The following is a 53578-nucleotide window of genomic DNA, read 5'->3' as shown; positions in this document are numbered from 1 at the left end:
CAAGCTGCAGAAACTCTCGTCCAAGCGCATGGATGCCTATACCTCGGGCGGCGAGACCTCGCAGCGTTCCGAGAAGACCTATGAGAAGCAGCGCCAGGAGCTGGTGGCGCTGGTGGAGAAGGTGCATCTCCACAACAACCGCATCGAGGAGCTGGTCGACCAGCTCAAGGGCCTGAACCGCCGCCAGACCACGCTGGAGGGCCAGGTGCTGCGCCTCGCCGAGGCCCAGAAGGTCAAGCGCGAGGAATTCCTGGAACAGTGGCGCGGCAGCGAGCTGGACCCGGCCTGGTTCGAGCGCATCAGCAAGCTGCAGACCCGCGGCTGGAAGACCTTTGTCGCGCGGTCGAAGGACGACGCGGAGGCGATCCGCGCCGAGATCGCCCGGGTGGCCGCCGATACCGGCCTGCCGGTGCCGGATTTCCGCCGCGTCTACCAGACCGTCTCGCGCGGCGAGCGCGACATGACCCAGGCGAAGAAGGAGATGATCGAGGCGAACCTGCGCCTCGTCATCTCCATCGCCAAGAAATACACGAACCGCGGCCTGCAGTTCCTGGACCTGATCCAGGAAGGCAATATCGGCCTGATGAAGGCCGTGGACAAATTCGAGTACCGCCGCGGCTACAAGTTCTCCACCTACGCCACCTGGTGGATCCGGCAGGCGATCACCCGCAGCATCGCGGACCAGGCGCGGACCATCCGCATCCCGGTCCACATGATCGAGACGATCAACAAGCTGGTCCGCACCTCCCGCCAGATGCTGCACGAGATCGGCCGCGAGCCGACGCCGGAGGAGCTGGCCGAAAAGCTCGGCATGCCGCTGGAGAAGGTCCGCAAGGTTCTGAAGATCGCGAAGGAGCCGATCTCGCTCGAGACGCCGATCGGCGACGAGGAGGACAGCCACCTCGGCGATTTCATCGAGGACAAGAACGCCATCATCCCGCTGGATGCCGCGATCCAGTCCAATCTGCGCGAGGCGACCACGCGGGTGCTGTCCAGCCTGACGCCGCGCGAGGAACGTGTGCTGCGCATGCGCTTCGGCATCGGCATGAACACGGACCATACGCTGGAGGAAGTGGGCCAGCAGTTCAACGTGACGCGCGAGCGCATCCGCCAGATCGAGGCCAAGGCGCTGCGCAAGCTGAAACACCCCAGCCGCAGCCGCAAGCTGCGCAGCTTCCTGGACAATTGAGCCATGGCGACGGCGGCGCGCACCGGCATCCGTGAACCGGTGCAGCGGATCGAGGTGGATGTCACCTTTTTGCGCATGGATGCGCCGCCCGCCACGACGAAGCCCGACTTCCCGCCAGGCGCCAGCGTGGTGCGGCTGGCCGGCTGTTCCGTGCCCTTCTACCGCTATCTGTATGACACGGTGGGGCGCGACTACGTCTGGTGGCTGCGCCGCACCGTGCCGGATTCCGAGATCGCGGCGCTGCTGGCGCGGCCGGAGATCAGCATGCATGTGCTGTATCAGGGCGGCGAGCCGGCCGGCTTCTACGAGCTGGAGCGCCGCAGCGGCGACCAGGGCGTGAACCTCGCCTATTTCGGGCTGATGCCGCATGCCATCGGCCGCGGCGCCGGCCGCGCCCTGCTGCGGCACGCCATCGACACGGCCTGGGCGGAGCGGCCGCGGCTGCTGACGGTGAATACCTGCACCGCCGACCACCCGCGCGCCCTGCCCAACTACATGGAGGCGGGTTTTCGGATCACGCGGGTGGTGCGGGAGCTCTGGCCGGTGCCGCTGCGGCTGGGCCTGCCGATTCCCGACCGGCTGAAGGCCGGCTGAGTTCTTTCGCAATGGCCATGCCAGTCAGCATGGCGGCGGTGAAGATGAAGGCGGGCCAGCCGCCGGTGGCCAGCGCGGTCAGCGCCGGGCCGGGGCAGAAGCCGGCCAGGCCCCAGCCGATGCCGAACAAGGCGGGGCCGGCCAGGATGCGGCCATCGATGGCGGTGGCGGTCGGCAGGTGGAAGCGCGCGGCCAGCAGCGGCCTTGGCCGGCGCAGCACCAGCCGGTAGCCGAGGAAGGTGACGGCCACGGCACCGGCCAGCACGAAGGCCAGGCTGGCGTCCCAGCCGCCGGAGGGGATGGCGGCGAGATCGAGAAAATTCAGCACCTTCGCCGGGTCCGACATGCCGGCGACGACCAGGCCGAGGCCGAAGAGCAGGCCGATGCCGAAGTGCAGCAGCAGGGTCATGCGCCGGCTCCCAGCAGGTGGCGCGTCACGAAGACGGTGGCGATGGCAGTGGCCATGAAGACGAGCACCGCCACCGCCGACCGCGGCGAAAGCCGGGCGAGGCCGCAGACGCCATGGCCGGAGGTGCAGCCATTTCCCCAGATGGAACCGAAACCCACCAGCAGCCCCGCCACCCCCAGCAGCCCGGGCCCGGCCGCGATCTGCGGCACCGGCACCGCGCCGCTGGCCAGCCCCACCACCAGCGGCGCCGCGACCAGCCCCAGCACGAAGGCCAGCCGGGCGCCGAGACCGGGCTCGGTGAAGGGCGGCAGAAGGCGTCCCAGGATGCCGCTGATGCCGGCGATGCGTCCTGCGACGGCCATCAGCAGCACCGCCGAAAGCCCGATCAGCGCACCGCCGGCGAGCGAAGCCCAGGGCGTGAATTCGGTGGGCGTGAAGGTGGTGGGCATCGGCTCAGCGCAGCGGGCAGGTGCTGAGGCCCAGCAGCCGATAGGCCGGGCAGAAGCGGAAGGCGGCGGTGGCGATCAGCACCCCGCCCACCGCGGCAATGACATGGCGCCAGCCGCCCATGCCGGCGAAACTGCCGGCCGCCAGGAAGGGCGCGAGCAGCAGGACCAGGCCGAGGATGAGGCGGATGGCGCGATCGAGCGAACCGACATTGACCATGGGAGAGCTCCCGCAAGCGGAGGACGTATTCCAACTTATATTCGAATATGCGAAGATACAAGCATGAAGATGGAACCCGAGGGGCTGGAGGCCAAGGCGGAGGAGGCGGCGCGGCTGCTGGCGGCGCTCGCCCATGGCAAGCGCCTGATGGCGCTGTGCCACCTGCTGGAGGGGGAGAAATCCGTGGGCCAGCTCGCCGCCCTGGTCGGCCTCTCCCCCACCGCCCTGTCGCAGCACCTGGCGCGGATGCGCGACCTGCGCCTGGTGGAGACGCGGCGGGAGGGGCAGGTGATCCACTACCGCCTGGCGAGCGCCGAGGTCGCCGCGGTGCTGGAGACGCTCTATCGCCTCTATTGCGCGCCGGCGGATCCCGCGGCGCATTCGCCCGTTGCTGCGGGATGAGCAGCATCAAGGTGGCGTTGGTGACGGGCGCCGGGCGCGGCATCGGCCGGGCGGTGGCGGCGCGGCTGGCAGGCGATGGCTGGCGCGTGGTGGCGACGGACCGGGAGGCGCCGGCGGAGGCCCTGCCGGGCGTCCGCTTCGCCCAGGCCGATGTGGCGGAGGAAGCCGCCGTCGCCGCGCTGGTGGCGGATATCCGGGCGCGGGAGGGGCGGCTGGATGGGCTGGTCTCCAATGCCGGCTTCATGATCCGCAAGCCGCTCTCCGCGCTGACCCTGGCGGAGTGGAACGCCGTGCTCGCCACCAACCTGACCGCCAGCTTCCTGCTGCTGCGTGCCGCGGAGGACTTGCTGCGGGCGGCGCGCGGGGCGGTGGTGACCATGGCCTCCACCCGCGCGCATCAGTCGGAGCCGGAGACCGAGAGCTATGCGGCCTCCAAGGGCGGGCTGCTGGCGCTGACCCATGCGGCGGCGATCAGCCTGGGCCCGGAGGTGCGGGTGAACTGCGTCAGCCCCGGCTGGATCGACACCCAGGGCGAGGCCTTGCGGCCGCAGGACCATGCCCAGCACCCGGCCGGGCGGGTCGGCCGGGTCGAGGATGTGGCGGCGCTGGTCGCCTGGCTGCTGGGGCCGGAGGCCGGCTTCGTCACCGGCGCCGAATTCCGGACCGATGGCGGCATGACGCGGAAGATGATCTACGCCGAATAGCCGGCGCGCCGCGGCGCCGGGCGGCCCCGCCGGGGCGCGCCGCCGGCGGGGGCCTCAATCCGGTAGCCGATGCCCCAGACGGTGCGGATGATGTCATCCCCGCCGCGCTCCGCCAGCTTGCGCCGCAGCCGGCAGATCACCACCCGCAGCACGCCGGCCGTGCTGGTGGCGGGCCCGTCGTGCAGCGCCTCCACCATCCGCTGCCGGCTCAGCACGCCGCCGCGGGCCGAGATCAGCAATTCCAGCGCCGTGCGTTCGAAGGGCGTCGCCTCCACCGGCTGGCCGGCCACCGTCAGGCTGCCGGCGGCGCGGTCCAGCACCACATTGCCGCAGCGCAGGATGCTGCCCCGGCGGTCTGGGCTGCGGCGCTGGATGGCGGCGATGCGCGCCCGCAGCGCCGCCACCGGCACCTGGCGCGGCAGCACCGCATCGGCGCCCAGGTTGAAGGCCGCGGCCTCCTCCTCCGGCCCCGCATCGGCCAGCAGCAGGATGGGCAGGGCGAGGCCGGCCTCCCGCAGCCCCTGCAGCAGGGGCAGGGCGTGGGAGGCCAGGTCGGTGCAGTCGATCAGCACGCCATCCGCCGTGGCCGCCGGGCGGGCCGCCTGCTGGCCGGCGCGGAGGGCGGTGTCCGGGGCGCCGCCCGGGGCAGGCAGCAGCCGCGCGGCGATGCCAGCGGCCTCCAGCCTGGCCCAGACCTCGTTCTGCGCCGCCGCGCGGTCGGCGATGATGAGCAGCTGCATGACCCGTCCCTTGCGGCCCGCCCTGCGCCCGAGCGGGCGCGGATGGCGGCGGTGGGTGGCGAAGCGAAGCCCGGCAGGCCGGGCCGTCCCCGGCCAGACCCCGACACAGACTAGGCGGCGCGGCGGTGGCCGGTGTGTAGGGAGTCGTGCGGTTTCGTCAGCGCGGACCCCTTGGCCGGCGCATCCGCCTACGAAAGCTGACTGTCATGCGGTGACCAGGGTCAGGACAATGGCGCGACTCTGACAGGAAGGGGGTTTGCCGATGCGCGTGCTGATCGTCGCCTCCACCCCCGCCTCGGGCCAGCGCCTGGCGGCCGCCCTGGCGCGGGCGGGGCTGATGGTGGAGCGGGTGGGCCTGGCCGAGGACCCGGCCGGCACGGCGCGGCGCAGCGGGCCCTTCGATGCGGTGCTGCTGGAGGCGGCCAGGCTCTCCGACCCGCTGCTCGGCAGCCTGCGCGGCATCGCGCGCCAGCGCCTCGGCCTGCCGCTGGTGCTGCTGCTGGGCGCGGCGACGGCGGAGCAGGAGGCGGCGGCTTTCGCCGCCGGCGCGGATGAGGTGCTGCAGGCGCCGATGCCCACGGCCGGGCTGCTGGTGCGGCTGCGCGCGTTGCAGCGGCGCATGCTGGGCCATCTCTCGGCCCGCATCACCATCGGCAATGTCACGCTGGACCAGGCGCAGGGCGGCATGACGGTGGAGGGGCGGCCGCTGGAGCTGACGCCGCGGGAATATGCGGTGATGGAGATGCTGTTCCTGCGCCGGGGCCGGCTGGTGACCAAGCTCGACCTGCTGGCCCGGCTCTATGGCTCGGAGGAGGGGCCGGATGGGCGCATCCTGGATGTCTTCATCTGCAAGGTGCGGCGCAAGCTGGCGGCGGCGGGCGCCGCGCCCTGCATCCGCACCGCCTGGGGGCGCGGCTATAGTGTGGAGGAGCCGGCGCCCGCGGCGCGGCTGCGCGGGGCCGGACCGGGCGGGGCCTCGCCCGGATCCTCGCGCAAGTCGCCGCCGGCGCAGCCGGCCGGGCGCCGGAAGCCGCGGGCGCTGGCGGAGGCCTGTCTCCAGGCCGCCTGAGACCCGGTCAGTCCGGCCGGCCGATCAGGGCGAAGAGCGCCCCCTGCGGGTCGCGGCCGAAGACCACATGGTCGCCGCCCGGCACCTCCGCCGGCCCATACAGGATGGTGCCGCCGCCATCCCAGATGCCTTGCGCCGCGGGGCCGATGCGGGCGACGCGGAAGACGAAGGTCCAGTGCGGCGCCGCCGCATCCTGCCGCGGCATGATGGCGCCGAAGGCGCGGCCCTGCAGCTCCATCAGCTGATAGGTGCCGGCCGCGCCCATCGGCAGGGCCTGGCCGCGGGTCCAGCCGAATTGCGCGGCATAGAAGCCGATGGCCGCCTCGGCATCGGCCGCGGTGTATTCGTTCCAGGCGCAATGGCCGACCGCCTGCGGGTCGAAGCTGCCGCTGGCCTGGTCGCTGCTGCCGCGCATGACGTAGAAGGGCGCGCCCCCAGGATCCGCCACCATGGCGATGCGGCCGACGCCGGGAATGTCCCGCGCCGGCATCTGCACCGCCCCGCCTGCGGCCTGGATCCCGGCGACGGCGGCATCGACATCCTCCACCCCGATATAGCCGAGCCAGACGGGCGCGACGCCCTCCGGCGCCTGCATCAGGCCGCCGATGGCCTGCGCGCCGTGGCTGAGGATGGAATAGCCGGGCACCGGACCGCCCCCCGGACCGCCCCCCGGACCGCCATGCGGCGCGGCGGTCCAGCCGAGCAGGCTGCCGTAGAAGCGGGTGGCGGCGGCGGGTGCGGTGGTCAGCAGCTCGTACCAGATGAAGCTGCCGTGGGGGTTGCTCATCGGGGCGCCTCCCGGCTGTCGAGGATCGGCAGGAAGCCGCCATGGATCATGCGCCGGCCGTCGAAGGGCAGGGGCGTGTCCTTCATCCGCGGATCCTCCATCAGCCGCCGCATCCCGGCATCGCGGATGGCGCGGGAGGGCCATTCGATCCAGGAGAGCACCACCACCTCCTCCGCCTGCGCCTGCACGGCGCGGCGGAAGTCGGTGACCTTCCCCTCCGGCACGTCATCGCCCCAGGCTTCCATCACGCGGAGCGCGCCGAATTCCTGGATGATCTGCTGGAAGAGCCGGGCATGGGCGAGATAGGCGTCGCGCTGGGCGGCGGGCACGGCGGCCACCATGCCGTCGATATAGGACATGCGGGATTCCTTCCGGTCGGGCGTTATACTGAACTCTTTGGTTAAGTATAGGGGCGCGCGACGGAGGTCCAGGGGGTGGCGAACACGGTGGCGTGACGCGCTGCAGGCGGTTCGGAATGGCGGGGGAGGGGGCTGGAGCGGGCGATGGGAATCGAACCCACGACATTCAGCTTGGGAAGCTGACGTTCTACCTCTGAACTACGCCCGCATGAAAGCGCCGACCTCAGGCAGAGCGAAGCATCGCCGCAGCCCTGCCGCAGGCTTTCAGTCGGTCTTTTCGCATGGCCCGGCGGAGACGACAAGGAGGGGCGTCGACGGGCCGAGAAGACCTGGCGGCTGAAAGGGCCTTCCCCCGCATCGAACAGTTGCTCTCCGGGCGACGCCCTTCTGGCGCCCCCTGGCATCTTCCTGCGTCTTGGGCAACAATGTTGACTGTAGATCTCCGCGCCCTGCTGCAATCACGAAAACGTTGGAACCTGATGACGCCAGCAGATGACCGGGATGTCGAGATCGACTACCTGAAATGGGGCGGCCTGGCGGCACGGCTCTCGGCGCCCGAATTCTTCGAATTGGAAACGATCCACAGCGGTCTTTATTGCATCGCTTACGGGCCGGTCGAGATTCCGCTGCTGATCCGCTCACGTTCGGCGCCAGTCACCTTCTATGCCTTCCATTCCAATCAATCAAAGAAGACGTCGCTGCCGTTCTTCCAGGGCGGCAATCTGCCGCCACAGACCATCAACAGCGTGAGGATCGGGGATCCCTCCCTCTACCTCGGTGGCGGCCTGTCGCTGGCCTGGTACGCCGGCAACCTGCACTGCAATCTGAATGACGAACTTCCGCGTATCATGGACCACCTCGACCGCCTCCTCGGCACCAGCAGGCGGCTTCTCTGGGGCTGCTCCGGCGGCGGCTTCGCGGCCCTGACCTATGCGCGTGAGCAGGATGTGGCTGTCGCGATCAATCCCCAGGTGGAGATCGCCAAATTCACGTGGTCCAGCGTGCGAAAATATACGGACCTTGCCTGGGGTACCGTCGATGATGAGGAAGCGCATGACGTCTTGCAGCGCGTCGTCCGAGGCGCCGTTCTGCGTCGCGCCGATCCCTTGCCGCGAATCGTCTATGTTCAGAACGTGACCGACCATCATTTTGGTATCCATTTCCTGCCTTTCGCCCAGCAGCTGGGGCTCCCGACCGAGGAGGTGGATGAGCCTCGATATCGGCTCGTGCTGGGGAACTGGGGCGAGGGCCACATCGCGCCCCCCTCTGAAACGCAGGCGTCGCTTGTCCGGCAAGAAGCCGCACGCATGCTCGCCGAATGTCGTGCGTTCAGCGGTTGAACCAGGCAGCTGACAGCAACGCAAAGACCGTTGTCAAACGCGATGAATGGCCGGGTAGCCATGCACGCCGCTCTGCAGCGCGGATGGCGAGACGCGCCCCCGAGAGCAAGGATCCGGGAAAGCGAGGATCTGGGCAGATCCGGACAAGGACGCTCCGGCAGGAGCCTTCGTCCCAAGCCAGCAAGCCCGCCTCGATATCCCCGGTAACCGCGCGCGCCCCGCAACCTCGTCCTTGACCGCCGCCCGCCCCGCCCCTAAGCCGTCCTCCAAGCGCGCCAGCGCCCCTCGCGATTTGTCCGGCCTGATTGCGGCGAGGTCCCGGTGTGCCGGGCGGAGGGTTCCCGAACCCTGCCGAAAACAAGCGCGCTAAAGGGTCGCGGGGGGCGCCATGCGCGGTCCCCGGCGCCCCCTGGTGGGGCCGGACGCCCTGTCGTCGCAGCCCCGGCTGCAACATGAGGTGTCCCGATGGCCAAGACCCTGCCCGACCGCCCGCTCCGCCCCGCCACCCTGCTGGTCCGCGGCGGGCAGATGCGCTCGAACCACGACGAGACCTCGGAGGCGCTCTACCTCACCTCCGGCTTCGTCTATGAGAGCGCCGGCCAGGCGGAGGACACCTTCCTCGGCACCGTCCAGCATTATCAGTACTCCCGCTTCGGCAATCCCACCGTCACCATGCTGGAGGACCGCCTGGCGGCGCTGGAGGGGGCGGAGGCCTGCCGCCTGACCGCCACCGGCATGGCCGCGGTGCATGCCGCCATGCTGTCGCATCTGAAGGCGGGCGACCGGGTCGTCGCCTCCCGCGCGCTGTTCGGCTCCTGCCACTGGATCGTCTCCACCCTGCTGCCGCGCTACGGAATCACCTCGGTCTTCGTCGATGGCGGCGACCTGGCGCAGTGGAAGGCCGCCTTGTCCGAACCCACCGCGCTGGTGCTGCTGGAGACGCCGTCGAATCCCATGCTGGACGTGCTGGACCTGGCCGCGGTCTGCGACCTGGCGCATGCGGCCGGCGCGCTGGTGGTGGCGGACAATGTCTTCGCCACGCCGCTGCTGCAGAAGCCCATCGAATTCGGCGCCGATGTCGTGGTCTATTCGCTGACCAAGCACATGGACGGCCAGGGCCGCGTCCTCGGCGGCGCCGTGCTGGGGCGCAAGAAGTGGGTGGATGAGGTGCTGCAGCCCTTCATCCGCAACACCGGCCCCTCCATCAGCCCCTTCAACGCCTGGGTCATCCTGAAGGGGCTGGAGACGCTGCACCTGCGCCTGCCCGCCATGTGCCACTCCGCCGCCGCCATCGCCGATTTCCTGGCGGAGCGGGTGGAGATCGCGCGCGTGCTCTATCCCTTCCGCATCGACCATCCGCAGCAGGCGCTGGCCAAGGCGCAGATGGCGGCCGGCGGCAGCCTCGTCACCTTCGACGTGAAGGGCGGCAAGGAGGCCGCCTTCCGTTTCCTGGATGCGCTGAAGCTGGTCGATGTCTCGAACAATCTCGGCGATGCCAAGTCGCTGGTGACGCATCCGGCGACCACCACGCATATGCGGGTCGGCGCGGAGGAGCGGGCGAAGCTCGGCATCACCGATGGCACCATCCGCCTCTCGGTTGGGCTCGAGGATGTGGCCGACCTGATCGCCGACCTGTCGGAGGCGCTGGATGCCATCGCCCCTGCGCCGAAGCCGACCCGGCGCGCCAAGGTGGTGATCGACCCGCCGCCGGCCGCCGCCGAAGCTGCGCCTGCGCCCGCGCCGAAGAAGGCCGCCAAGGCCCGCCCGGCGGCGGCGCCGGATGCGACGCTGTTCGAATTGGCCGGCGACCTGCCGGAAGCGCCGGGCCGCAAGAAGTAGCCAGATGGACCTCTCCACCTGGCTGGCCTTCTGCGCCGCGGCGCTCGTCATGCTGGCGATCCCGGGGCCGACCATCCTGCTGGTGATCGGCCAGAGCCTGGGCGGCGGGCGCAACAGCGCGCTGCCGCTGGTGGCAGGCGTGGCGCTGGGCGACCTGACGGCGATGACGCTGTCGCTCGCCGGGCTGGGGGCGATCCTCGCCGCCTCCGCCACGCTCTTCACCGCGCTGAAATGGGTGGGGGCCGCCTATCTCATCTGGCTGGGCGCCAAGATGTGGCGCGCGCCGGTGGCAGCGACGGCGGCGCCGCCGCTGCCGGCGGGGCGCGCGCTGCGCGAGGCCTGGCTGGTCACGGCGCTCAACCCGAAGGGCATCGTGTTCTTCGTGGCCTTCGTGCCGCAGTTCATCGACCCGGCGCGGAATTTCGTGACGCAAGCCGCGCTGCTGGTGGCCACCTTCGTGACGCTGGCGGCCGCCAATGTCGCGATCTATGCGGCGCTGGCCGGGCGGCTTTCCGGTGCGGTGCGGCGGCCTTCCGTGCGGCGGGTGCTGAACCGCGTGGGTGGCGGCGTGCTGATGGGCGCGGGGCTCGCGGTGGCCTTGCGGCGCGGCTGAGGCGCGTTCAGCCCGCCGCCAGATCCTCGTTCAGCAGGATATCGGCGATCTGCTGCACCAGGGCGCCGCGCTGCCGGTAGATGCCGGTCAGGTGGTAGATGAAGGCCTTGTGGTCGAGATGCGGCCGGATGTCGTCGAGCGACCGGCGGGTGGGCCTGTCCAGCTTGGCGGCCGGGACCGTGTTGAAGATGCGCGGCAGCACGTGGAAGGGGATGCCGCGCGACTTGATCAGATAGTAGGTCAGGGTCTGATGCGGCAGCTTGGACATCAGCAGCCGCTTCGCGTCGATCACGCGCTTCGGTGCGATCGCAGCCATGAAGGAGCGGTCGTAGACCAGCACGCCGCTGTTCATGTACTCGTCGTGGATCATCTCGATCGGCGCGCAGCCGCGCCGCGCGACGAAGCGGGTGATGTCGTCGAAGCTGAGCTGCGCATGCAACTTGCTGCTGCCCACGCCGCCGAGCGCACCCCGCGGGACCAGGTCGAAGAGATCGGGCGTGCCGAGACGGACACAGCAGGTGTCATCGACGAAGAGCACCCGGTCATAGCCGGCCTGGAGATGCTTCCAGGCGAAGAAGGTCTTGCAGGCATAGGCGCGCTTGTTCGGACGGCCGCTGGTATCCGGCAGGTCCGGCAGCGGGAATTCGGCGAAGTCGGGAAGCGCGGTCTCCACATGCAGCCTGGCGCCGCAGCGCTCGGCATAGCGTTCGAAGGTCGCCGCAGCGTGACCGCGCCAGTCCCGCTCCCCGACGGAGAGCATCACGATCGCCCGCTTTTCGGCAGGCGGCACCGGTGCGGACTTGTCCTGTTCGGTCTGGGACACGGCTTGCGCCTCGCTTCATGAAACGGCTGGAGCTCGCACGCCCATAACCCGTGCGATCGGCATGGGTGTAGGGGCGAAATGATCCGATGCCGGTTCCGCACCGAAATGTGATAATGCGTCGCATTCACGGTTGTGGTGCGGGATGCGGAGCTGCGGCGGCGACGCGAAGGCCCATCCTGCTGCATTGCAACAAGGACGGTTTACAGGCCGGAATTCCCATTCCTACACTCGGCGGTAACCTTCGCGAGGTGCCGCCCATGCCGACCAGACTTCCCCGCTGGCTCCGACTGCTGCCGCTCCTCGCCCTGCCCCTGCTGCCTGCGACGGCGCCCAAAGCCCAGACGCTGACGGCGGTGCTGGAGGCGGAGATCGTCACCCTCGATCCGCATTTCACGCCCGCCTATATCACCCGCACCTTCGGCTACATGGTCTTCGACACGCTCTTCGCGGCCGATGGCCAGGGCCGCATCCGGCCGCAGATGGTGCAGGACTGGACCCGATCGGAGGACGGCCTCACCTGGTCCTTCACCCTGCGCGAGGGCCTCGCCTTCCATGATGGCGCGCCGGTGACGGCGGCGGATGTCGTGGCCTCGCTGCGTCGCTGGGGCACGCGCAGCGCGCTCGGCAGCCGGCTGATGGCAGCCACGGCGACGCTGGAGGCGAACGACACGAAGCGCTTCACCCTGGTGCTGAAGGAGCCCTTCGGCCTGGTGCTGGATGCGCTGGGCACCACCTCCTCCCCCGTCCCCTTCATCCTGCCGGAGCGTCTGGCCCGCACGCCGGGGACGGAGCGAATTGCGGAGATCATCGGCTCCGGCCCCTTCACCTATAGCCGCGAGGAGCACCGCACCGGCGACCGCATGCTGCTGCGCCGCAATGCGCGCTACGTCCCGCGGGCGGAACCGGCGGACCACCTGGCGGGCGGCAAGCAGGTGCGGATCGAGGCGCTGGACATCCGCGTGATCCCGGATGGCCAGACCGCCATCGCGGCGATGCGCGCCGGCGAGATCGACTATATCCAATACGCGCCCTTCGACCTTTTGGGCGCGCTGGAACGCGACCGCCGCATCCGCGTGCAGAGTTTTTCGGGGCTCGACCAGTTCACCGGGCACTACCGCACCAATGCCGCCTCCGGCCCCTTCGCCGATCCGGCGGTGCGGCGCGTGTTGCTGCATCTGGTGGACCAGGGGGAGGTGATGGCCGGCTTCGGCCTGTCGGACCGCTATGCCCGCAGCTGCAACGCCTTCTTCATCTGCGGCTCGCCCTATGAATCCGATGTCGGAACGGAGCCGATGCGCCGCCCCTCCATCGAGGCCGCGCGCGCCGCGCTGGCGCAGACGCGCTATGCCGGGGAGCCGGTCGTCGTCCTCGTCGCCAACGACCTGGAAGCCGCCAAGATCTCGTCGGAGATCCTGGCGGACCGGCTGCGTCGCGCGGGCTTCACCGTGGACATGCAGGTGATGGACTGGGCCTCCGTCCTCGCCCGCCGCACGCGGCGGGAGGGGTGGAGCGTCTTCGGCGTCCATGCGCTGGGCGTCGACCTGCACAACCCGCTGACCAATTCCGTCATCGGCTTCAACTGCACCAATGCGACGACCGGCGGTTTCCATTGCGAGGAGCGCCTGACGCCGCTGTTCGCCGCCTTCGCCGCGGCGCCGACGCTGGAGGCGCGGCAGGCGATCGTCGCGCAGATGCAGGCCATCATCTACGAGCAGGGCATCGCCGTGCCCTGGGGCCAGTTCGCCCAGCCCGCGGCGTCCCGCGTCGTGCTGGAGAACCTGATCCCCTCGGCGATCCCGCTGTTCTGGAATGTGGGGAAGCGATAGCCCTCATGTATGACGTGATCATCGTGGGGGCCGGCTCCGCCGGCGCCCCGCTCGCCGCGCGGCTCTCCGAGGACGGGCACCGCCGCGTGCTGCTGCTGGAGGCCGGGCGCGACTGGCGTTCGGCGGAGGCACCGGCGGCGCTGCGCAGCGCCAATATCATCCCCTTCATGCACGACCCGGCGCATCAGGCGGCCTGGCAATGGCCCGGCCTGATGACCCGCCGCACCAAGGCTCAGGCGCCCAAATTCTACTGGCGCGGCAAGGCGATGGGCGGGTCCTCCACGGTGAATGCGCAGATCGCCATCCGTGGCGTGCCGGCGGCCTTTGACGCCTGGGCGGAATCCGGCTGCGAGGGATGGTCGGCGGCCGATGTACTGCCGATCTTCGATGCCATCGAGGATGATGCGGAGACCGGCACGGCCCCGGGGATCCGCCAGGGCGGCCCGCTGCCGGTGTTCCGGATGCCGGTGGAGCAGTGGGGCGCCGTCGATCTCGGCCTGCGCGACGCGGCGCTGGCCGATGGCTATCGCTGGAAGCCGGACCTCAACGCGCCGGAAGGGGAGGGCATCTCCTGCAACCCGATCAACCTGCGCGATGGCAAGCGCGTCACCACGAATGACGGCTATCTGGAGCCCGCCCGCGGCCGCGCCAACCTGACCATCCGGGGCGAGGCGCTGGTTGATCGCGTGCTGGTCCAGGGCGGCCGCGCCACCGGCGTGCGCGTGCGCTTCGGCGGCGGCGCATGGGAGGAGATTGCGGGGCGGGAGGTGGTGCTCTGCGCCGGCGCCATCCACAGCCCGGCCATCCTGATGCGCTCCGGCATCGGCCCGGCCGCGGCACTGGCCGACCTCGGCATCGGCGTGGTGCAGGACCTGCCCTGGGTCGGGCAGAACCTGATGGACCATCCGATCCTGCGCGCGACCCTCGCGCTGAAGCCGGAGCACCGCGCGCAGGGCGCCGATGCGCGCCACACCAATTGCTGCCTCACCTACAGCAGCGGCATGGGCGGCGAGCGCGACATGATCATGATCGCCTACAACCACCGCGGCCTGACCGCGGATGGCAGCCCGGCGGAGGGCGGCGCGGTGGGCCTCGCCCTCTACGACGCCTTCTCCCGCGGCACGCTCGCGCTGACCTCCGCCGATCCGGAGGCGCAGCCGGTGGTGGAGGAGAACATGCTGGACGATCCACGCGACCGCGCCCGGATGCGCGACGGCCTCCGCCGCCTCGCCCGGCTGACCGCGCTGGCGCCGCTGCGGAACCTCGCGGAGACGATCACCTTCGGCGAAACAGGGCTTTCCATGCAGGCCGCCGCCGCGCTGCCGGAGGACGAGCTGGATGCCATCATGCTGGCCGAGGCGGCGGATATCCAGCACGCCGCCGGCACCTGCCGCATGACAGCGCATGAGGAACCGCGCGGCGTGGTGGACCCGGACCTCAGGGTGCGCGGCCTAGCCGGGCTGCGGGTCGCCGATGCCTCCATCATGCCGTCGGACTGCCGCGCCAATCTGCACTTCACCTGCGTGATGATCGGCGAGGCCCTGGCGCGGCGCATGCGGGCGGAGGGCGCGTCAGGTTGACGCGACCGCGTTCCGGCCGAGAATGACCCGGCTCAGCGTGATCGGGCCGGGAGACTGCGTGATGACCAAGGCCGATGCGGCGTTCACCGCGACCACCCGCGGCATCCGCGTGACGGTGCGCAGCTTCTACCTGGAGGACCAGTCCGAGCCGGATCGCGGCCATTTCGTCTGGGCCTATCGCATCGCCATCGCCAATGAGGGTGCGGAGACGGTGCAACTGCTGAAGCGCAGCTGGCAGATCACCGATGCCCAGGGGCGCAGCCAGCAGGTGCATGGGGAGGGCGTGGTGGGCGAACAGCCTGTGCTCGGGCCGGGCGAGCATTTCGAATATACCTCCGGCACCCCGCTGCCCACGCCCTCCGGCTTCATGGTGGGCACCTACCACATGGTGGTGACGGCGACGCGCGAGGCTTTCGATGTCGCCGTGCCCGCCTTCAGCCTGGACAGCCCGCATCAGCCGGCCAGCCGGCTGCATTGATGGAAACGCCCGAGGGCCTGCTGGCGCGCCTGGCCGCGCTGGGCATCGCGGCGCGCACCGTCAGCCATCCGCCGGTCTTCACCGTCGCCGAAAGCAAGGCGCTGCGGCCGGACCTGCCGGGTGGGCATGTGAAGAACCTGTTCCTGCGGCCGGAAAAGGCCGCCGGCCCCTATCTTCTCGCCTCCATCGAGGAGGACCGGCCGGTGAAGGTGAATGCGCTGGTCCGCGCGCTCGGCCTGCCGCGCTCCGTCTTCGCGGAGCCGGAGGCGCTGCGGGCGCAGCTCGGGGTGGAGCCGGGCTCCGTCACCCCCTTCGGCCTGGTGAACGCCGCCCCCGGCGCGGTGCGGGCGGTCTTCGACCGGCAGCTGTTCCAGGAGCACGCCTGGATCAATATCCACCCCCTGACCAATACCATGACCACCGCCATCCGGCCGGAGGACCTGCTGCGCTTCCTGCGCGCGCTCGGCCACGCGCCGGAGCTGCTGGAGATGCCCAATCCGGCGTGATCTGGCCCAACCCGCTTGCTTCGCGCCCCACATCACGCATCTATGCGGCCAAGCGAGAGGAATTGCCTGCCATGGACCTGATCTTCGACCCGACCCGCCAGGCCGCGCCCGGTGGCGCCCTGCCCGCCGGCACGCCGGACCCCGTGAAGGATGGCGACCAGCGCACCTTCATGGCCGATGTCATCGAGGCCAGCCGCGAAACCCCCGTGCTGGTGGACTTCTGGGCCACCTGGTGCGGCCCCTGCAAGACGCTGACGCCCACCCTGGAGAAGGTGGTGCGCGCCGCCGGCGGCCGCGTGAAGCTGGTGAAGATCGACATCGACAAGAACCGCCAGCTGGTCCAGCAGCTGGCGCAGATGGGCCTGCCGCTGCAATCCGTGCCCACCGTGGTGGGCTTCGCCCAGGGGCAGATCGCCGACCTGTTCCAGGGCGCCCTGCCGGAAGGCGAGGTGAAGAAGTTCATCGAGAACCTGCTCAAGGTCTCCGGCGGCCAGCTTCCGGGCGCCGACCTGCTGGCCGAGGCCAAGGCCCTGGTGGAGGCCGGCGACCATGCCGGCGCGGTGGAGCTTTTCGCCGCCCTGGCCCAGGCCGAGCCGGAGAACCCCGAGGCCATGGCCGGCCTCGCCCGCTGCCTGATGGCCCTGGGCGAGGAGGAGCAGGCCCAGGAAGTGCTGGACCAGGTGCCGGAGAAGATCGCCGGCCATGCCGAGATCGCCTCCGTCCGCTCCCAGCTGCAGCTGGCCCGTGAGGGCCGCGAGGCGCGGGAGAAGCTGGGCGAATTCGAGCGCCGCCTGGAAGCCGACCCGGACGACCACGCCGCCCGCATCGACCTGGCGGTGGCGCTGAATGCCATGGACAAGCGGGCGGAGGCGGTGGACGCGCTGATGGTCGCCATCAAGCGCGACCGCGCCTGGAACGAGGAAGCCGCACGCAAGCAATTGCTGAAGTTCTTCGAGGCCTGGGGATTCGACGACCCCGCCACCCTTGCGGGACGCCGGAAGCTCTCCACCCTTCTGTTCCGATAAGCCGACCCGGCCGGAGGCGCGAGCCGCGCGGGGGTAACACGGACCACCGGCGCGCCCCACGCGCCCGGTGGCTGAAACGGAGCAGATGCCCGCCTTTCACCCCGCCTTCGACGCCCTGCCGTCGGAGATCCCGATCTTCCCGCTCAGCGGCGCGCTGCTGCTGCCGGGCGGCCGCCTGCCGCTGAACATCTTCGAGCCACGCTACCTGGCGATGGTCGAGGATGCGCTGGCGGCGGGGCGCTTCCTCGGCATGGTGCAGCCGGACCCCGGCCTGCCGCGCACGGAGCTCGGCAGCCAGATCTACCGCATCGGCTGCCTCGGGCGCCTCTCCTCCTTCGCCGAGACGGAGGATGGGCGCTACCTGATCACCCTGACCGGCGTGATCCGCTATCGCATCCTGGAGGAGGCGGGCCTGCGCCGCGGCTATCGGCGCGCGCGCGTCGAATACGGTGACTATGGCCCGGACCTGGTGGCGGAAGGGCCGGCGCCGCAGATCGACCGCGCGGCGCTGCTGGCCGCGCTGCGCCCCTATTTCCGCGCGCGCGGCATCGAGGCGAATTGGGAGGCGGTGGAGAATACCGGCGACGCCATGCTGGTGACCACGCTGTCCATGCTCTGCCCCTTCGAGGTGCGGGAGAAGCAGGCACTGCTGGAGGCGGCCTCGGTGGAGGACCGGGCGGCGATGCTGGTGGCGCTGATGCAGATGGGCAGCCATGGCATGGCGCAGGACAGCCGGCCGAGCTAGTTTTCGGTCCGCATCAGGGGAGCCTTTCCATGGCGAATGAGACGACGTCCGGCCTGCCCGGCGCGGTGGACCCGCGGCTGCTGGAGATCCTGGTCTGCCCGGTGAGCAAGGGCCCGCTGCGCTACGACCGGGAGGCGGGTGAGCTGGTAAGCGAGAAGGCGGGCCTGGCCTATCCGGTGCGCGACGGCATCCCCATCATGCTGCCGGACGAGGCCCGCAAGCTCGGCGCCTGATGCCCCGCCTGACGGAAATCCGCCTGGCCCGGGCGGAGCAGGTGCTGCACCTGGCCTGGGACGACGGCGTGACCTTCGCCCTGCCCGCCGAATATCTGCGCGTCGAAAGCCCCTCCGCCGAGGTGCAGGGGCATGGGCCGGGGCAGCGGGTGACGGTGCCGGGGCGGCGTCATGTCGGCATCATGCGGATCGAGCCGGTGGGCCACTACGCCGTGCGCCTGATCTTCGACGACCTGCACGACAGCGGCATCTACAGCTGGGATTTTTTCCGGGTCCTCGGCGAGCAATATGCCGAACGCTGGGCGGCCTATGAGGCGGCGCTGGCGGCGAAGGGCCTTTCGCGAGACCCTCCGAAGCGCTGACCTTCTCCCTCCCCCGCACTGCGGGGGAGGGCCGGGGTGGGGGTTCTCGCCACCACCCCCATCACCCCTGCTTCCCCGCCCGTTCCAGATTCAGCGCCAGCAGCCGCGCCAGCGCCTCCTCCTCCGCGATATCCGCCGGCCAGCCATAGGCGGCGGCCACCGCCGCATCCAGCCGCGCATGCAGCGCATCCAGCCAGGCCCCCTCCGGCGTGCCGCGGGTGTTGTAGAGATTCGTCAGCGTGCGGGCGCGCAACAGCTTTTCGAATTTCGGCTCCCGCGCCACGATCCGGTCCGGATAGCCCGGCACCACCTCCGGCACCCGCTCCACCCATTCCGGCGGATTGAGCCAATTGTCCCGTTTTTCCACGAGGTCTTTCGCCGCCGCCGCGATGGCCATGGCGCGGGGGTCCTCCGCATAGGAGGCGGCCGGGAGATTGGGGGTCAGGCCCTGGGGGAAGGGGAAGGTTTCGAAGGTGGTGGTGGGGGTGTAGCGGGGGTCGTTGCCCACGCCGAGCCAAGTGCCGAGGCGCAGCGCCCAGGTCTCGTGGAAACGGCTGTGCAGGATGCCGAAGCTGGTATCGTCGTCGCGCGCAAATGCTACGAGCTGAGAATCAGGATGGGTTGGTGCTTGCATCCACGCGAAGAGACGATGTTTCGAGACCCGCGCGGTGACAATAAATCTACTCAACGAAGATATTGCCCTTTTCAAGTCGTCGCGCGCACGCCAGTGCCGCCACCACAGACGCCGAAGGGGCTCCAATCTATTTGCTTCACGGACAGGTCTTACGTTTCGGGCAACGTAAGCATACGGGGCAGTGAATTCTTTCGCCTCTTCCTCACCCATGGTCGATCCAAAATCGACTACCCAGCTATCACGTGATCGCCGTGCGACATCAATGCCATTCCACCATGGCCGTAAAACTTCATTGTTTGAGCGGCCGCTCGGGTTTCTCGGAAGTAACAACCATTCGCGCGCGGTTTCCCCATTTACATCGAACGGTCCCGTCAATTGAACCCCGATGAAGGCGACATTCCGGTTCTCGGTAAGCGTGGGGGCCTGTGTTAAATCAGATTCGGCTTCACTTAGGTCGGGATTGATTTTGGTTGCGCGGCGCCCGTCAAGGTGGAATTCTCCAGCATCGGAATGACCGAAACAAATTAAAGAAACGCGCACTGCCGCGCCTTCAACATTCCAGGGCTCATCCGCCCAGGCGTCGAAAATTTCGAAGTCGCTGGCAATTGCGTCAACAACTTCCCGATTGGCGCCGCCTCGAATACTGTTTGTTGAGACCAAGCCAACGCAATGCGCGCGGCGATCTTTAAGCGCCTGATGCGCAATGGCGAACCAATAACAAACCAAGTCAGCGCTGGGTGGGATTCGACCAAAATACGCTTCACGTAACTTCCCAGCATATTCGTGCCCCAAGCCGCGGAGTAAGAGCTTTCCGCCCAAGAACGGCGGATTCCCCACAATCGCATCCGCCGCCGGCCACTCCGCCGGCGTCCCGTCCGGGTTCAACAGCGCGTCCCGGTTCTCGATCGTCTCCAGCGGTTTGAGGATCGGATTGTCCGAAACCTGGTAGCCGTTCCGCTGCGTCCACTGGATCGCACCGATCCACACCGAAACCCGCGCCAATTCCGCCGCAAACGCGTTCAGCTCGATGCCGCGCACCACCTCCGGCCCGATCCGCGCCGGCTGCGGCGGCAGGCCCAGGGCCTCGCCCTCGACCAGCGCCTGCCGCTCCAGATCCTTCAGCGCCATCAGCGACACATACAAAAAATTGCCGGAGCCGCAGGCGGGGTCGAGCACGCGGAAGGCGCGCAGCCGGGCCAGATGCGCCTCCTGCACCGCCTGCGCCTCCGCCTGCTTCGCCGTCGCCTGCGCCTTGCGCGCGGCCGCGGCCTTGGCGGCGGCGTCCCGCTGCTTCCGCGGCAGCACGCCCACCGCCGCCTGGCGGGCCGCCAGCGCCGCGCTCGCGGCCTCCGCATCCACCGCCAGCAGCGCCTGCGCCTCCGCCATCAGCGCCGCGATGCGCGCCTTGGCCGCCGCCCATTCCGCGCGCAGGGGGCGCTGGATGCAGGGCTCGACGATGAGGGAGATCTTGTGCGCATCGGTGTAATGCGCGCCGATCTGCTTCTCCTTCTCCGGGTCCAGGCCGCGTTCGAAGAGCGTGCCGAAGATGGAGGGCTCGATCTCCGCCCAGTCGCTTTCCGCAGCAGCCTGCAGCGTCGCGATATCCTGCGCGGTCAGTGGCAGGGCGCTGTCATCGTCGAAGAGCCCGCCATTGAACCATTCGATATCCTCCAGCCCCAGGCTGCCGCCGGTCCGCATGGCGGCAAACAGGCTGCCGGCCAGCTTCGCGAATCGGTCCGGGTAGCGGCGGGACTGCGCCAGCAGCTTGCCCACCAGCCCCGCCGGCAGCAGCCCGGCCTTGTCGGCGAAAAGGCAGAAGACGATGCGGTTGATGAAATGCGCCACCGCGAAGGCATCGTGGCCGCGGTCCCGCAGCTTGCGGGCCAGCTCGATGAAGGCGGCCGCCACCTCCTCCGTCAGCGCCTGGCGCGTCAGCCCCGGGCGCAGCCGCTCCGGGTCCGAGAGCATCCATTTCAGCTTGCGCAGGTTGCGCGGGTCGCGCAGGGACTCCAGCGGAATCTCGTGCGTCTCGCTCACCGCATTGGTCCAGGCGGTGCGGATGACGATGCTGTCGAAGTCGCAGACGGCCAGCAGCGGCGGGCTGTCCAGGCCGAGCGCATAGCGCTGCAACTGCTCGAAGGCGCGCTTCAGGTCGGCGCCCTTGGCCTTGTATTCCATGGCGAAGTGGCCGCGCTTCCAGACATCGGCGAAGCCCCGCGTGCCGGCGGTCTTCAGCGCGCCCTTCTCGAAGGCATAGGCGCGACCCTCGGGGTCCGCCTGGTTCGGCGTCTCCTCCCCCAGCAGGGCACAGAGGTCGTTGAAATGCTCGACAAAGGCCGCGCGTTCGCTGCGCGTATTGGCGCGCCATTTGGCGATGAAGTCGTCCGGGGTCATGCCGCCAGGGTGCCGAAGCGGCGACCGCGCGTCCATGGGGCGCCCCGGCTCACCCCGGCGGCGTCATCAGCCCCTGGCCCCCCAGCAACCCGCTGGCCCCGGCCATGCCCATGGCCCGCTGGGCGAAGGCCCGCTTCAGCCGCGGCATGCGGTCCACGGCCGCGATCCCCAGCCGTCGCGCCAGGCGGACCGGCCCGAAATCGTTGCCAAACAGCTTTTCCAGCACATGGGTGGCGCCCAGCATGATGGCCGCATCCGGCCGTGCCCGGCGGTCGTAGCGGCGCAGCACGGCCTGGCTGCCGGGGTCCTCGCCGGCGGCGACCGCGGCGATGATTTCCTCCGCCAGCGCGGCCACGTCCCGGAAACCGAGGTTCAGGCCCTGGCCGGCGATGGGGTGGATGCCATGCGCGGCGTCGCCCACCAAGGCGAGGCGCGTATCCACCTGCCGCTGCGCCCAGAGCGCCGTCAGCGGATAGGACCAGCGCCGGCCGATCGGCCGGATTCTGCCCAGATGGTCGCCCATCCGCCGGGTCAGCTCGCGCCCGAAGGCGGCGTCGTCCATCGCGAGAAAACGCTGCGCCAGGTCGCGCCGGTCGGACCAGACGAAGGCGGAGGCATGCGGAAACTGCGCGCTGCCGAACCCGCCAGGCCCGGCCAGCGGCAATTGCGCAAAGGGGCCATTGGGCAAGAACATCTCGAGCGCGGTGCCGTTGTGCGGGCGCTCGTGGGCGAAGGCGCCGACCATGCCGGTCTGGCCATAGTCGTGCCGCGTCACGCCGATGCCGGCCTGCTGGCGCAGCGCGCTCTCCCGCCCCTCCGCGGCCACCACCAGCCGGGCGGAGAGCACCGTGCCGGAATCGGGGCCGGTGGTGATGCGGATGCGGGCGCCTTCGGGCGTCCGTTCGACGCTGGCCTCGGCCGGCGCAAAAACGCGCAGGTTCGGCAGGTGCGGCAGGCGGGCGTTCAGCGCCACGCGGAGCGCGCGCGCCTCCACCATCCAGCCGAAGGGGTCCGGGCCCACCTCCTCGCTGCGAAAGTCGAGCTTGAGCGGGGAGGGGGCATGGCCCGGCCGGCCGTCCTGCACGCGGATGTGGTGGATCGGCTGGGGTGTCTCCGGCAGCCGGTCCCAGATGCCCGAGGCCGCCAGCAGCCGCTGGCTGGTGAGCGCGATGGCATAGGCCCGGCCGTCGAAATCCGGCAGTTCCATGGGCGGCAGCGGGGCGCGGTCCAGCACCGCGGTGGGGATGCCGGCGGCGGCCAGCGTGGCGGCGAGGGTGGCGCCGACCGGGCCGGCGCCGACGATGCAGATGGTGGTGTCCGTGTCGCTCATGCCTGCAAGGTCGCCCCGCGCCGGGCTTTCGGCAAGGGCGAGGCAATTGCCTATAAAACAGGCAGTATTGCTGCGCTGCACGAGCGCAACGGTTGCGCCGCCGCGCGGAGTCCCGCGCAAAACGGTCTACAAAGCGCTTGGCACGTTCCTTGGATTGCATCGCCCCGATACCGCCTTGGGAAGGGGAACTGCGGCGCGATGAAGCTGGTCATGGCCATCATCAAGCCTTTCAAGCTGGACGAGGTGCGCGATGCGCTCACCCCGCTCGGCGTGCAGGGGCTTACGGTTACCGAGGTCAAGGGTTTCGGTCGGCAGAAGGGCCAGACCGAGATCTATCGCGGGGCCGAATACCACGTGAGCTTCCTGCCGAAGCTCAAGATCGAAGTCGCCGTGGCCGCCGAGATGGTGGATGCGGTGGTCGAGGCGATCGCGGGTGCCGCGCGCACCGGCAAGATCGGCGACGGCAAGATCTTCGTCCTGGATGTGGAACGCGCGCTGCGCATCCGCACCGGCGAAACCGACGACCAGGCGCTGTAGCCGCATGTCGGGCGACAACACACCCAAGGTGAAGACCGCGGGCATGATGAGGAACGGGGGAATGACGAGGATTGCGCGCGCCGCTGCCATGGCGCTGCCGGCGCTGCTCGTGTCGGGCGCGGCCTTCGCGCAGGATGCGACCATCGATACCGGCGACACCGCCTGGATGCTGACCAGCTCCGCCATCGTGCTGATGATGACGGTGCCGGGCCTGGCCCTGTTCTATGCGGGCATGGTCCGCAAGAAGAACGTGCTCGCCACCATGATGCAGTCCTTCGCGGTCTGCGGCCTGGTCGGCGTGCTCTGGATGGTGCTGGGCTACAGCCTCGCCTTCGGCGAGGGCAATGCCTATATCGGCGATGTCTCGCGCCTGCTGCTGTCCGGCATGGCGGAGAACTGGGACAAGCCCTTCACCCTGGGCTCCGGCGACGCGGCGGTGGCGACGACCATCCCGGAAAGCGTCTTCGTGATGTTCCAGATGACCTTCGCCATCATCACCGCGGCGCTGATCACCGGCGCGGTGGCGGACCGAATGAAGTTCTCCGCCCTGATGGTCTTCGTCACGCTCTGGACGCTGCTGGTCTATTCCCCGGTCGCGCACTGGGTCTGGCACCCGAATGGCTGGATCTTCGCCCTCGGCGCGCTGGACTTCGCCGGCGGCACCGTGGTGCACATCAATGCCGGCGTCGCCGGGCTTGTCGCGGCCATCGTGCTGGGCAAGCGGGTCGGCTACGGGACGGAGAACATGTCCCCCTACAACCTGGGCTTTGCCGTGATCGGCGCCAGCATGCTGTGGGTGGGCTGGTTCGGCTTCAATGCGGGCTCCGCCGTGGGCGCGGGTGCGCGCGCCGGCATGGCCATGCTGGTGACGCAGATCGCAGCGGCCGGCGCGGTGCTGGCCTGGCTGATCGCGGAATGGGCCACCAAGGGCAAGCCCTCCGTGCTGGGTGCCATCTCCGGCGCCGTGGCGGGCCTGGTGGCCATCACCCCGGCGGCGGGCTTCGTGCTGCCGGGCGCGGCGCTGGTCATCGGCGTTGTGGCGGGTCTCGCCGGCTTCTGGGGCGCCACCGCGCTGAAGCACTGGTGCGGCTATGACGACAGCCTGGACGCCTTCGGCGTGCACGGCATCTGCGGCATCACCGGCGCGCTGCTGACGGGCATCTTCGCCTATGGCCCGCTGTCCGCCACCGCGGCCTCCCCGGCCGGCATCAGCGGGTCCTTCGAGCAGTTCCTGCTGCAGGTCTATGCGGTGGCGGCGGTCTTCGTCTTCACGGCGATCGCCACCTTCATCCTGCTCAAGATCGTGGACGCCATCGTCGGCCTCCGCGTGACCGAGGAGGAGGAGCGCGAGGGCCTGGACGTGGTGCTGCACGGCGAGCGCCTGGGCTGAGCCTTCCGGCTTCGACGAGAACGGGCGCCGGGGGGCAACCCTCGGCGCCCTTTTCATTTGCGCCGCCTCGCGCGACGCGCCATGAGGCGCCGCATGGCCCGCATCCCCCCCATTCCTGACGACGCGCTGGAGGAACGTTTTGTGCGTTCCTCCGGCCCTGGCGGCCAGAACGTCAACAAGGTGGAGACGGCGGTGGAGCTGCGGCTCGACCTGAACCGGCTCGACCTAAGCGACTACATGGCCCGCCGGCTGGCGACCCTGGCCGGGCGGCGGATCACGCAGGAGGGCGTGCTGGTGATCCAGGCGCAGCGCTTCCGCACCCAGGACCGCAACCGCACCGATGCCCGCGAAAGGCTGGACGCGCTGCTGGCGGAAGCCGCCGCCCCGCCACCGCCCACCCGCCGCGCCACCAAGCCCAGCTACGGGTCGCAGCTGCGCCGGCTGGAGGGGAAGAAGCTGCGCAGCGGGGTGAAGAAACTGCGCAACACCCGGCCCCCCGCGGACTGAGGCCAGCCACCAAGACCGTTCAATCCGAACGGTTTCCGGTGTAGAGTTGCGGGAAGACTTCAGGAAACACCCCTATGGCCCGCATGGTCAGCAATCCGGGTGGCAGCAATCCGGCCGTGGGCGACCGGCTCGCCGCCGCCGGGCGCCGCTTCGCCTCGCCCGCCGTCAAGGCCGCCATGAAGCGGCGGCTGGCGGAGCTGGTGGCGCTGGTCCTGGTCTTGTTCGGCCTGGTGCTGGGGCTGGCGCTGGCGACCTATGACCCGGCCGATCCCTCCTTCTCCACCGCCACCGCGCAGCTCACCACCAACCTGGCCGGGCCGATCGGCGCGCATGCGGCGGATCTGCTGCTGCAGGCCTTCGGCTATGCCGCCTTCCTGCCGGTGGCCTGCCTGATGACCTGGGCCTGGCGGCTGGCGACGCATCGCGGCCTCGCCCCCTTCGCGCTGCGCCTGGCCTGCCTGCTGGCGGCGCTGCCCCTGGTGGCGGCGACCCTGATCCTGCTGCCGCTGCCCACGGAAGCGCCGGCCGCCGCCGGGCCGGGGGGCGCGGCCGGGCCGGTGGTCGCGCAGGCGGTGCTGGGGCTGCTGCGCGACCTGCTCGGCCCGGTCGGCGCCGGCATCGCGCATATCGTGCTGGGGGTGCTGACGGCGCTGCTGGCCTTCGTGGCGCTGGGCCTGTCGCTGGGCGAATGGCGCCGCGCCGGGTCCGTGGCCGGCAGCGCCGCCAGCGCCACCGCGCGGATGACGGCGGCGCGCGCCCGGCAGGTGGGGGAGCATGTGCCGCCCGGCCTGGTCGCCCGCATCCTGTCCTGGCCCTTCCTGGCAATCGGCCGCGCCGTGGGCGGCGCGGTGCGGCGGCGGCGGGAGCGGGAGACGCCGCTGGCCGAGATGCTCCGCAATGCCGATGCGCTGGTCGAGGAGCCACCGCCGGCCCCCCGCCGGCGCGAGCCCTCCTTCGAGGCCGGCGCCCCCGAGCCGCCGCCGCCCGCCCCCCGTGCCGCCCCCGCGGCGACGCGGGGCAAGCCCGCCGCGCCGCGCGTGGCGGATCGCGCCGCGCCGCCCAAGCCGGTGGCCAATGCCCGCCAGGGCAGCCTGGACCTGCCCGATGGCAGCTGGCGCTTCCCGCCGCTGTCGCTGCTCGCCGCCCCGCCCGCCCGCCGCGCCTCCGGCCCCTCCGAGGAGGCGCTGCAGGGCAATGCGCGGATGCTGGAGACGGTGCTGGAGGATTACGGCGTGCGCGGCCGCATCGCCGAGATCCGGCCCGGCCCCGTCGTCACGCTCTACGAACTGGAACCCGCCCCCGGTACCAAGTCCGCCCGCGTCATCGGCCTGGCCGACGATATTGCGCGCTCCATGTCCGTCACCGCCGTGCGCATCGCGACCGTCCCCGGGCGCAACGTCATCGGCATCGAGCTGCCGAACAGCAAGCGCGAGATGGTCTATTTCTCCGAGATGATGATGGCGGAGGACTGGCACCGCCACCAGGCGAAGCTGCCGCTGGCCCTGGGCAAGGATATCGGCGGCGCGCCGGTGATTGCCGACCTCGCCCGCATGCCGCATCTGCTGATCGCGGGCACCACCGGCTCGGGCAAGTCGGTCGGCATCAACACCATGATCCTGTCGCTGCTCTACCGCTTCACGCCGGATGAGTGCCGCTTCATCATGATCGACCCGAAGATGCTGGAGCTTTCCGTTTACGACCGCATCCCGCACTTGCTGGCGCCCGTCGTGACGGAGCCGGCCAAGGCGATCGGGGCCTTGAAGTGGACCGTGCGGGAAATGGAGAAGCGCTACCGCGCCATGTCCCAGCTCGGCGTCCGCAATATCGGCGGCTACAACGAGAAGGCGGAGGCCGCGCGCGCCCGCGGCGAGGTGCTGACGCGACGCGTGCAGGTCGGCTTCGACCCCGAGACCAACAAGCCGCTCTTCGAGGACCAGCCTTTGGCGCTGGAGCCGCTGCCGATGATCGTGGTCGTCATCGACGAGATGGCGGACCTGATGATCGTCGCCGGCAAGGAGATCGAGGCCGCGGTGCAGCGCCTGGCGCAGATGGCGCGTGCCGCCGGCATCCATGTGATCATGGCGACGCAGCGGCCTTCGGTGGATGTCATCACCGGCACCATCAAGGCGAACTTCCCCACCCGCATCAGCTTCCAGGTCACGTCGAAGATCGACAGCCGCACCATCCTCGGCGAGATGGGCGCCGAGCAGCTGCTGGGCCAGGGCGACATGCTGCACATGGCCGGCGGCGGCCGCATCAGCCGCGTGCACGGCCCCTTCGTCACCGATGACGAGGTGGAGGCCGTGGTCGCCTTCCTGCGCGAACAGGCGGAGCCTTCGTACATCGAGGAGGTGACGGAGGTGGACGAGGATGCGGCCGGGCCGGATCTCTCCGGCATGCTCGGCGGCAATACCGATGGCGAGGCCTCGCTCTATGACCAGGCGGTGGAGCTGGTGACGCGGGAGGGCAAGGCCAGCACCAGCTTCGTCCAGCGCCACCTGAACATCGGCTACAACCGCGCCGCCAAGCTGATCGAGCAGATGGAGAAGAACGGCGTGGTGGGCGCCGCGAACCATGTCGGCAAGCGGGAAGTGCTGGCGCCGGGGCCCAGGGACTAGGCAGAACCGTGCACCCTGAAGCCCTCTCCCCCCGACGGGGGGAGAGGGTTGGGTGAGGGGGGCCGCGAGGTCAGTGCCGCCCCTTCACCCATCTCGGCAGGCGGCCCGCAACGCCTCCAGAAACCCCGCCTGCGCCGGGGTGGGCTGCCAGTCCCGCCGCAGCGTCAGGCCGATGCGGCGCGGCGCCGTCGGCGGCAGGGGCACCGGAAGCCGCCTGAGCCCGGGCGTTGCCGCCACCTGCTGGGCGGAGAGCAGCGCCATGGCGCCGCCCTGGCGCAGCACGGCGATGGTGGTCTCGGCGGCATTGGTCTCCAGCAGGATGCTTGGGCGGGCGGGCAGGGTGGCAAACAGCGCCTCCGCTACCGCGCGGCGCGGCAAGGGCGGCGCCGCCACAACCCAGGCGGCGGCGGCCAGGCCGGCCGGGGTCGCATCGCCGGGATGCGCGGCGCCGCAGGCCACCACGAAGGGGTCGTCGCGCAGCGCCTCCTCCTCCAGATCCGGGTGCGGGGGGGCGCCCCGCAGGGCGCCGAGCATGGCGTCGATCCGGCCCTGGCGCAGCTGCGCCACCAGCGCGGCATGGCTGCCATCTTGCGCCGAGACATCCAGCGCACCGGCCTGCTCCAGCGCCACCGCCAGCGGCAGGCGCGGCATCAGCGGCAGGGTGCCGAGGTGGAAGCGCGCGGGCTCCGCCGCCAGCTCCGCCAGCGCCTGCTCGATCTCGACCCGTGCCAGGGCGATGCGCCGTGCCAGCTCCGCCCCGTCCGGCCCGGCGACGAAGCCGGCCTCGGTCCGGCGGTAGAGCGCCACGCCCAGCGTCGCCTCCAGCCCCCGCGCGGTGCGGGACAAGGTGGGCAGGGAAATGCCGCGCGCGCGGGCGGCGGCGGCGAAGCTGCCGGCGCGGGTGATGGCCAGGTGCGTGGCCAGCGCCGTATCCGTCAGCAGGCGCGGCGGCGTGGTGCTGCCACAGGCGGCCAGGCCCGCTTCCAGCTGCGCATCCATCCGCGCGCAACGTTCCAGCAGCAGCGCGCCGGCGGGGCTGGGAAAGCTGCCGCGCGGGCCGCGCGCCAGCAGGGCCTGGCCGATCCGCGCCTCCAGCCGCCCGATGGCCTGGGACAGGGCGGGCTGGGTCAGGCCCGCCTGCCGCGCGGCGGCGCCGAGGCTCGCCGCCCGCGAGGCCGCGGCGAAGGCCGCCAGGTCGCGCAGGCGGGGCAGGGCATCGGCATCCGGCATAGCCCGCATCTTATGACCCAGGCCGCGCTTTCCGCGTAGTCCGGCCCGCGGCGGCGGACCATCCTGCCGGGCAGGGAGAGACATCCATGCCGGTCGAGATCATCGATACCCACACGCACGTCATTTCGCCTGACCAGGCGCGCTATCCGCTGGCGCCGCTGGGCGGCAAGCAGTCCGACTGGTCGGCCGAGCGCCCGACCCCGCCCGAGGCGCTGATCGCGGCGATGGATGCGGCCGGCGTCGCCCGCGCCGTGGTGGTGCAGGCCTCCACGGCCTACGGGCATGACAACAGCTACCTGGTGGGATCGGTCGCCGCGCATCGGAACCGCTTCGTCGGCGTGTTTTCCGTGGACATCCTGGACCCCGCGGCGCCGGCCACCATCCGCCGCTGGCGCGAGGCGGGCCTGTCCGGCTTCCGCCTCTTCACCACCGGCACCACCATGCCCGGCCAGGCCGGCTGGCTGGATGATCCGCGCGGCTTTGCGGGCTGGGCCATGGCGGCGGAGCTCGGCCTGCCGGTCTGCCTGCAGATGACGGCCAAGGGCATCCCGGCGCTGCGGGTGCTGCTGGAACGCTTCCCCAGCGTGCCGGTGCTGCTGGACCATCTGGCGCGGCCGGACCTGTCCGATGGCCCGCCCTATGCGCGCTCCGCGCCGCTGTTTGCGCTGGCGGACTACCCCAATGTCTTCCTGAAGCTGACCAGCCGGGCGCTGGACCTGGCCGGGGTGGGGGCCTCGACGCCGGAGGCGCTGCTGGCGGCGCTGATCGGGCGCTTCGGCGCGGATCGCATCTGCTGGGGCTCCAATTTCCCGGCCGCCGAGGGCGCGCTTTCGGCCCTGCTGGCGCGCAGCCTGGCGGCGCTGGACAGCCTGGGCGAGGCCGATCGCGCGGCGATCCTGTCCGGCACGGCGCGCCGCCTCTATCCCGAACTGGCGCCCTTCCATGGCTGAGGCCCCCTTCACCCTGGCCATCGGCCGCGGCCCGATGGGCGATGCGCTGCGCCAGGCCGGCGCGCTGCCCGATGGCACGCCGGTGACGCTGCCGGAGATCGAGCCGATCCACCGCGCCTTCGCGCCGATGGCCATGCAGCAGCGTTTCGACGTGGCGGAGATGGCCATCGTCACCGCGCTGCAGGCGATCGCCTTCGGCAAGCCGATCATCCTGCTGCCGATCACGCTGGCCGCGCGCTTCCAGCATCGCTGCATCATCCGCCTGGCCTGCCGGCCGGAGCTCACGCCCGGCACGCTGGCCGGCCGGCGCATCGGCGTGCGCGCCTATACCCAGACCACCGGCATGTGGGTGCGCGCCATCCTGGCGGAGGCGGCGGGGCTGCAGGCCGCGGATTCGCAATGGCTGACGCAGGACCCGGCGCATGTGGCCGAATTCGCCGACCCGCCCTTCGTCACCCATGTGGCGCCCGGGCTGAAGCTGCCGGCGATGCTGCGCGACGGCCTCATCGACGCCGCCATCCTCGGCAACGACCTGCCGGAGGATGCGGATTTCGCCCCGGTCTTTCCGGACCCCGATGCCGCCGCCCGCGCCTGGTTCGACCGCACCGGGGTGGTGCCGATCAACCACGCGCTGGTCGCCAGCCGCGCCTTCGCCGAGGCCCGGCCAGGCACGCTGGCTGCCTTGCTCACGGCCCTGCGCGCGGCACGGCCGCGGCGGGATCCGGACCTGCTGCCGGATTCGGCCGCCACCATGGCGCATTCGCTGGCGCATGTGCTGGCGGCCAGCGAGGCGCAGGGGCTGCTGCCGCGGCGGATGACGGTGGAGGAGATTTTCGCGCCGGCCCGCGCGCTCGGCCTGCACTGACGCGCAACGCGACTTGGGAGGAAACACGACAATGAACATCACCCGACGCAGCCTGCCGGTGCTGGCCGCCGGCCTCGCCTTGGCCGGTGGCAGGCCGTCCCGCGCCCAGGTGCCGCTGCCCAGCGGCGCCATCTCCCTCGTCGTGCCGGTCACGCCCAGCACGGCGCAGGACCTGCTGGCCCGCGCCATGGCCCCGGCGCTGACGGAGCTGATGGGCCAGCCGGTGGTGGTGGAGAACCGCACCGGCGCCAGCGGCGTGATCGGCACGGGGGCGGTGGCGCGCGCCGTGCCGGATGGCCGGATGCTGCTGATGCAGGGCGCCAATTTCGTGATGAGCCCGCCGCTGATCGCCAACCTGCCCTATGACCCGCAGCGCGGCTTCGTGCCGATCATCCGCATCGCGGACGGCAATTCGGTGCTGGCCGTGCGGCCCGACCTGGCGGCGCGGGATGTGGCGGAATTCGTCGCGCTGGCGAAGGCGCGGCCGGGCGACCTGGACTACGGCTCGCCGGGCAATGGCACGGCGCCGCATATGGGCATGGTGCTGTTTGCCCTCTCCGCCGGGATCGAGCTGAACCACATCCCCTATCGCGGCACCGCGCCGGCGCTGCAGGACCTGCTGGGCGGGCGGATCGCGGCCATGGTGCTGCCGGTCTCGGTCGCCATCCCGCTGGCGCGCAGCAACCAGATCCGCCTGCTGGCCGTGACGGCGGAGACGCGCTGGCACGACCTGCCGGAGGTGCCGACCATGGCGGAGGCCGGCTATCCGGAGGCGACCGTGACCATCCTCTATGGCCTCTATGGCCCGGCCGGCCTGCCGGCGCCGCTGGTTGCGCATCTCAATGCCGGGCTGAATGCCTGGCTGGCGCAGCCGGCGACGCGGCAGTTCATCCTGAACAACGGGCTGGTGCCGGCCGGCGGGCCGCAGCCGGATTTCGCGGCCCGCGTGGAGTCCGAGCTGGCGCGCTGGGCCCGTGTGGTGCGGGACGGCCGGATCAGGCCGGATTAGCGTTGTCTTGGCGCGTTTTCCGAGTCGCCTTGCGAAGCCGCAAGGCTTGAAAACGCTCTAGCTGCGCTCAGCAGCCTGGGCTGCCAGCCGCTTCGGCGCGATCAGCGAATAGCTGCGCCGGATCAGCGCCTCGGCCTCCGCCCAGTCCACCGGACCGGCCAGCCGCAGCGCCACCCAGCCCTTGGGACCGAGATAGGGTGGGCGGAAGAAGCGATCCGGCGCCGCCTCCACCAGCAGCTCCTGGCTGCCCGGCGGCGCCTTGAACCAGACGGCGAGGCCGTGCTCACCGAGATGCAGCATCGCAAAAATGCGCCCGCGCACCCGGAAGGTCGGCTGTTCCCAGGTCTCCACCTCCGTCACCTCGGGCAGGCTGAGGCAGAGGCGGCGGAGCCGGGTGGTGGGGGAGGCAGCCATGCGGCGATCCTGGCACAGGATCGCCGCTGTCCGGAAGGTTCAGGCCGCGCGGATGCCGGAGAGGAAGCTGTCCACCTGGCTCCGCAGCCGCTGCGAACGCTGGGTCAGCTCGGCCGAGGAATGGCCGACCTGCGCTGCCGCCTCCCCGGTCGCCACCGCGCCCTGCGACAATTCGCCAGTGTAGCGGGAGACTTCGCGCGTGCCCGCCGCGGCCTCCGCCACAGCGCGCACGATCTCCTGCGTCGCGCTGGCCTGTTCCTCGGCCGCCGCGGCCACCTGCACGGTGATCTGGTCCACCTGGTCGATGGTGGAGGCGATGCCGCGGATGGCGTCCACCGCGCCGCGGGTCTCGGCCTGCATGGTGGCGATCTGCGCGCCGATCTGTTCGGTGGCACTCGCCGTCTGCGCGGCCAGCGCCTTCACCTCGCTGGCCACCACGGCAAAGCCCTTGCCATGCTCGCCGGCGCGCGCCGCCTCGATGGTGGCATTCAGCGCCAGCAGATTGGTCTGGCCGGCGATATCGGCGATCAGCCGCACCACGTCGCCGATGCGCTGCGCCGATTCGGAAAGGCTGGTGATGGCGGCGTCGCTGGCTCGCGCGCCTTCGGATGCGGTGCGTGCGGCCGTCGCGCTATCCGTCACCCGGCGGGCGATCTCGGCGATGGAGGCGCCGAGCTCCTCGGCCGCCGCGGCCACGTTCTGCACGCTGGCGGAGGCCTGTTCGGCGGCGGCGGCGACGGAGGCGGCGCGGCTTTCGCCCTCGCGTGCCGTCTTCGTCATGCTGCCGGCCATGGCGTCGAGCTGGGTGGTGGCGGCGGCGACGCCGTGCAGTGCCTCCGCGGCCTCCGCCTCGAAGCCGGTGACCAGCTCGGTGATGGTCTCGGCGCGGCGGGCCTTGGCTTCCTCATCCAGCCGGAGCGCGGCATCGATGCGCTGCTTTTCCTCCAGCGCGTCCTTGAAGACGCGCAGCGCCGCGGCGATGCGGCCCATCTCGGTGCGCTCGGCGATATCGGGCACCTGCGCCGAGAGGTCGCCCTGGGACAGGCGCTGCATGGGCAGGATCACGGCATTGATGCCACTGTTGATGGCGCGCAGCAGCAGCACGGTCACCGCGACGCCGACCAGCACCGCAAGGCCCGCACCGATCAGGATCAGCATGCGGGCGGTGTGGAAGGTGGCGTCCGCCGCCGCGGTGGCATCGTTGGCGCCGACCCGGTTCAGCTCCGTCAGGTCGTTCAGGCGCTGCACGATGACAAGGGCGATGGGCGACAGCGTGCGCGCGATCGCCTCGCCGGCGACCAGCGGGTTCTCGGTGCGGGAGATCTGCAGCACCGCCGGCATCTGGCGCAGGTAGTCGCCGATGGCGGCGGTGGCCTGTTCGAACAGGCGACGCTCCGCCGCGCTGCTGATCATCGTCTCATACAGGCGCGTCGCGGATTGAAGCTCGGCGGTCTCGCGGGTGATGGCGGCTTCCAGCGCATCCATCCGGGCCGCGTCTTCCGTCGCGGCGTGGTTGCGCAGGTCGAGCCGGATATCGGACAGCGCGGCCTGCATGCGGGCCAGCGCCTGGATGCTTGGCAGCCAGTTCTCGGTGATGTCGCTCGAAGCCTCGTTCACCTGCTGCATCTTGATGATGGCGAAGCCGCCGATGCCCAGGACACAGATCAGCAGGAAGGCGCAGGCAGCGATCAAACGCTCGCGGATCGAAAGTCGCGACATCATCCTCGGCAACTCCGGAAGGGGGCAGCCCGCAGTATCGGTCAAGGCGATGAAGAACCGGTGAAACCGGCCCGCGGGTGCGGGACATCACTTTCGCGGCGGATCCCCGGTGACGGTCCCGGGGCGCTTGACGCCACCCCTGCCGGCAGGGGAGCAGTTCGGCCTCACTGCGGGATGTCCCGAGATGCGCGCCCTGTCCCGTCCTGCCTTGGCACTGGTCGCGGCCCTGGCCGCCGCCTCGCCCGCCGCCTCGCCCGCCTGGGCGCAGGACCGGCCGCAGCTTTTCCCGACGCGGGATGTCGCCGTCACCTACCGTGTCACCGGCGCCCGTGCCCAGGCGGGGCTGCGGGAGGTGACGCTGTCCTGGCTTGCCGGCCAGCAGCTGCTGCGCGCGGATCTCGGCAGCACGGGCTATGTGGTGGCGGACCGCCGGGCGCAGCGCGGCTTCATGGTGATGGAGCAGATGCGCATGGTGATGGATGTGCCGGTGGACCGGGCGCTCGCCGGCCTGCCCGCCAGCGGCCGCTACCGTCGCACGGGGCAGGACCGCGTGGCCGGCCATGCCTGCCAGCTCTGGCAATTCGAGGACGGGAATGACCGCGGCACCGCCTGCATCACCGCCGAGGGGGTGATGCTGCGGGCGGAAGGCCGCGCCCGCGGCGAATCCGGCAGCCTGGAGGCGACGCGCGTGGCCTTTGGCGCGCAGGACCCGGCCCGCTTCCGCCGGCCGCAGGGCTACCAGCCCCTGAACCTGCCCCAGGGCCTGCCGCCCGGCCTGCTGCAGGGGCTGACCGGGCGCTGAGTCAGGCCGGCCCCGCCACCGAAAGTTTCGCCGCCGAGGCCTGCAGCCCGGACCAGATGGCGGGCGACAGGGCCAGCCCGTCCCGCAGCGCGGCGCGGCGATGCGCCAGGCCCGATTCGCCCGGCAGCCGCACCGGCGGCCCGCCGGGCCGCGGCGTGGCGGCGCGGCAGGCCGCGGCCGTATGGCTGGTCTGCCGCAGGAACTGCGCCTGGCCGGCGAAGGCCTCCGGGTCATACAGCTGAAGCAGCACGCTGGCGGTCCAGCCGGTGGGCCGGTCGGCACGGCCATAGCCGGACAGGCCCTGGGTCAGCGCCTCGTTCAGCAGCGCCCAGGCATAGCCCTTCTGGCCGTGATCGAGCCCCCCCGCCGGCAGCAGCGTGCCGCCCTGGGACAGCACCGCCGGATCCGTGCTGGGCTGGCCTTCCGCATCCTGCACCCAGGGGTGCGGATAGCGCGCGCCCGCCTTCTGCAACTGCCCGGCCATGTTGATGGTGGTGATGGAGGCGCTGACATCCATCAGGATGGGGTCGCCATCGGTCGGGATGCCCGCCGCCATCGGGTCCGGCGCCAGCACGCCGCTGATCGCCCCGAAGGGCGCCACGGCGGAGGCTGCGGAGGCGGAGGAGGAGAGCACCATCAGGAAGCCGCGCTCCGTCGCGCGCGTCAGATAGGCGGCGAGGCAGCCGATATGGTGGCTGTCGGCGATCGCGACCGTCGCGGTGCCGAAGCTGGCCGCGCGCTCCAGCGCGATATCCAGCGCCTTGTGCACCAGCCAGGGCCCGGGCAGGCGGCGCCCGTTCCAGGTGAGGCAGGCGCCGCGGTCGCGCAGCACCTCCGGCTCCCCCTCCCGCGTCATGCCGCCCGAAAGCGCATCCTCCAGGTAGCGCGGCAGCAGCGCGAGCCCATGCGTGACGTGGCCCAGCAGGTCGGATTCCACCAGGGTCTGCGCCACCGCCTGCGCCTTTTCCGCATCCAGGCCGGCGGCCCGGCAGAGGTCGCGGGCGAAGCCGGTCAGGGCGGCAACGTCGTGGCGCGGGGGGGTCATGCCTGGCGGCTCCTCATCTCGTTGCGCCGAGCATCCCCCGCACGGGGCGCGGAGGCCACCCCCCGGCCGCAACGTTTACCGGATGCCAAATCTTCCCATGGCAGGCTGACCCACAGGCCCCCCGGAACAGATGTGCGGATGACCCAGAAATCAGACCAGGACAAACGCCTCGCGGCCTTCGGGGTGACGCCGGCGCATCTCGAGATCCTCGGCACGCTGCGCGGCTTCGCCGCGGAACGGCTGCCGGCGCTGCTCGTCTCCCTGCACGGCACCTTCGATGCCTGGCCGGAGATGCAGAAGGCGCTGACGCTGCCGGAGGTGCATGCGGTGCGCCTGGCGCATTGGCAGCGCGTGGTGACCGGCGCGATGGGGGAGGGGTTCGTCGAATCGGCCGGCCGCCTCGCCGAGGCCTTCTACAACCACGGCGTGCCCGGGCATGCGGTGGCGATCTGCCACTACAGCGTGATGAGCGGCATCCTGCGCGACCTGGCGCAGCAGCCCGCTGCCCGCGGCGGCCTGTTCCGCCGCGCGCCGCAGCAGCAGGAGGCGGCGTTGCGCGATGCGCTCGGCCGCGTCACCTGGCTCGACCTGGAACTGCTGCTGGAGACCTATACGGCGGCGGAGGCCGAGAGCCGCGACGCCGCCCTGGTGGGCATGGCCGAGACGATCGAGCGCGATGCCGGCAAGGCGGTGGCGCAGGTCAGCACCCTGACCGGGGAGCTGGCGCACACCGCGCGCGCCATGTCGGAGACCGCCTCCCAGACCGGGCATAATGCGGAGGATGCGGCGGCGGCGGCCAGCCAGACCCAAAGCACGGCGCAGACCGTGGCGGCGGCGGCGGAGCAGCTGACCGCCTCGATCGGCGAGATCACGCGACAGGTCACGGTCAGCGGCAGCGCCGCGCAGCAGGCGGTGGCGGCCGGAGAGGGTGCGCGCGGCAGCATCGAGGTGCTGTCCCGCCAGGCCGACCAGATCAGCCATGTCGCCGGCATCATCGCCGATATCGCCAGCAAGACGAACCTGCTGGCCCTGAACGCGACCATCGAGGCGGCACGCGCCGGCGAGGCCGGCAAGGGTTTCGCGGTGGTGGCCAGCGAGGTGAAGCAGCTCGCCACCCAGACCGCGCGGTCCACCGAGGATATCAGCCGCCAGATCAACGCGATCCGCGAGGCGACAGATTCGGCGGTGGGCGCGGTGACGCAGATGGTGGCGCAGATCGGCGAGATCGACCGCGTCGTAGCCAATGTGGCGGAGGCGGTGCAGCAGCAGGGCGAGGCGACGGCGGAGATCGCCCGCAGCATCGGCCAGACCGCGGCCGCGGCCTCCGAGATGTCGCAGCGCACGGAAGCGGTGCGCGCCGCCGTGCGCCAGGCGGACCAGCAGGCCAGCGACGTGCAGCGGACGGCCGGCACGCTCGATGCGGCGGTGGTCGGCCTGCGCACGGCGGTGATCCATGCGGTGCGCACCTCCAGCGGCCGGGTCAATCGCCGCCGCCATCCACGCCATCCGGTGGACCTGCCGGCGCAGCTGGTGCTGGGCGGCGCTGCGCCGCTTGCCGTGCGGGTGCGGGACCTCTCGGCCAGCGGCGCGCGGCTGGACGGGGCGCCGCAGGCGACGACGGGCGCGCAAGGGCGGCTGCGGCTGGAGGGCATGGAGCTGGCGGTCACCGTCACCCATGCCAGGGCGAATGGGGACTGCGGCGTGAGCCTGACGGCGGTGGCGGCGGATGCGCCGCGCTTCGAAGCCCTGCTGGAGCGGGTCAGCCGCGCGGCGGCCTGAACGGCGCCGGCCATCCGGCGGCAGTCGCCCGGGGGGCGCCTGCGCCGCGCCGCATTTGCGGCTATAACCGCACCGGCAATGGTCGCCTTCCCCCCCTCCGCCCGCTTCACGCGCGGCGGGCTTTCGGACTGTCCGGCATGACGGGATTCACTTCCAAGACCCTGGAAGCGCGGCGCGGGGCCAGCAGCCTCGAGAAGATGCTCGGGCTGCTCGACAGCTTCACCCCCGCCGCCCCCGCCTGGCCGACGGAGGAGCTGATCCGCGTCTCCGGCACCTCCCGCTCCACCTGCTACCGCTACATCAAGGCGCTGCAGGCGGCGGGGCTGCTGACGCCGGTGGCGGGCGGGGCCTGGATGCTGGGGCCGCGCGTGATCGAGCTGGACCGCACAATGCGGCTGTGTGACCCGGTCACTGCCGGCGGCTTCCCGATGATGCAGCGCCTGGCGGCGGAGACCGGGCATACCGGGCTGCTCTGCCTGCTCTTCTCCGGCACGGTCATGTGCGTGGCCGATGCGCGGGCGGAAGGCGCGCCGGCCGGGCTGTTCAGCCGCGGCCAGCGGCGGCCGCTGTTCAATGGCGCGGCGTCGAAGGTCATCCTGGCGCATCTGCCGCCGCACCAGCTGCGCGCCATCTTCGCCCGCCACCGCGCCACCATCGGGGCGGCGGGCCTGGGCGGGGACTGGGAGAGTTTCCGGCACGCGCTGCGGGCGATCCGCGATGCCGGGCACAGCATCACCCAGTCCGAATTCCTGCCCGGCGTGCTGGGCATCGCCGCCCCGCTGTTCAATGCCGAAGGCGGCGTGCTGGGCAGCCTCGGCATCGCGGCGCGGATCGAGGAGGTGCCGGTGGCCGATCACGCGCGCCTGGCGGCGCGGGTGGCGGAGGCGGCGCGGGAGGCCTGCGCGAGCATCGCGGCGCAGGCGCAGGTCGCGGCCAGGCCGGCCCGCGCGGTGGGCTGACGCGCCACACGCCATCTTGTGAACCGGGTCGGGAAGCGCGGGCGCAAGCTGTCCGGCCGCGTTTTCCGCATGCGTGGGGCGATAGCATCTCGCCCATATGTGGTGGCCATCCAGGGAGGTATCCGCTAGATATGGTGGGCACGCTGATTCGGGCGCCCATCGCAGATGGCGGGTACCCCGCGGCCCCTAGTGACCAGGATGTCAATGATGGATGGTTCCCTGCCCGGCGCCCCCGCCCTCCGCCACCGCCGCAGCTCCGGCGCCCGCTTCGGCGGGCCGCCGGCGAAAGCGCGGGCGCTGGATGCGGGGATGGGCCTGGCGGTGGCACGGCGCACCGTCTTCCGCCCCTCGGATGCCGAGGATTTCGGCCGCGTGGCGGACCGGGTCGCCGCCGGCAATATGGCGCTGCTGGGCGCGCGCGCGGACCGGATGGAGCAGGCGCGCCTGCGCAATGCCATCGCCACCGGCGCGCTGATCACCTCCGGCCGCCACCTGCAGCACGGCGATGCCGACCAGCCCGGCCGCAACATGGAGGTCTTTACCAACTGCGCGACGGCGGCGGCCTCCTTCAGCCTGTTCTACCTGCTGCTGAACGGCAGCGGCGTGGGCCGGGCCTATGATGATGAGCTGATGGTGGTGGATTGGGCGCAGGCGCCGCGGCTGCTGCTGCGGCTCGGCACCGCGCATGCCGATTTCCCGGCCACGCGCGCCACGCTGCACCGCTTCGGCCTGGACTTCTCGCTGCTGCCCTGGGGCACCTCGCTGGAGTCGATGACGGCGGAGCAGGAAGCCGCGTTGCGCGGTTTCATCGCGCGCGAGTTTGTGGACGACACGGACGCCGTGCCGTCGGATGCGATCCGGCATGTGATCGACGACAGCCGCGAGGGCTGGGGCAAGGCGGTGGAGCTGCTGGAAAGCCTCGCCTTCGAAGGCGCCGCGGACCGCACGCTGCTGCTGGATTTTTCCGCAATTCGCCCCTGCGGCGCGCCCATCGGGGGCATGCAGGGGCGGCCGGCTTCCGGCCCCCTCTCGCTGATGCGCGCCTTCGTGAACCTGCGCACGCAGGTCATCGCGCCGGCGCGCAGCGGCACCATGCAGCCCTGGGAACAGGCGATGATGGTGGACCACCACCTCTCCGTCGAAGTGCAGGTCGGCGGCGCCCGCCGCGCGGCGCGCATGGCCACGAAATCCTGGCGCGACCCGGGCATCCTGCGCTTCATCCGCGTGAAGTCGGAAGGCGGGCTCTGGACGGCCAACAACTCCGTCATGGTCGATGCCGAATTCTGGGAGGGCGTGCGCGCCGCCCGCGCCGGCAGCACCGATGCGCTGCACCGGCACGCCTTCGCGGTCTTCGAGGAAGCGACGCGCTGCGGCTATATCAATGGCGAGCCCGGCTTCATCAACGGCGACAAGCTGGAGGACCACCGCACCGGCACCGCCTGGGACAAGCCGGTGCATGAGGATGGCCGCGATGTCCGCTCCGCCCGCTACCAGGCCGACCATGCGGTGGGCCTGCTGGCCGAGGTCGCGCGCCGTGCCGGCACCGCGCGCTTCCCGGCGACCACCAATCCCTGCGGCGAGATCACGCTGCATGTCACCGGCGGCTATTGCGTCATCGCCGATTTCGCGCCGCTGCTCGCCTGCCCCGTGGACCATGCGGCGCTGACGCCCGGCGAGATGCCGGCGGAAGTCGCGGAGGACTGGGATGCGCGGGTGGAGGACAGCGTGCGCCTCGGCGTGCGCTTCCTGATGCGTGCCAATCTGATGGATGCGCTCTACGGCGCCGAAGTCGCGCGCACCAACCGCATGGGCATCGGCCCGACCGGCCTGCATGAATGGGCCTGGATGCGCTACGGCCTCGGTTTTTCGGATCTGCTCGAGGAGGATCGTTCATCCGACTTCTGGGCGATGCTCGACCGACTTTCGGCCGCGGCGAAGGATGAGGCGCAAGCCTATGCGCAGGAGCTGGGGCTGGAGACGCCGCACACCGTCACCACGGTGAAGCCGGCCGGCACCACCAGCAAGCTCTTCGGCCTGACGGAGGGCGCCCATCTGCCGGCGCGTCGCCACTATCTGCGCTGGGTGCAGTTCAAGGGCGTGCGCGCCGAGGATGGCGGCTGGACGGCGGACAGCGACCCGCTGCTCGCCGATTACGAGGCGCGCGGCTATCCGATCCGCAGCCTGGCCTCCTTCCCCGGCATGTCGATCGTCGGCTTCCCCACGCTCTCGCTGATCGAGCGGCTGGGCCTCGCCGACAGGCTGGTGACGGCGCCCGAAGCCTCGCCGGAGGCGCAGTATCGCTGGCTGTCGCTGCTGGAACGCCATTGGATCGGCGCGGAGCGTGGCAACCAGGTCTCCTATACGCTGAAGATCTACACCGACCGGCACGATATCGAGGCCTTCCGCGAGATGGTGCTGACGCACCAGCCGCGCATCCGCTGCTGCGCCATCCTGCCGAGCCGGCCGGATCGCGAACTGGGCTACGAATACCTGCCGGAGGAGGAGGTGACGCCGAAACGCTTTCTCGAGCTTGTCGCCGGCATCAACGACCCGGCGCTGCATGAGGCGGTGGACGGGGCGCATCTGCAATGCGCCGCGGGGGTCTGCCCGATCTGAGGCTCAGCTGAGCGCAAGCACCGCCTGGTCGGCGGTCGCGCTGATCGAGGACAGCACCGGCCTGCCGACATCGTGCGCCAGGCCGGCGAGGAAATCGTGGGTCGGCAGCTGGGTGCAGCCGATGAACAGCGCGTCGCAATCCGGCGCCATGGTGGCCCGCGCCAGCGCCTCCACCTCCGGCGCGCGGATGGCGCAAAGCGCGGCGACATCCGGTGCGCGCAGCGACTCCATCCGCGTCACGCCGATGCCGCCGTCGGCCAGGAAAGCCGCCAGCTGCGCATTCACCGCGTCCGAATAGGGCGTGACCACCGCGATGTTCTTCGCGCCGATCCGCTGCAGGCCCAGCACCATGGCGCGCGCCGTGGTCACCACCCGCAGCCCGGTGGCCTCGGCCAGCGCCGCCGCCAGCGCCGCATCGCCGGCCGGGCCGGCCGCGAAGCCCGCCGCGGTGCAGCCATAGACCAGCAGGTCCTGCGTGGAGGGAGAGAAGTGCTGCGCGGCGAGCGCCACCACCGCCGCCTGCGCGGCGCCGGCGGGGATGCCGATGCGGGTGATGGCGGAGCCCGGCGGCAGCAGCGCCCGCATCTCCCCCTCCATGGTGGTATTGGAGCCCGGCACCATCAGGCCGACGCGGATCGGGCGTGTCATGGCTGCCTCCGTCACAGCGGCTTCAGCGGCGGCACCGCGCCTTCCGGCAGCGCCGGATCGGCGGTGTTCAGCACCATGGCCAGCATCGTGTAGTAGCCGGCCAGCGCCAGCAGATCGAGCACCCCCGGCTTGCCGAAGCGCGCCTCCGCCGCCGCATAAAGCGCATCGGTCGGCTTGCCGTCGCGATGCACGGCAATGGCGAAATCATGCACCAGCGCCTGGTCCTCGGTCATCGCCTCCGGCCGGCGGCCCTCGGCGATGGCTTCGATCACCGGCTCCGGCAGACCCTCGCTGCGGGCGATGCGGGCATGGGCGAAGAATTCGTACTGGCAGGACCAGCGCCGCGCCGTCACCAGGATCAGCAGCTCCACCAGTGCCTGCGGCATGCCGGTGCCGTAGCGCAGATGCGCGCCCAGGCCCTGGATCTGCATGGCCAGCGCCGGATGGTGCAGCAGGGCCAGGAAGGGGCCGCGGACGGAGCCGCGCGGCCCGCCGGCGATGGCCGCCGCCACCTCCCGCTGGGCATCGGTCATCCGCTCGGGCGGGATGGCGGGGAAGCGTTCGGTCATCTAGAGGCCTTCGAAAAGCTCGGTCGAGAGGTAGCGTTCGGCGAAGCTGGCGGCGATGGCCACCACCAGCTTCCCCGCCAGCGCAGGCTCCGCCGCCAGCTGCATCGCCGCATGCAGGGCGGCGCCGGAGGAGATGCCGATGGGCAGCCCTTCCTCCCGCGCGCAGCGGCGGGCGGCGGCGATCGCCTCCTGCTCCGTCACGCGAGCCACGCCATCGAGCTGCTCCAGTTCGAGGACCGCGGGCCGGAAGCCGGCGCCGATGCCCTGGATGCGATGCGGCCCCGGCTCGTCGCCGTTCAGCACGGCGCTCTCGGCCGGCTCCACTCCCAGCACGCGCAGCCCGGGCAGGCGGGGCTTCAGCGCGCGGGCCAGGCCTGTGGCGGTGCCGCCGGTGCCGATGCCGGCGACGATGGCCGCCACATCCCCGCCGGTATCGGCCCAGACCTCCTCCGCCGTGGCGGCGGCGTGGATCTCGGGATTGGCGGGATTGTCGAACTGCCGCGGCATCCAGGCCCCGGGGGTTGCCGCCAGGATCTCCTCGGCGCGGGCGATGGCGCCGGCCATGCCGCGGCGGGCGGGGGTCAGCTCCAGCTCCGCGCCCATCAGCCGCATCATCTTGCGGCGCTCGATGCTGGCCCCATCGGGCATCACCACGACCAGGCGATAGCCCTTGGCGGCGGCGACGAAGGCCAGCGCGATGCCGGTATTGCCCGAGGTCGGCTCCACCAGCACGGACCGGCCGGGCGCGATCAGCCCGGCGCGCTCCGCCGCCTCCACCATGGCAAGGCCGATGCGGTCCTTCACCGAAGCCAGCGGGTTGAAGAATTCCAGCTTCAGCGCGATGCGCGCCGCCAGCCCGGCGGAAGCCGCCAGCCGCGGCAGCAGCACCAGCGGCGTGCCGCCCACCGTCTCCAGCACGCTGCCATAGAGCCGGCCGCGCGGCGCGGCGAGGGCCGGGATCTCGGGGGGCGGGCTGGGTTTCTGTCGGGCCATGCGGCGCAGCCTACAGCCCGGCGCGGGCGGCCAGAAGTGGGCGGCTGGAAATTCACGGGCGCCTCGCGTAGATCGGGGGCACGGGACCCAGCAGAAGGCCAGCCCCATGATGCTTCGCCGCGACCGCGCCCTGCTCGCCATCGATATCGTGCTGGACGTGGCCTTCCATGCCGGGCGGGGGGCGGAGGCGACGGGCGGGGCGGAGATCGCGGAGCGGCTGCAGGCGCAGCGGCGCGGGATCGAGCCGGTGCTGCAGGCGCTGAGCCGGGCCGGAATCCTCGACAGCACGCGCGGCCCCAAGGGCGGCTATCGCCTGGCCCGCGTCCCGCGCGGCATCACCCTGGCCGAGGTGGTGGCGGCGGTGCTGGATGGGGAGCAGGAGGAGGCGGGCGGCCGTCTTTCCATGGCTGTCACCCGCCCCTTCTGGCAGTCGCTGGACGCGCTGCTGCAGGAGAAGCTGGCCGCCACCACGGTGGCCGACCTGCTGCGCCAGGCGAGCGCGGCCGGGCTGCGCCGCCCGGCGACGGAGCCGCTGAATTTCGCGATCTGACCTGCGCCGGTTTCAGCGCGGCAGCCGCAGCAGCGCGGGCAGGGCCGTAGCGAGGCAGAGGGCTGCCAGCAGGAAGGCGCCCGCATAGCCCACCAGGCCCACCGCCAGCCCGCCCAGCAGCGGCCCCAGCAGATAGCCCAGCTGCAGGGTCAGCATCATCAGGTTGAGGTTGGCGCCGCGGCGCTCGGGCGGCGAAAGCCGGTGCATCAGCGCGTTCAGCAGCGGCAGCGCGGCGCCGAAGCCGAGGCCGAGGGCGAGCGCCACCGGCAGCAGCGCCGGCGCCGGCAGCGGCAGCGCCAGCGCGCCCAGCGCCAGCGCCACCAGGCAGAGCCCCGCGCAGGCCAGATGCCGTTGGTCCAGCCGGTCGAAGGCGCCGCCGGCCAGCAGGCGCAGCGCCATGATGGTGGCGGTCTGCAGGCCGAAGAACAGGCCGATGAAGGCGGCGCCGTCCAGCTCCAGCGCGCGCGGCTTCAGCAGGCTGAACAGCAGGGCATGCGCCAGGAAGGCCGCCGTGTTCACCGCCAGCAGCAGCCGCACCGGATGGCCCATCGGGGCGGCCAGGGCTGGCGCCTCCGGCGCCGGTGGCGGGGCGGGGGGCGGGCGGCGGGCAAGCCAGATGGCCAGCAGCAGGGCCGGCGCCTGCAGCAGCGCCATGGCGGCGTAGTGCCCGGCCGGATCGCCGCCGAAGCGGGGCAGGGTGGCTTCCATCAGCGGCGGCAGCAGCGCGAAGGGCAGCAGGTCCGCCACGCCGAACAGCGCATAGGCCTCCCCCTCCCGCGCCTGGGGCACCCGGGCGACGAAGGCGGTGATGATGCCGACCAGCGTCAGCGTGAAGCCCAGCCCGTGCAGCAGCCGCAGCGCCAGCAGGGCGGCAAAGCCCTGCGCCAGGGCATAGAGCGGCAGGGCCAGCAGGGTCACGGCGAAGCCCGCGACGATGCAGCGCCCCGCGGTGGCCGGGGTGATCCGGGCGGAGAGGGGCGGGATCAGCAGCAGCGCCACCAGGGTGAAGCCGGCGATGGCGAGGCCGGCCTGGGCCGGCCCCAGGCCGCGGCCGCGCAGCCAGGGCTCCAGCCCGTAGAAGGCCGCCAGATTGGCGAAGCCGAGCAGGACCAGCGCCAGCATCGCGGCGAAGCCGGCGCTCCAGAGGGGCGGTCGCCGGGCGATCCCCTGATCCGTCATCTCCCTTGGCCCCCCGAACCGATCCCCAGCATGGCGGCTGGCGCGGGGGGAAGCCAGGGGGCGCGCGCCCCCCGGCCGGTTCAGGCCAGCTCGGCGCGCAGCGCCCGGGCGGCGGCCACCAGGTTCGCCATGGCGGGCCGCACCTCCGCCCAGCCGCGCGTCTTGCAGCCGCAATCCGGATTGACCCAGAGCCGCCCGGCCGGCACGCGCTGCGCCGCGCGGCGCAGCAGGGCCACCATCTCCGCCGGCTCCGGCACGCGCGGGCTGTGGATGTCCCAGACCCCCGGGCCGATCTCGTTCGGATAGGCGAAGCCCTCGAAGGCGGCCAGCAGCGCCATGTCGCTGCGCGCCGTCTCGATCGAGATCACATCCGCATCCATCGCCGCGATCTCCGCGATGATGTCGTTGAATTCGCTGTAGCACATATGGGTGTGGATCTGCGTCTCGTCCCGCACCACGGCGGCGGAGAGCCGGAAGCATTCCACGGCCCAGCGCAGGTAGTCCGCGCGGTCCGCCTGGCGCAGCGGCAGGCCCTCGCGGAAGGCGGGCTCGTCGATCTGGATCATGCCGATGCCGGCGGCCTCCAGATCCGCCACCTCGTCGCGGATCGCCAGCGCGATCTGCCGGCACACCTCCTCCCGCGGCAGGTCGTCGCGGACGAAGGACCAGTTCAGCAGCGTCACCGGCCCGGTCAGCATCCCCTTCATCGGCCGGCTGGTCAGCGACTGCGCGAAGGCGGACCAGCGCACCGTCATGGCATGCGGGCGGGAGACATCGCCCCAGAGGATCGGCGGCGCGACGCAGCGGCTGCCATAGCTCTGCACCCAGCCATGCTTCGTGAAGGCATAGCCGGCCAGCTGCTCGCCAAAATACTTCACCATGTCGTTGCGTTCGAATTCGCCATGCACGGGGACATCGACGCCGATCTCCTCCTGCCAGCGCACCGCTTCCGCCGTCAGGCGCTGCATCTCCGCGTCATGCGCGGCCTGGCCGATCTCCCCGCGGGCGAGGCGGGCGCGGAGTGCGCGCACCTCCGCCGTCTGCGGCCAGGACCCGATGCTGGTGACCGGCAGCTGCGGCAGGTCGAAGCGCGCCTGCTGCGCCTCGGCGCGGCGGGCATAGGGGCTCTGGCGCCGGGTCATGGCGGGGGTCAGGGCGGCCAGGCGGGCGGCGACGGAGGGGTCGCGGGGCGGCGCCTCGGCCGCGGCGGCATCGCTGGCGCGCAGCTGCGGTGCGATGGCGGCCTCGCCCTCATCCAGCCCGCGCGCCAGGCAGGCGACCTCGGCCAGCTTCTCCTGCGCGAAGGCCAGGCGCCGGGCCAGCGCTGGGTCCAGCGCCGTCTCCAGCTTCAGGCTGTGCGGCACATGCAGCAGGGAGCAGGAGGGCGCGACCATCAGCCGCTTCGGCCGCCCGCTGGCGGCCGCCCGCTGCGCCAGGCCGAGCGCCCGGCGCAGGTCGCAGCGCCACACGTTCCGGCCATCGACCAGGCCGAGCGAGAGCCAGCGATCCGCCGGCAGCGCCGCCAGCACATCCTCCAGCTGCCCCGGCGCGCGCACCAGGTCGATATGCAGGCCGGAGACAGGCAGCTCCGCCACGAAGGGCAGGTTCTCGCGCAGCGCACCGAAATAGGTGGCGACCAAAGTGTCGAGGCCGGGGGCGGCATTCGCGAGGGCGCGATAGGCGGCGGCATAGGCGGCCTCGGCGCCCAGCGGCAGGTCCGTCACCAGGCAGGGCTCGTCGATCTGCACCCAGCTGGCGCCGGCCTCCGCGATGCCGCGCAGGATTTCGGCATAGACCGGCAGCAGCGCCGGCAGCAGCTCCAGCGGCCGGACATCCTCGGCCCTGGACAGCAGCAGGAAGGAGACCGGGCCGAGCAGCACCGGCCGCGTGCGGGTGCCCAGCGCCAGCCCCTCCCGCACCGCATCGGCCCAGGGGTTGCGGGTCAGCCGGAAGCGGGTGGCGGGGGTCAGGCGGGGGACCAGGTAGTGGTAGTTGGTGTCGAACCACTTGGTCATCTCCAGCGCCGGCCTGTCCTGGGCGCCGCGGGCGAGGGCGAAATGGGTGGCGAGCGGGACCGGCCCCTCGCCGGACCAGCCATAGCCGGGCGGCACCGCGCCGAGGGCGCAGGCGGTGTCCAGCACATGGTCGTAGAGCGCGAAGTCGCCCGAGGGGATGTGGTTGATGCCGGCGCCCTGCTGCAGGGCGCGGCTGGCGGCGCGCAGGGCCTCGGCAGAGGCCAGAAGCTCGGCCTCCGTCGTCTGGCCGGCCCAATGGGATTCGAGGGCGGATTTCAGCTCCCGGCGCGGCCCGATGCGCGGATAGCCGAGATTGGCGGCGATGGTCATCGCAAGAATCTCCTCACCCCCGGTCCCCACAGCCCGGCGGCAGAAGGTGGCGCGGCCCGGTGCGGGTCCGCGGCGCTGGCAGGTCTCCTGGCTCGCGGGTCATGGGTGCCGGCCTGGCCTTCCCGCGGGGGTGTGCCCCCCGCAGTGGCCCGCCCGGCCGAGGGGCGGGGCGTGATGGCCGGCATCTCGCCGCCGACAGTTGCTGGGGCAGCCGCCGACTTGGGGCCGAGGCCCCGCACGGCGTTCCCTTTTCACCCGCTCGCGCGGGACCAACGCCATATCAACATATCTTTATGTGATTGGGGAGGCAAGGCGGCCGTGCGAAAGGGCTGCCTGGCGCATGTGCAGGAAGCGTGACGTGTCGGGGGATTGGCTGGGGCGCCAGGATTCGAACCTGGGAATGGCGGTACCAAAAACCGCTGCCTTACCGCTTGGCGACGCCCCAATGCCGGCCCTCGGGTAGCGCAGCCGGCGGCAGGCTGCAACCGGGCTGACGCGCGCGCGCCGCGTTCACGCCTGGTTCACCCCGCCGCCCCATGATGTGCCGGCGGGGCCTGCCGGCGCGGGCCTTGCGACTTGGCCCCGCAACATGCGGAGGGCAGGCACCGGGTGACTCCCCGGCCGCAAAAGCGGCCCCGGACGACGCCGCGGGCCGAGGCGCCGGACGATCCGGACTGTTGAAGCCATGTGCTGGCTTTGTGCGCCCCATAACGGGGCCTCCGATGGCGGCGCCGCCGCCAGCGGCACGCTGCGTGCGGATCAGCCGCAGGAAACCGCGCCGCGGTTCCAGTTCACCTCCTCCGGCCATGCCGGGGTGGATGGGCTGCTGAGCGGCTATGCCTGGGACATGGGCGACCCCCTCAGCTTCGCCTTCCCGGACAGTTCCAACGACTACGAGGCCTGGTACGGCACCAGCGAGCCCACCCGCGGCTTCGCCCCCGTCAGCGCCATGATGCGCGACGCGGTGCGCAAGATCCTGGTGGGCGAGGCGAGCGGCGGCCCCGGCAGCCCCGGCGTCTCCGTCACCGGCTTCACCAACCTCGCCATCGTCGAGGCGCGGGAGGACTGGACCGCCGATATCCGCGTCGCCAAATCCTCCGTCCCCTCCACCGCCTGGGCCTATTACCCGAATGGGCGGGAGGGCGGCGATGTCTGGTTCGGCGGCCGCAGCGCCTATGTCACGCCGACGCTGGGCAGCTACGGCTTCCTGGTCGCGGTGCATGAGCTGGGCCACAGCCTCGGCCTGAAGCACCCGCACGAGGCCGCCAACGGCTTCGGCGCCATGCCGCTGGAATGGGACATGATGGAATTCTCCGTCATGTCCTATCGCTCGCATGAGGGGCTGGCGACCACCACCGGCTATACCAACGGCACCTACGACTACGCGCAAAGCTGGATGATGCTGGATATCGCGGCGCTGCAGCACCTCTACGGTGCAGACTATACCGCCCGCGCCGGCCATACCCGCTACAGCTGGAACCCCGCGACCGGGGAGACGCTGATCGACGGCATCGGCCAGGGCGCGCCGGGCGCCAACCGGGTGTTCCTGACCATCTGGGATGGCGGCGGCATCGATACCTACGACCTTTCCGCCTATGCCGGCGGCGTGAAGGTGGACCTGGCGCCGGGCGCCTGGTCCGTCACCTCCTCCGACCAGCTGGCGCGGCTGGACACGCGGGCGGGGCAGGAGGCGATGGCCCGCGGCAATGTCTTCAATGCCCTGCTGTTCCAGGACAATGCGGCCTCACTCGTGGAGAATGCGCTGGGCGGCGCGGGGGCGGATACGCTGTCGGGCAATGACGCAATGAACCAGCTTTCCGGCGGCGCCGGGCGGGACCTGCTGGAGGGTCGCGCCGGGGACGATGTGCTGGATGGCGGGTCCGGCGCCGATACCCTGGCCGGCGGCACCGGCCATGACCGCTACCTGGTGGAGTCCTCCGGCGATGTGGTGCGGGAGGTGGCGGGCCAGGGCACGGATACCGTGGTCGGCGCGGCCTCCAGCGTCACCCTGCCCGACCAAGTGGAGGCGCTGGTGCTCCGCGCCGGGGCCGTCACCGGCATCGGCAATGCGCTGGGCAATCTGATGACCGGCAATGCGCTGGCGAACCGGCTGGAGGGGCGCGAGGGCGCCGATCTGCTGGAAGGCCGCGGCGGCAATGACACGCTGCTGGGCGGCGCCGGGGCGGACCTCTTCGTGCTGCGCCACGGCGACGATTTCGACCGCATCGAGGATTTCGTCAGCGGCACGGACCTGCTGGCGCTCACCGGCTTCGGCCGCAGCGCCAGCGCGATCCTGGCGCTGGCGGTGCAGGTGACCGACGGGCTGCGCATCGACCTCGGCGATGGTGACGGCGTGCTGCTGGCGGGGCTGACCCGGGGGCAGCTGACGGCGGCGGATATCGTGGCCTAGCGTCCTGTCCTCTCCGATCCGCTGGCTACGGAGGCGGAGGTGCCAGATGGCGGCGAGGATGTCGTTTGCGGACCTGGTTCAGCGGAAGGGCCTGAGGGATGGCACGTGCGAAGGAGGTGATGCGCCAACGTAATGCAGTGGCGGATCCGTGCCGCGGCTGCCATGGTGACGACGTCAACGAAAGAACCGCCCGTGCAAATCGCGCGCATTGCCTCCTTCGCCGCCGGGTTCCTTGCAGGCGGCATCGTTCTGGGCGGCTACATGGCCCACGCCCGCATGACCTCGGTCAATGCCGCTATCGGCGGGGTGCTGCCGAATAGCGAGGCGGGCCTGCTCTGCGTCACCTCTGCGAATGCGGTGCGACCTGGCATCCGTGGGACTTGGCGCGAGAGTACCGTCGGTGTGCCGGGCGGCTCCGCCACCGGCATCTGGATGCGCTGCCCAGCCTAGGGCTGCCGGACTTCCCAACTCTGCAGCAGCACGATCGCCTGCCGGACGATGTCGAAGATGTCCTCGATGCGGCGATCGGGGATCGTCATGAGAAAGGTCAGGCCCAATTCCTCATCAATGACGTCGCCGCGGCAAATTTTGAGGTTCGGCGCGCCGGCGTGATCAAGCGTGCAGCTCATCAGAAATGTCGGTACTGATGCCAATTCCGGGTAGTAACGCGAGCCGTAGTAGAGGACGCCCAGAGGCCTGAGACCGGGTGGGGGGCGTATCTCGATCATTCCCGCGCGCGTGCCGTACTCATACTGACTCGTATCGAGCAGTCTGTTCCGAAGCCGCCGCTCTGGGGTCGTGATACGCCATTCGGCGGGCATGCCCTCGCGCCACTCCTGCACGCGCAAAACGGGCGAGATGAGGACGGCGTAGCCCTCCGGCTCGCCGGGCCGCATCTCCTCCGGCCGCAGATAAAGCCGTCCCGTGGTGGCGATGGGCGCGCTCAGCGGCTGGCCGCCGGGCATCTGGAAGGCGAAGCCGAAGCTGTTCCAGCGATTCACCTGCTGCCGTCGCATCCGCTCCAGCGCCTCCGCCGGTGGGCGCGCCGGGAGGTAGGCGAGCGGCAGGCGGAAGGTGCGGCCCGCGACCTCGACCGTGATGACCTCGGGCGCCTCGCGCGCCTCCTGCGCCACGTGAGCGCGCGGCGCGAGCAACGCCGCCAGCAGGAGGAAGCCCGGCAAAAGCGGCCGGCGACGCGGGCGAGGAAACATCATCACCTCCTAGGCCCAAAGCTCCGGCCGCGAAAATTCCTCCGCCAGGCGCTTCGCCGCCGCCTCCAGCAGGCGCTCGCCCTTCTCGGCACTCGCGGTCCGCGGGTCGCCGATCACGCCGGTATCGGTCATCTCGGCAAAGGGACGGCTGCGCTTGAAGCCGGGCGGGGCGGGCGGGGCAAACCGCTTGGGCACGGCGGCCTGGATGCGGTCCACCCGCACGCAATCCGGGGCGAGTGCCATCATCATCGAGGTCTCGGCCTCGCAGGCATGCATGACATTGGGCTGGCTTTCCAGGATCGGCCCGAAAGTGTCGGCATTGGCGAGCCAATAGGTCAGCCCCACCACCGGCACGCCGAGGCTGCGCGTCAGCTCGATGGCGGCGCTGGCCACCGCCTCGGTATTGCCGCCATGGCCATTGACCAGGGCGATGCGCCGAAACCCGTGCCGCGCCACGCTGCGGGCGATGCCGCCCACCAGGGCGGAGAAGGTGGCCAGGTCCAGCGTCATGGTGCCGCCGAAGGCCATGTGGTGCTCGGCCAGGCCGGACCAGATGGTGGGGGTGACCAGCGCCGGGGTGCCGCCCGCCAGCAGCCGCCGCGCCGTGCGTTCCGCCACCGCCGTGGCCAGCACCGTATCCACGCCCACCGCCAGGTGCGGGCCGTGCTGCTCGATCGAGGCGACTGGGATCAGCACCACCGTGTCCGGCGTCGCCCGCGCCTGGATCTCCGCGGCGGTCAGCCGCGCCCAGAACACCTCTGCCTCGATCGTCATGCCCGCACATTCCCGTCTGGTTGCGCGAAGAGGCTAGACCAGCGGCGCGGAGGCGCCATCCTGTGATGCATGCGGATCCTGTCCCTTCTCCTCGCCTTGCTGCTGCCCCTGCCGCTTGCGGCGCAGGAGGCCGTGCATGGCGGCCCGGTGCGGGCCCTGGCGGTGGCGGAGGATGGCGGCCTGGCCTCGGCCGGCTTCGACCAGGCCATCATCCTCTGGGCGCCGGATGGGCTGCGGGCGCAGGCGGTGCTGCGCTGGCACCAGGGCGCGGTGAACGCCCTGGCGGCGCTGCCCGGCGGGGGATTGGCCAGCAGCGGGGAGGATGGGCTGGTGGCGCTCTGGCCGCCCCGGCCGGGGCCGGAGCCCGCGCGCGTTCTCACGGGACATGACGGGCCGGTGGCGGGACTGGCCGCGAACGGCGGGCGCCTGGCCTCGGCCTCCTGGGACGGCACGGCGCGGATCTGGGATCTTTTGGGAAGCGCCGCGCGGGTCCTGCTGGGGCATCAGGGCCAGGTGAATGCGGTGGCCTTCCGCAGCGACGGGATGGTGGCCACCGCCGGCTTCGACGGCACCTTGCGCCTTTGGCCGGAGGGGGAGGCGCCACGCACCCTGGCCGAATTCGGCCTGCCGCTGAACGCGCTGGCGGCGCTGCCGCACGGCCTGCTGGCGGTGGGCGGGGCGGAGGGCGCGCTGCGCCTGGTCGCGCCCGATGGCGCGGTGCGAGAGGTGCAGGCCGGCGCGCGTCCGATCGTGGCGCTCGCCGCCTCGCCGGACGGCACGCAGCTGGCCGCCGCCGGCCTCGGCGGCAGCGTCACGGTCTGGGAGGTGGCGAGGCTGCGGCTGCGCCATACGCTGGAAGGGCCGGGCCTGCCGGTCTGGTCCGTGGCCTGGGCGCCGGATGGGAACAGCCTGTTCACGGGCGGGACGGATCGGCGCGTGCGCCGCTGGAATGCGGCGACCGGCCGCCCGATGGGTCCGGTGGAAGGCCCTGCCGCGGAGGCGGTGCCGGCCGGCCTGCACCCGCAGGGCGCCCGCGCCTTCCGCGCCTGCGCCGCCTGCCACGCGCTGACGGCCGATGCGCCGCCCATGGCCGGCCCGCATCTGCACGGGATCTTCGGCCGCCGCATGGGGTCCCTGCCGGGCTATGCCTATTCCGAACGCCTGTCGCGCGGCGACATCGTCTGGACGCGGGAGACGGTGGCGGATCTCTTTACCCGCGGACCCGATGAGGTGACACCGGGCACGCGCATGCCGATCCAGACCGTGGGCAATGCGGAGGAGCTTTCGGCGCTGCTCGATTTCCTCGAAGCCGCGACGCGGTAGCTACTTCTGGATGCGGCCGGTGCTGCGGCCCTGGCTGTCGTAGAAGCGGGTGGTGTCGCCGCGGGTCTCGGCGCGGCCCTGGCTGCGGCCACTCGCGTCATAGTCCCGCCGCGTGCTGTCCCGGAATTCACTGCGGCCGGTCGAGCGGCCCTGGGCATCGTAGTGCCGCTGCGTAGTCCCGCGATCCTCGCTGCGGCCGGTGCTGCGGCCTTGCGCATCGTAGTGGCGCGTGACGCCGCTGCGCGTTTCGCTGCGCCCGGTGGCGCGGCCCTGGCTGTCATAGAAGCGCGTTGTATCGCCCCGCATCTCCGCCCGGCCGGTGGCGCGGCCCTGGCTGTCGTAGAAACGCTGCGTCTGCGCCGCGGCGGGCGGCGAGAGCAGGAGGGCCAGAAGCAGAAGGGCGATGCGCATGCCGCGAGGATGCCAGGCAATGTTGACAGAACGATGCCAAATTCGGCCGCGCCTGATTTCCCCCCGTCGCGGAGTATC

Annotated in this window: 52 protein-coding genes, 2 tRNA genes and 1 riboswitch (1 of these 55 running past the window's edge); of the genes, 31 read left to right on the top strand and 23 right to left on the bottom strand. The window is 71.3% G+C overall.

All coding sequences use genetic code 11. The features are described 5' to 3' along the window. Positions 1 to 1189, top strand: partial view of an RNA polymerase sigma factor RpoD gene (gene rpoD / locus ACTIF1_RS00680; RefSeq protein WP_439594435.1) — the 3' portion only. It extends 734 nt beyond the left edge of the window; the window shows 1189 of its 1923 coding nt (coding positions 735–1923); its start codon lies off the left edge, out of view; the stop codon is at positions 1187 to 1189. A 3-nt stretch (positions 1190 to 1192) separates the two neighbouring features. After that, positions 1193 to 1783: a GNAT family N-acetyltransferase gene (locus tag ACTIF1_RS00675; protein ID WP_439594434.1), complete on the top strand. Its 591-nt coding sequence runs from the start codon at positions 1193 to 1195 to the stop codon at positions 1781 to 1783. On the opposite strand, the gene ACTIF1_RS00670 is transcribed toward ACTIF1_RS00675, so the two are convergent. The 3 genes from ACTIF1_RS00670 to ACTIF1_RS00660 are packed head-to-tail and all read right to left on the bottom strand — an operon-like array spanning position 1704 to position 2858. Further along, positions 1704 to 2192: a DUF6691 family protein gene (locus ACTIF1_RS00670; protein ID WP_439594433.1), complete on the bottom strand. Its 489-nt coding sequence runs from the start codon at positions 2190 to 2192 to the stop codon at positions 1704 to 1706. The genes ACTIF1_RS00675 and ACTIF1_RS00670 overlap by 80 nt on opposite strands. Beyond that, positions 2189 to 2641 (bottom strand): YeeE/YedE family protein, encoded by a 453-nt coding sequence (locus ACTIF1_RS00665; RefSeq protein WP_439594432.1) that lies wholly within the window; start codon positions 2639 to 2641, stop codon positions 2189 to 2191. The genes ACTIF1_RS00670 and ACTIF1_RS00665 overlap by 4 nt, the downstream gene beginning before the upstream one ends. A 4-nt stretch (positions 2642 to 2645) precedes the next feature. Continuing rightward, positions 2646 to 2858, bottom strand: coding sequence for a YgaP family membrane protein (locus ACTIF1_RS00660; RefSeq protein WP_439594431.1), 213 nt, complete (start codon positions 2856 to 2858; stop codon positions 2646 to 2648). A gap of 63 nt (positions 2859 to 2921) precedes the next feature. Here ACTIF1_RS00660 and ACTIF1_RS00655 point away from each other — a divergent pair, with 63 nt between their 5' ends. Both ACTIF1_RS00655 and ACTIF1_RS00650 read left to right on the top strand, forming a co-directional pair. Continuing rightward, on the top strand, positions 2922 to 3260 hold the full coding sequence (locus tag ACTIF1_RS00655; RefSeq protein ID WP_439594430.1) for an ArsR/SmtB family transcription factor: 339 nt from the start codon (positions 2922 to 2924) through the stop codon (positions 3258 to 3260). Further along, the gene (locus ACTIF1_RS00650) at positions 3257 to 3964 is read left to right on the top strand and encodes an SDR family oxidoreductase (protein WP_439594429.1); all 708 of its coding nucleotides are present in this window, start codon (positions 3257 to 3259) and stop codon (positions 3962 to 3964) included. Before ACTIF1_RS00655 ends, ACTIF1_RS00650 begins: the two co-directional genes overlap by 4 nt. Here ACTIF1_RS00650 and ACTIF1_RS00645 read toward each other — a convergent pair. Next, positions 3952 to 4704, bottom strand: coding sequence for a winged helix-turn-helix domain-containing protein (locus tag ACTIF1_RS00645; RefSeq protein ID WP_439594428.1), 753 nt, complete (start codon positions 4702 to 4704; stop codon positions 3952 to 3954). The genes ACTIF1_RS00650 and ACTIF1_RS00645 overlap by 13 nt on opposite strands. A gap of 262 nt (positions 4705 to 4966) precedes the next feature. On the opposite strand from ACTIF1_RS00645, the gene ACTIF1_RS00640 reads away from it, so the two are divergent. Next, the gene (locus ACTIF1_RS00640; protein ID WP_439594427.1) at positions 4967 to 5773 is read left to right on the top strand and encodes a winged helix-turn-helix domain-containing protein; all 807 of its coding nucleotides are present in this window, start codon (positions 4967 to 4969) and stop codon (positions 5771 to 5773) included. Between the two features lie 7 nt (positions 5774 to 5780). Here ACTIF1_RS00640 and ACTIF1_RS00635 read toward each other — a convergent pair whose 3' ends face one another. From ACTIF1_RS00635 to ACTIF1_RS00625, 3 genes are all read right to left on the bottom strand, one after another. Then, positions 5781 to 6560 carry a VOC family protein gene (locus ACTIF1_RS00635; RefSeq protein WP_439594426.1) on the bottom strand — a complete coding sequence of 260 codons (780 nt, stop codon included), beginning with the start codon at positions 6558 to 6560 and terminating at the stop codon, positions 5781 to 5783. Then, positions 6557 to 6919: a DUF1428 domain-containing protein gene (locus ACTIF1_RS00630; protein ID WP_439594425.1), complete on the bottom strand. Its 363-nt coding sequence runs from the start codon at positions 6917 to 6919 to the stop codon at positions 6557 to 6559. The genes ACTIF1_RS00635 and ACTIF1_RS00630 overlap by 4 nt, the downstream gene beginning before the upstream one ends. Positions 6920 to 7052: 133 nt before the next feature. Continuing rightward, a tRNA-Gly gene (locus tag ACTIF1_RS00625) sits at positions 7053 to 7127 on the bottom strand. Positions 7128 to 7398: 271 nt separating this feature from the next. On the opposite strand from ACTIF1_RS00625, the gene ACTIF1_RS00620 reads away from it, so the two are divergent. The 3 genes from ACTIF1_RS00620 to ACTIF1_RS00610 all read left to right on the top strand — a co-directional run bounded on the left by ACTIF1_RS00620 (position 7399) and on the right by ACTIF1_RS00610 (position 10711). Further along, positions 7399 to 8259 carry a hypothetical protein gene (locus tag ACTIF1_RS00620; RefSeq protein WP_439594424.1) on the top strand — a complete coding sequence of 287 codons (861 nt, stop codon included), beginning with the start codon at positions 7399 to 7401 and terminating at the stop codon, positions 8257 to 8259. Positions 8260 to 8724: 465 nt separating this feature from the next. Continuing rightward, positions 8725 to 10098 carry an O-succinylhomoserine sulfhydrylase gene (gene metZ / locus ACTIF1_RS00615; protein ID WP_439594423.1) on the top strand — a complete coding sequence of 458 codons (1374 nt, stop codon included), beginning with the start codon at positions 8725 to 8727 and terminating at the stop codon, positions 10096 to 10098. Between the two features lie 4 nt (positions 10099 to 10102). Next, positions 10103 to 10711 carry a LysE family translocator gene (locus ACTIF1_RS00610; RefSeq protein WP_439594422.1) on the top strand — a complete coding sequence of 203 codons (609 nt, stop codon included), beginning with the start codon at positions 10103 to 10105 and terminating at the stop codon, positions 10709 to 10711. Positions 10712 to 10718: 7 nt separating this feature from the next. Here ACTIF1_RS00610 and ACTIF1_RS00605 read toward each other — a convergent pair whose 3' ends face one another. Further along, positions 10719 to 11534 carry a hypothetical protein gene (locus ACTIF1_RS00605; RefSeq protein WP_439594421.1) on the bottom strand — a complete coding sequence of 272 codons (816 nt, stop codon included), beginning with the start codon at positions 11532 to 11534 and terminating at the stop codon, positions 10719 to 10721. 257 nt (positions 11535 to 11791) lie between these two features. On the opposite strand from ACTIF1_RS00605, the gene ACTIF1_RS00600 reads away from it, so the two are divergent. From ACTIF1_RS00600 to ACTIF1_RS00565, 8 genes are all read left to right on the top strand, one after another. Next, complete coding sequence (locus tag ACTIF1_RS00600; protein WP_439594420.1) at positions 11792 to 13360, top strand: ABC transporter substrate-binding protein; 1569 nt, start codon at positions 11792 to 11794, stop codon at positions 13358 to 13360. Between the two features lie 5 nt (positions 13361 to 13365). Continuing rightward, a complete protein-coding gene (locus tag ACTIF1_RS00595; RefSeq protein ID WP_439594419.1) occupies positions 13366 to 14940 on the top strand; it encodes a GMC family oxidoreductase in 1575 nt (524 codons plus the stop codon). A gap of 61 nt (positions 14941 to 15001) precedes the next feature. After that, positions 15002 to 15418, top strand: a complete 417-nt coding sequence (apaG, locus tag ACTIF1_RS00590) for a Co2+/Mg2+ efflux protein ApaG (RefSeq protein WP_439594418.1) — start codon at positions 15002 to 15004, stop codon at positions 15416 to 15418. Next, on the top strand, positions 15418 to 15924 hold the full coding sequence (locus ACTIF1_RS00585; protein WP_439594417.1) for a prolyl-tRNA synthetase associated domain-containing protein: 507 nt from the start codon (positions 15418 to 15420) through the stop codon (positions 15922 to 15924). The genes apaG and ACTIF1_RS00585 overlap by 1 nt, the downstream gene beginning before the upstream one ends. Positions 15925 to 15995: 71 nt before the next feature. After that, the gene (locus ACTIF1_RS00580) at positions 15996 to 16949 is read left to right on the top strand and encodes a tetratricopeptide repeat protein (RefSeq protein WP_439594416.1); all 954 of its coding nucleotides are present in this window, start codon (positions 15996 to 15998) and stop codon (positions 16947 to 16949) included. An 85-nt stretch (positions 16950 to 17034) separates the two neighbouring features. Then, positions 17035 to 17694 (top strand): LON peptidase substrate-binding domain-containing protein, encoded by a 660-nt coding sequence (locus ACTIF1_RS00575; RefSeq protein ID WP_439594415.1) that lies wholly within the window; start codon positions 17035 to 17037, stop codon positions 17692 to 17694. 29 nt (positions 17695 to 17723) lie between these two features. Continuing rightward, positions 17724 to 17927: a Trm112 family protein gene (locus tag ACTIF1_RS00570; RefSeq protein WP_439594414.1), complete on the top strand. Its 204-nt coding sequence runs from the start codon at positions 17724 to 17726 to the stop codon at positions 17925 to 17927. Beyond that, positions 17927 to 18289: a gamma-butyrobetaine hydroxylase-like domain-containing protein gene (locus tag ACTIF1_RS00565; protein WP_439594413.1), complete on the top strand. Its 363-nt coding sequence runs from the start codon at positions 17927 to 17929 to the stop codon at positions 18287 to 18289. Before ACTIF1_RS00570 ends, ACTIF1_RS00565 begins: the two co-directional genes overlap by 1 nt. A gap of 61 nt (positions 18290 to 18350) precedes the next feature. On the opposite strand, the gene ACTIF1_RS00560 is transcribed toward ACTIF1_RS00565, so the two are convergent. Both ACTIF1_RS00560 and ACTIF1_RS00555 read right to left on the bottom strand, forming a co-directional pair. Then, positions 18351 to 21317: a class I SAM-dependent DNA methyltransferase gene (locus ACTIF1_RS00560; protein ID WP_439594412.1), complete on the bottom strand. Its 2967-nt coding sequence runs from the start codon at positions 21315 to 21317 to the stop codon at positions 18351 to 18353. Positions 21318 to 21366: 49 nt separating this feature from the next. Further along, positions 21367 to 22647: a UbiH/UbiF/VisC/COQ6 family ubiquinone biosynthesis hydroxylase gene (locus ACTIF1_RS00555; RefSeq protein ID WP_439594411.1), complete on the bottom strand. Its 1281-nt coding sequence runs from the start codon at positions 22645 to 22647 to the stop codon at positions 21367 to 21369. A gap of 198 nt (positions 22648 to 22845) precedes the next feature. On the opposite strand from ACTIF1_RS00555, the gene ACTIF1_RS00550 reads away from it, so the two are divergent. From ACTIF1_RS00550 to ACTIF1_RS00535, 4 genes are all read left to right on the top strand, one after another. Next, complete coding sequence (locus ACTIF1_RS00550) at positions 22846 to 23184, top strand: P-II family nitrogen regulator (RefSeq protein WP_304813622.1); 339 nt, start codon at positions 22846 to 22848, stop codon at positions 23182 to 23184. 61 nt (positions 23185 to 23245) lie between these two features. Beyond that, positions 23246 to 24574: an ammonium transporter gene (locus ACTIF1_RS00545; protein WP_439594410.1), complete on the top strand. Its 1329-nt coding sequence runs from the start codon at positions 23246 to 23248 to the stop codon at positions 24572 to 24574. Positions 24575 to 24667: 93 nt separating this feature from the next. Then, complete coding sequence (gene arfB / locus ACTIF1_RS00540; RefSeq protein ID WP_439594409.1) at positions 24668 to 25081, top strand: alternative ribosome rescue aminoacyl-tRNA hydrolase ArfB; 414 nt, start codon at positions 24668 to 24670, stop codon at positions 25079 to 25081. Between the two features lie 83 nt (positions 25082 to 25164). Next, a complete protein-coding gene (locus tag ACTIF1_RS00535) occupies positions 25165 to 27699 on the top strand; it encodes a DNA translocase FtsK 4TM domain-containing protein (protein ID WP_439594653.1) in 2535 nt (844 codons plus the stop codon). Positions 27700 to 27783: 84 nt separating this feature from the next. Here ACTIF1_RS00535 and ACTIF1_RS00530 read toward each other — a convergent pair whose 3' ends face one another. After that, positions 27784 to 28929 (bottom strand): LysR family transcriptional regulator, encoded by a 1146-nt coding sequence (locus ACTIF1_RS00530; protein ID WP_439594408.1) that lies wholly within the window; start codon positions 28927 to 28929, stop codon positions 27784 to 27786. Positions 28930 to 29015: 86 nt separating this feature from the next. On the opposite strand from ACTIF1_RS00530, the gene ACTIF1_RS00525 reads away from it, so the two are divergent. The 3 genes from ACTIF1_RS00525 to ACTIF1_RS00515 are packed head-to-tail and all read left to right on the top strand — an operon-like array spanning position 29016 to position 31753. Further along, a complete protein-coding gene (locus ACTIF1_RS00525) occupies positions 29016 to 29879 on the top strand; it encodes an amidohydrolase family protein (RefSeq protein WP_439594407.1) in 864 nt (287 codons plus the stop codon). Next, positions 29872 to 30744, top strand: a complete 873-nt coding sequence (locus ACTIF1_RS00520; RefSeq protein ID WP_439594406.1) for an ABC transporter substrate-binding protein — start codon at positions 29872 to 29874, stop codon at positions 30742 to 30744. Before ACTIF1_RS00525 ends, ACTIF1_RS00520 begins: the two co-directional genes overlap by 8 nt. Before the next feature lie 31 nt (positions 30745 to 30775). Continuing rightward, the gene (locus ACTIF1_RS00515) at positions 30776 to 31753 is read left to right on the top strand and encodes a Bug family tripartite tricarboxylate transporter substrate binding protein (RefSeq protein ID WP_439594405.1); all 978 of its coding nucleotides are present in this window, start codon (positions 30776 to 30778) and stop codon (positions 31751 to 31753) included. A 57-nt stretch (positions 31754 to 31810) separates the two neighbouring features. Here ACTIF1_RS00515 and ACTIF1_RS00510 read toward each other — a convergent pair whose 3' ends face one another. Beyond that, the gene (locus ACTIF1_RS00510; RefSeq protein ID WP_439594404.1) at positions 31811 to 32167 is read right to left on the bottom strand and encodes an MmcQ/YjbR family DNA-binding protein; all 357 of its coding nucleotides are present in this window, start codon (positions 32165 to 32167) and stop codon (positions 31811 to 31813) included. A gap of 39 nt (positions 32168 to 32206) precedes the next feature. Beyond that, complete coding sequence (locus ACTIF1_RS00505) at positions 32207 to 33889, bottom strand: methyl-accepting chemotaxis protein (protein WP_439594403.1); 1683 nt, start codon at positions 33887 to 33889, stop codon at positions 32207 to 32209. A gap of 181 nt (positions 33890 to 34070) precedes the next feature. Here ACTIF1_RS00505 and ACTIF1_RS00500 point away from each other — a divergent pair, with 181 nt between their 5' ends. Then, entirely contained in the window at positions 34071 to 34688 is a 618-nt protein-coding gene (locus tag ACTIF1_RS00500) for a hypothetical protein (RefSeq protein ID WP_439594402.1), read from the top strand. A 1-nt stretch (position 34689) separates the two neighbouring features. Here the strand turns inward: ACTIF1_RS00500 and ACTIF1_RS00495 are convergent, their stop codons facing one another. After that, on the bottom strand, positions 34690 to 35733 hold the full coding sequence (locus ACTIF1_RS00495) for an Ldh family oxidoreductase (RefSeq protein ID WP_439594401.1): 1044 nt from the start codon (positions 35731 to 35733) through the stop codon (positions 34690 to 34692). A 138-nt stretch (positions 35734 to 35871) separates the two neighbouring features. Here ACTIF1_RS00495 and ACTIF1_RS00490 point away from each other — a divergent pair, with 138 nt between their 5' ends. From ACTIF1_RS00490 to ACTIF1_RS00480, 3 genes are all read left to right on the top strand, one after another. Then, the gene (locus ACTIF1_RS00490; RefSeq protein ID WP_439594400.1) at positions 35872 to 37512 is read left to right on the top strand and encodes a methyl-accepting chemotaxis protein; all 1641 of its coding nucleotides are present in this window, start codon (positions 35872 to 35874) and stop codon (positions 37510 to 37512) included. A 137-nt stretch (positions 37513 to 37649) separates the two neighbouring features. After that, positions 37650 to 38471, top strand: coding sequence for an IclR family transcriptional regulator (locus tag ACTIF1_RS00485; RefSeq protein WP_439594399.1), 822 nt, complete (start codon positions 37650 to 37652; stop codon positions 38469 to 38471). 207 nt (positions 38472 to 38678) lie between these two features. Next, a complete protein-coding gene (locus tag ACTIF1_RS00480) occupies positions 38679 to 41087 on the top strand; it encodes a recombinase (RefSeq protein WP_439594398.1) in 2409 nt (802 codons plus the stop codon). A 3-nt stretch (positions 41088 to 41090) separates the two neighbouring features. On the opposite strand, the gene ACTIF1_RS00475 is transcribed toward ACTIF1_RS00480, so the two are convergent. From ACTIF1_RS00475 to cysK, 3 genes are read right to left on the bottom strand one after another with little or no spacing between them, the layout of a single operon-like run. Beyond that, entirely contained in the window at positions 41091 to 41735 is a 645-nt protein-coding gene (locus ACTIF1_RS00475; RefSeq protein ID WP_439594397.1) for a hypothetical protein, read from the bottom strand. An 11-nt stretch (positions 41736 to 41746) separates the two neighbouring features. After that, positions 41747 to 42304 carry a carboxymuconolactone decarboxylase family protein gene (locus ACTIF1_RS00470; protein WP_439594396.1) on the bottom strand — a complete coding sequence of 186 codons (558 nt, stop codon included), beginning with the start codon at positions 42302 to 42304 and terminating at the stop codon, positions 41747 to 41749. After that, positions 42305 to 43297: a cysteine synthase A gene (gene cysK, locus ACTIF1_RS00465; RefSeq protein ID WP_439594395.1), complete on the bottom strand. Its 993-nt coding sequence runs from the start codon at positions 43295 to 43297 to the stop codon at positions 42305 to 42307. A gap of 106 nt (positions 43298 to 43403) precedes the next feature. Between cysK and ACTIF1_RS00460 the strand changes: the two genes are divergently transcribed. Continuing rightward, complete coding sequence (locus ACTIF1_RS00460; protein WP_439594394.1) at positions 43404 to 43847, top strand: RrF2 family transcriptional regulator; 444 nt, start codon at positions 43404 to 43406, stop codon at positions 43845 to 43847. A gap of 12 nt (positions 43848 to 43859) precedes the next feature. Here the strand turns inward: ACTIF1_RS00460 and ACTIF1_RS00455 are convergent, their stop codons facing one another. The 3 genes from ACTIF1_RS00455 to ACTIF1_RS00445 all read right to left on the bottom strand — a co-directional run bounded on the left by ACTIF1_RS00455 (position 43860) and on the right by ACTIF1_RS00445 (position 47816). Next, positions 43860 to 45026 carry an MFS transporter gene (locus ACTIF1_RS00455; protein ID WP_439594393.1) on the bottom strand — a complete coding sequence of 389 codons (1167 nt, stop codon included), beginning with the start codon at positions 45024 to 45026 and terminating at the stop codon, positions 43860 to 43862. An 80-nt stretch (positions 45027 to 45106) separates the two neighbouring features. Further along, positions 45107 to 47371: a 5-methyltetrahydropteroyltriglutamate--homocysteine S-methyltransferase gene (gene metE / locus ACTIF1_RS00450; RefSeq protein ID WP_439594392.1), complete on the bottom strand. Its 2265-nt coding sequence runs from the start codon at positions 47369 to 47371 to the stop codon at positions 45107 to 45109. A gap of 60 nt (positions 47372 to 47431) precedes the next feature. Continuing rightward, a riboswitch (cobalamin riboswitch) is annotated at positions 47432 to 47660 on the bottom strand. Positions 47661 to 47741: 81 nt separating this feature from the next. Continuing rightward, positions 47742 to 47816, bottom strand: a tRNA-Gln gene (locus tag ACTIF1_RS00445). A gap of 240 nt (positions 47817 to 48056) precedes the next feature. On the opposite strand from ACTIF1_RS00445, the gene ACTIF1_RS00440 reads away from it, so the two are divergent. Further along, a complete protein-coding gene (locus ACTIF1_RS00440) occupies positions 48057 to 49781 on the top strand; it encodes a M10 family metallopeptidase (RefSeq protein WP_439594391.1) in 1725 nt (574 codons plus the stop codon). 132 nt (positions 49782 to 49913) lie between these two features. Beyond that, on the top strand, positions 49914 to 50231 hold the full coding sequence (locus ACTIF1_RS00435) for a hypothetical protein (protein WP_439594390.1): 318 nt from the start codon (positions 49914 to 49916) through the stop codon (positions 50229 to 50231). Here ACTIF1_RS00435 and ACTIF1_RS00430 read toward each other — a convergent pair. Both ACTIF1_RS00430 and ACTIF1_RS00425 read right to left on the bottom strand, forming a co-directional pair. Continuing rightward, the gene (locus ACTIF1_RS00430; RefSeq protein WP_439594389.1) at positions 50228 to 50995 is read right to left on the bottom strand and encodes a hypothetical protein; all 768 of its coding nucleotides are present in this window, start codon (positions 50993 to 50995) and stop codon (positions 50228 to 50230) included. The genes ACTIF1_RS00435 and ACTIF1_RS00430 overlap by 4 nt on opposite strands. 6 nt (positions 50996 to 51001) lie before the next feature. Further along, the gene (locus ACTIF1_RS00425; RefSeq protein ID WP_439594388.1) at positions 51002 to 51766 is read right to left on the bottom strand and encodes a creatininase family protein; all 765 of its coding nucleotides are present in this window, start codon (positions 51764 to 51766) and stop codon (positions 51002 to 51004) included. Between the two features lie 69 nt (positions 51767 to 51835). Between ACTIF1_RS00425 and ACTIF1_RS00420 the strand changes: the two genes are divergently transcribed. Next, positions 51836 to 53089: a hypothetical protein gene (locus ACTIF1_RS00420; RefSeq protein WP_439594387.1), complete on the top strand. Its 1254-nt coding sequence runs from the start codon at positions 51836 to 51838 to the stop codon at positions 53087 to 53089. On the opposite strand, the gene ACTIF1_RS00415 is transcribed toward ACTIF1_RS00420, so the two are convergent. Further along, the gene (locus tag ACTIF1_RS00415) at positions 53090 to 53500 is read right to left on the bottom strand and encodes a hypothetical protein (RefSeq protein WP_439594386.1); all 411 of its coding nucleotides are present in this window, start codon (positions 53498 to 53500) and stop codon (positions 53090 to 53092) included. Positions 53501 to 53578 lie beyond the last annotated feature (78 nt).

The sequence above is a fragment of the Falsiroseomonas sp. genome, assembly GCF_051860665.1.
Taxonomy (GTDB): Bacteria; Pseudomonadota; Alphaproteobacteria; order Acetobacterales; family Acetobacteraceae; genus Falsiroseomonas.
This window is presented reverse-complemented; position numbering and strand designations above follow the sequence as displayed.

What these genes read in the sequence shown, in the direction of transcription:
- ACTIF1_RS00675 (WP_439594434.1), top strand. Translation starts at nt 1,193, where the DNA reads ATGGCGACGGCGGCGCGCACCGGCATCCGTGAACCGGTGCAGCGGATC.
- ACTIF1_RS00670 (WP_439594433.1), bottom strand. Translation starts at nt 2,192, where the DNA reads ATGACCCTGCTGCTGCACTTCGGCATCGGCCTGCTCTTCGGCCTCGGC.
- ACTIF1_RS00665 (WP_439594432.1), bottom strand. Translation starts at nt 2,641, where the DNA reads ATGCCCACCACCTTCACGCCCACCGAATTCACGCCCTGGGCTTCGCTC.
- ACTIF1_RS00660 (WP_439594431.1), bottom strand. Translation starts at nt 2,858, where the DNA reads ATGGTCAATGTCGGTTCGCTCGATCGCGCCATCCGCCTCATCCTCGGC.
- ACTIF1_RS00655 (WP_439594430.1), top strand. Translation starts at nt 2,922, where the DNA reads ATGAAGATGGAACCCGAGGGGCTGGAGGCCAAGGCGGAGGAGGCGGCG.
- ACTIF1_RS00650 (WP_439594429.1), top strand. Translation starts at nt 3,257, where the DNA reads ATGAGCAGCATCAAGGTGGCGTTGGTGACGGGCGCCGGGCGCGGCATC.
- ACTIF1_RS00645 (WP_439594428.1), bottom strand. Translation starts at nt 4,704, where the DNA reads ATGCAGCTGCTCATCATCGCCGACCGCGCGGCGGCGCAGAACGAGGTC.
- ACTIF1_RS00640 (WP_439594427.1), top strand. Translation starts at nt 4,967, where the DNA reads ATGCGCGTGCTGATCGTCGCCTCCACCCCCGCCTCGGGCCAGCGCCTG.
- ACTIF1_RS00635 (WP_439594426.1), bottom strand. Translation starts at nt 6,560, where the DNA reads ATGAGCAACCCCCACGGCAGCTTCATCTGGTACGAGCTGCTGACCACC.
- ACTIF1_RS00630 (WP_439594425.1), bottom strand. Translation starts at nt 6,919, where the DNA reads ATGTCCTATATCGACGGCATGGTGGCCGCCGTGCCCGCCGCCCAGCGC.
- ACTIF1_RS00620 (WP_439594424.1), top strand. Translation starts at nt 7,399, where the DNA reads ATGACGCCAGCAGATGACCGGGATGTCGAGATCGACTACCTGAAATGG.
- metZ (WP_439594423.1), top strand. Translation starts at nt 8,725, where the DNA reads ATGGCCAAGACCCTGCCCGACCGCCCGCTCCGCCCCGCCACCCTGCTG.
- ACTIF1_RS00610 (WP_439594422.1), top strand. Translation starts at nt 10,103, where the DNA reads ATGGACCTCTCCACCTGGCTGGCCTTCTGCGCCGCGGCGCTCGTCATG.
- ACTIF1_RS00600 (WP_439594420.1), top strand. Translation starts at nt 11,792, where the DNA reads ATGCCGACCAGACTTCCCCGCTGGCTCCGACTGCTGCCGCTCCTCGCC.
- ACTIF1_RS00595 (WP_439594419.1), top strand. Translation starts at nt 13,366, where the DNA reads ATGTATGACGTGATCATCGTGGGGGCCGGCTCCGCCGGCGCCCCGCTC.
- apaG (WP_439594418.1), top strand. Translation starts at nt 15,002, where the DNA reads ATGACCAAGGCCGATGCGGCGTTCACCGCGACCACCCGCGGCATCCGC.
- ACTIF1_RS00585 (WP_439594417.1), top strand. Translation starts at nt 15,418, where the DNA reads ATGGAAACGCCCGAGGGCCTGCTGGCGCGCCTGGCCGCGCTGGGCATC.
- ACTIF1_RS00580 (WP_439594416.1), top strand. Translation starts at nt 15,996, where the DNA reads ATGGACCTGATCTTCGACCCGACCCGCCAGGCCGCGCCCGGTGGCGCC.
- ACTIF1_RS00575 (WP_439594415.1), top strand. Translation starts at nt 17,035, where the DNA reads ATGCCCGCCTTTCACCCCGCCTTCGACGCCCTGCCGTCGGAGATCCCG.
- ACTIF1_RS00570 (WP_439594414.1), top strand. Translation starts at nt 17,724, where the DNA reads ATGGCGAATGAGACGACGTCCGGCCTGCCCGGCGCGGTGGACCCGCGG.
- ACTIF1_RS00565 (WP_439594413.1), top strand. Translation starts at nt 17,927, where the DNA reads ATGCCCCGCCTGACGGAAATCCGCCTGGCCCGGGCGGAGCAGGTGCTG.
- ACTIF1_RS00560 (WP_439594412.1), bottom strand. Translation starts at nt 21,317, where the DNA reads ATGACCCCGGACGACTTCATCGCCAAATGGCGCGCCAATACGCGCAGC.
- ACTIF1_RS00555 (WP_439594411.1), bottom strand. Translation starts at nt 22,647, where the DNA reads ATGAGCGACACGGACACCACCATCTGCATCGTCGGCGCCGGCCCGGTC.
- ACTIF1_RS00550 (WP_304813622.1), top strand. Translation starts at nt 22,846, where the DNA reads ATGAAGCTGGTCATGGCCATCATCAAGCCTTTCAAGCTGGACGAGGTG.
- ACTIF1_RS00545 (WP_439594410.1), top strand. Translation starts at nt 23,246, where the DNA reads ATGACGAGGATTGCGCGCGCCGCTGCCATGGCGCTGCCGGCGCTGCTC.
- arfB (WP_439594409.1), top strand. Translation starts at nt 24,668, where the DNA reads ATGGCCCGCATCCCCCCCATTCCTGACGACGCGCTGGAGGAACGTTTT.
- ACTIF1_RS00535 (WP_439594653.1), top strand. Translation starts at nt 25,165, where the DNA reads ATGGTCAGCAATCCGGGTGGCAGCAATCCGGCCGTGGGCGACCGGCTC.
- ACTIF1_RS00530 (WP_439594408.1), bottom strand. Translation starts at nt 28,929, where the DNA reads ATGCCGGATGCCGATGCCCTGCCCCGCCTGCGCGACCTGGCGGCCTTC.
- ACTIF1_RS00525 (WP_439594407.1), top strand. Translation starts at nt 29,016, where the DNA reads ATGCCGGTCGAGATCATCGATACCCACACGCACGTCATTTCGCCTGAC.
- ACTIF1_RS00520 (WP_439594406.1), top strand. Translation starts at nt 29,872, where the DNA reads ATGGCTGAGGCCCCCTTCACCCTGGCCATCGGCCGCGGCCCGATGGGC.
- ACTIF1_RS00515 (WP_439594405.1), top strand. Translation starts at nt 30,776, where the DNA reads ATGAACATCACCCGACGCAGCCTGCCGGTGCTGGCCGCCGGCCTCGCC.
- ACTIF1_RS00510 (WP_439594404.1), bottom strand. Translation starts at nt 32,167, where the DNA reads ATGGCTGCCTCCCCCACCACCCGGCTCCGCCGCCTCTGCCTCAGCCTG.
- ACTIF1_RS00505 (WP_439594403.1), bottom strand. Translation starts at nt 33,889, where the DNA reads ATGATGTCGCGACTTTCGATCCGCGAGCGTTTGATCGCTGCCTGCGCC.
- ACTIF1_RS00500 (WP_439594402.1), top strand. Translation starts at nt 34,071, where the DNA reads ATGCGCGCCCTGTCCCGTCCTGCCTTGGCACTGGTCGCGGCCCTGGCC.
- ACTIF1_RS00495 (WP_439594401.1), bottom strand. Translation starts at nt 35,733, where the DNA reads ATGACCCCCCCGCGCCACGACGTTGCCGCCCTGACCGGCTTCGCCCGC.
- ACTIF1_RS00490 (WP_439594400.1), top strand. Translation starts at nt 35,872, where the DNA reads ATGACCCAGAAATCAGACCAGGACAAACGCCTCGCGGCCTTCGGGGTG.
- ACTIF1_RS00485 (WP_439594399.1), top strand. Translation starts at nt 37,650, where the DNA reads ATGACGGGATTCACTTCCAAGACCCTGGAAGCGCGGCGCGGGGCCAGC.
- ACTIF1_RS00480 (WP_439594398.1), top strand. Translation starts at nt 38,679, where the DNA reads ATGGATGGTTCCCTGCCCGGCGCCCCCGCCCTCCGCCACCGCCGCAGC.
- ACTIF1_RS00475 (WP_439594397.1), bottom strand. Translation starts at nt 41,735, where the DNA reads ATGACACGCCCGATCCGCGTCGGCCTGATGGTGCCGGGCTCCAATACC.
- ACTIF1_RS00470 (WP_439594396.1), bottom strand. Translation starts at nt 42,304, where the DNA reads ATGACCGAACGCTTCCCCGCCATCCCGCCCGAGCGGATGACCGATGCC.
- cysK (WP_439594395.1), bottom strand. Translation starts at nt 43,297, where the DNA reads ATGGCCCGACAGAAACCCAGCCCGCCCCCCGAGATCCCGGCCCTCGCC.
- ACTIF1_RS00460 (WP_439594394.1), top strand. Translation starts at nt 43,404, where the DNA reads ATGATGCTTCGCCGCGACCGCGCCCTGCTCGCCATCGATATCGTGCTG.
- ACTIF1_RS00455 (WP_439594393.1), bottom strand. Translation starts at nt 45,026, where the DNA reads ATGACGGATCAGGGGATCGCCCGGCGACCGCCCCTCTGGAGCGCCGGC.
- metE (WP_439594392.1), bottom strand. Translation starts at nt 47,371, where the DNA reads ATGACCATCGCCGCCAATCTCGGCTATCCGCGCATCGGGCCGCGCCGG.
- ACTIF1_RS00440 (WP_439594391.1), top strand. Translation starts at nt 48,057, where the DNA reads ATGTGCTGGCTTTGTGCGCCCCATAACGGGGCCTCCGATGGCGGCGCC.
- ACTIF1_RS00435 (WP_439594390.1), top strand. Translation starts at nt 49,914, where the DNA reads ATGCAGTGGCGGATCCGTGCCGCGGCTGCCATGGTGACGACGTCAACG.
- ACTIF1_RS00430 (WP_439594389.1), bottom strand. Translation starts at nt 50,995, where the DNA reads ATGATGTTTCCTCGCCCGCGTCGCCGGCCGCTTTTGCCGGGCTTCCTC.
- ACTIF1_RS00425 (WP_439594388.1), bottom strand. Translation starts at nt 51,766, where the DNA reads ATGACGATCGAGGCAGAGGTGTTCTGGGCGCGGCTGACCGCCGCGGAG.
- ACTIF1_RS00420 (WP_439594387.1), top strand. Translation starts at nt 51,836, where the DNA reads ATGCGGATCCTGTCCCTTCTCCTCGCCTTGCTGCTGCCCCTGCCGCTT.
- ACTIF1_RS00415 (WP_439594386.1), bottom strand. Translation starts at nt 53,500, where the DNA reads ATGCGCATCGCCCTTCTGCTTCTGGCCCTCCTGCTCTCGCCGCCCGCC.